This is a genomic window from Paraburkholderia sp. J67 (genome assembly GCF_905220265.1).
Taxonomy (GTDB): Bacteria; Pseudomonadota; Gammaproteobacteria; order Burkholderiales; family Burkholderiaceae; genus Paraburkholderia.
In genome coordinates this window covers 345263-401745 of the sequence record NZ_CAJMZK010000001.1, presented here as the reverse complement: position 1 = coordinate 401745, position 56483 = coordinate 345263, and the positions used below count along the sequence as shown (strand labels likewise).

Here is a 56483-nt window from a genome sequence, read left to right as displayed (position 1 = left end):
ATGGGCGTCAACCCTGGTACATCCGCCGCGCGGATCGAGCGCCGCTGTTCATGGCGGCGCTCATCGTGGGCACGCCCGTGGGCGCAGGGCATGGCGCCGACGATGTGCATGACGTCCAGCGTTTCGTGCTGGTGGCGGCCGACGGCCACGCGGGTATGGTGGATCCGCACGCGCGCCAGCCGGCTGTGCTGGCGGCGCCTGATGCGCGCGCATGGCTCGATGCCGGGACATCGGTAGCACGCGCGCTGCGGCTCGTACAGGCCAATGCGCTGACCGCCGATGCGTTCGACCGTTTTCCGGTGAGCCGCGTGGTGAACGATACGGCAAGCGCGGATCGGCCTGGCCTGATCGAGCGGGCCGCGACACGAATGTGAGGTGCCCTCATGGTGGATACATCGCCGATTGTTTTTGTCGAGCCCGTTGCGCGCGGTTTTCGACTGGATGTCATGGCGCGTTCGATTTCGGCCATTCGTGGGGCGTCGCGTCGGCCGGTTTTTGTCGCGACTCGCGCGGATTACGCCTGCCGCGAACTCGCGCGGCACATCGAGCCGACGTGGACCGATGTCCATTTCGTTGCCCCCCTTGCCGGGCAAGATGAGAAGCGCGCAGGCGTGTGCGATCGCCAGGCCGTCGACGACATGATCGACGCCGTCGCGGACGTCGTCGCACGATCGGCGCAGGCCGATCTCGTGTTTCTGGGCGCGGACGACTATCTCGGCGCGTTGGCGAGCCGGTTGCCGGCGTATCGGGATCGTCTGGGCTCGGCTCGCCCGTTTGTGTTTCTCTACAACACGGAGCGACTCCGCGCGCAGCCGTTCGGCGAGGACGCGACGCTGCTCGCCTTCGATGAAACGCTGCATGAGCGGCCGCCCGGTACGCGCGTCGCGAAGGGCTTGCCCGATCCGTGGCATGGGCACTTCTCGCGCGGGCAGCGCCAGCGCGTACGCGAGGCCATCGGCCTCGAACCGGAGGCGATCCTCGTTGCGTTGAACCTGGATCGATTGCTGGACGATGACGACCCATCGGCGCTCGCGGACATGGAACGGCTCGCCCAGATTCCGTGCGTGCATTTCGCGTTGCACGGCAGCGTCTGGAGCTTGCGCGACGCCCGTTTCAGGCAGCTAGCCAAACGATATGGACAACGATTGATTTACGCAGGGACATCGCACAAGGTTCATGGCGACATCCGCTTGATCGCCGCGGCGGATCTGTTGCTGAGCGGCGTGGATGCTTCGCCGTGCGAGAGACACGCCGGCGATGCGCGTCCGATGCGCGCGGCGGCGTTGGGCAGTGCATTCGACCGCGACGTGAGACGCTTGATGCTCGACAGCGTCGAAGCGGTGCGCGAGATGCCCACGGCCAGCATGAAGCTGATGCGCGACGAACTCGACCGCCGCGCCGACGAACGATTGAACTGCGCGTTCGGCATGCAGTTGCGGTCGGCGATCCGGCGGGGCGAGTAAGGCGCGCGGCCTGGAGTATGAATCATGCAACGGTTAGCGCTCGCCAGGAGCGACAAGAGGTTTCGATTTGATCGGGGGGCAGACGATTGTCTGCCCCGGCACCAACAAATGCGGCACAACTGGCGGCCCAACGACTCTCTCGATTACAAAAAATAACTGGCCGTCATTTCTCCCTTGCCGCATCGTCGGATGATCAAGCGGCGCTCGTCAGCACGGTAGCCGGCTGGTGGAGTAGGTCGACTATTTATCGATTAAGCGTAGGATTGGTTGCCGTAATAAACGGATCGAAAGTAAGGTGGACGTTATTTTCGAGAAGCATGGTAAGGGTGTATTGCACGTTGTTGCCCGTGCTATTGACGCGCCCACCCCAAACCGTTCCATCGTATTGCGGATATCGTTGCGGGTTAACCATGTTGGGAATGGCCTGACCGCCAAACCCAAGGATGGAGATCTGCTCGCCCGGGTTGATTGAAAGTGCCGACCAGACGATGGTGTCACCGTTTTCGCAACGCGTTCGCAACTCGTTGGAACCCTCCGATCCATCACCGCTGTAGCCGGTCGAGTCGACCATGAAAACGTATTTTCCAAGATTGTTTTCAGCAATCGCCTTGGCCACGTTGACCAGCACGCTCACATAGAGCGTTGCCATGAAAACCCCCAATGCGTGAAATGTAAGATGGAACACCTCGGTCCTGACATGGCTTGAAGTGATACTTCGTAGTGCGAATAAACAGAGGAAGACTACGGGATCCCGTTTCTTGGTGGGATGTTGCGTGACAGAAGATATGGGTAGCGCCGTCACGCCAAGCGGAATATAGGAGACATTGTTTAGAAATGAACCTCTCAAGATTGATAGGTCCGGGTAGGGTAAGGAGAAGTTAGATGCGGGAATCCGCGTAGGTCTGATTCAGGGCTGGGTTTTTTTAGGGTGATTATCTGTCATATTAATCTGACATCCTTGGGAATTAAGTCGGTATCGATATTGTGTGACGGGTAATGCATCGATATACGACGAAGTCATCCGTATCCCGACACCGCGGGTTGAGTCGTTGTGGAGAATCACTGTTTCCACACGAAAACAATAACGGTGTACTAATTATTTAGATGGATGAGACTGACTTTTATCGTCGCAGAATCAAGGGGGAAGAGGCTGACCGGTACGACCGGAGACGGGGCTCATGCAGTCAGGTATGACGATCTGCTGCGGTGTTGCGCATACGTTCGTGCTTCAATCACGATGTGTACATGCACCTTGCGCCCGGCTCCAGTCTATGTCTGTCACGCTCCAGCTACCAACAGGCAGGTGGGAGGAAAGCATAAGCGTTCCAACGACATCAACTTATGCCTTATTTACCACCCACACACCGAAACCCCGCATATACGTACTGATATCTCGGCTGAAACCAGTTACGAAACGTGGGCCGCAACATGCACGCTGCCGTGCGTGAGGAACCGCCCTTCATCGCGTAATGCTGCCCGTCGAAGAAGTTCGCCGAGTAGCCTTCGTAAAACGGAAACGGCTCGAATCCCGGCAGCGGTCCAAATATCGTCGAAGTCCACTCCCAGCCGTTGCCATACAGCCCTTCCACGCCCCACGTACTCGCACTATCGGGCGTAGCGTCCACGGCCACAGGATTCCAGTTGCGGAAATCGAAGTTGTCGGTCGCGCCCGGCAGTGCGCCGTGGGCCGCGCGCTGCCACTCGGCCTCGCTCGGCAGTCTTGCGCCGCGCCAACGCGCGAATGCGCTCGCTTCGGCGTGACTCACATAGACCGGCCAGGCAAGCGGCAACGGAATGTCTTCGAACATCGTCCGCAGACGCCAGCCTTGCCGCGCGTCACGTACCCAGAAGACGGGATGCTCGATACCTTCTGCTTCCTTCCATGCCCAGTTGGCGTCATCCCACCATTCTTTGCGCCGATAACCACCGTCGGCGACGAAATCGAGGTAAGCGCCGTTCGACACCATATGCCGATCGATCTCGAAGGCCGGCACGTCCACCTGCTGCTCGCCGAATTCGTTGTCCCAGCCAAACAGCCCACGTTCGTGAGTCATGCCGAGTTCCGTGCGGCCGGCCGGCACGTTCACCATCGCGGGCGTCGCAGAGTAAAGATGATCCGCGAATGCGCGTGCGCCAGCCGACTGTTTCTGCGCGAAGGGCAACTGGTGGAGCATGTAGGCCAGCGTTTCGACGTGCATCAGCCGATGCTCGATCGCCACGTTAAGTAGCTGTGCTGGCGTGTCGTGCTGCGGCGCGTCATGTGGCAAATCCAGTGCGGCGAGGCACGCGTCGATGCGTGCGCGGGCGTCGTGCGCGTAGGCACGGACTTCGGCGAGGCGCGGCCAGTCGGCGGGCGTGTCGGTGGGAAAGGCGCCATCGACGGGATCGATGCCGAAGGCGAACAACTGGTCGAGGCGCGCGTCGGCCGACGGCACGTCGAACAGCCGTTGATCCAGCAGATTACGATCGAACGCTTCGAGATGGCCTATATAGAACACGATACGGTGGCGCTCGCGGATCGGGCGCTCGTACAGGAATTCGGGCTTGACGATGTCGAAGAGGGCGTCGCTCGCGGCGCGCGCTGCGGCGAGCCGGGCGGCGAGTGTCGGCGGGGGCGTGAGCGGGAGCTGCATTGCGGCGAGTCTCCTGACTTGAGCGGCGTGTTTCAGACTTTAACCGCTGCGCAGGAGTTGTGCCAACGCGCCTTTGGCTGCCAATGCGAACGCGCCGCCCGTAGCGTGATACGGGGCGGCGCGTTGGTGGAGGCGGCTGGCGTGCGTTTCAGAGGTGGCGCAGGCCTTCGATATCGATAATGCGGATCAGCTTGCCTTGCGCGTCGATCAGGCCGCGCTTTTGAAATCTCGACAGGGTGCGGCTGACCGTTTCGAGCGTCATGCCGAGGTAGCTGCCCATGTCCTCGCGCGTCATGCGCAGGTTGAATTCCGCATAGGAGTAGCCGCGCTGGCCGTTGCGCTCGGAGACGTCGAGCAGAAAAGCGGCGACCCGTTCATCGGCGGAGAGGGAGCCGAGCACCATCATCTGCGACGATTCGCGGATCAACTGTTCGCTCATGAGCCGATTCAGGCGGTCCTGCATGGCGCCGGTTTCGCGGCACAAATGCTTGAGCGCCGAGTAAGGGATGATGCACACGGAGCTGTCCTCGAGCGCCACGGCGCTCCAGCTGTGAGCCTCTGTACTGATGCCGTCGATGCCGAGCGGGTCGCCGGCGAGACGCAGGCCCGTGACCTGTTCGCGGCCGTCGCGATGGGCCATGACGGTCTTGAGCGAACCCGAGCGCACGGCGTAGAGCGTATCGAACGCGTCGCCGGCGCGATACAGGGCGTCGCCGCGACGCACGCTGCGCGCGTTGCAGATCAGCGCTTCCAGCTTGGGCAGGTCGTCCTGCGTCAGACCCTGGGGCATGCAGAGATGACGCATCGCACAGCTCGAGCATCGCGCTGTGGTGCGCGGGTTGGCGGGGGGCGTGCGGTTGGCACGGCGCACGGTGGCGTGAGTGACGCGGGGCGGGGTCAGCATTCGCTTGCTCCTGTGATCGGGTTTCGGAGCATTCTTGACCGCGTTTAAATCTCAAAATGGCGACAAAACGCCGCGCTTTTGAGATGCCGGCGCTTGCGCCTTGTCAGAAGCCGCTTTCGCGGTATCTGATCAGGCGCAAGGGGCTAAAGAAAGACAGGATTCGCAGGCTTATCTATTTATTTGGCGTCCGTTTCCGTCGCACCGGCGGCCGTCGGAATCAGCAGCACAGGTAGCGCCGACTGGCGCACGCAGCGTTCGGCCACGCTGCCGAGAATCAGGCGCTGGAAACCGCGCCGTCCGTGCGTGCCCATCACGATCAGGTCGGCGCCTTGCGCCTTCGCGGCGTTGAGCACGAGCGTGGGCACATCGTCGAGCGAAGACGCTTCGCCCGTTACCATCGCGCCTTGCACGCCGCGCGCGCTCATCGCGCGGTTCATGTCTTCGGCGAGCTCGTTGCCCTGGGCAATCATCTGGTTGCGCAGGATCGACGGATCGTAACCTGGTGCATCGAAATACATCGGCGTGTTTTCGATCACGTAGAACGGTTGCAGGGTCGAGCCCATTGCTTTGGCAAGGTCGAGCGCGGCTTCGAATGCGCGGCGCGACGTGTCACTGCCGTCGACCGCGACCAGGATGCGTTTGTACATGGAACCTCCGCTTGAGTGGAACGGGGATGCGCGCGCCGGAGCATCGAGTGCGTTTCGCAGGCAGCGGTGCGCGGCCGCTATCTATCTCCTCTGACTTTAAAGGATTGACTGAAAAGATGCAGTGTCGATGTATGAAATATGGAAGTCGGATGAAGGAGATCAAGATGTGTGCGTCGGAAGGTCGCCGAGAGAATCTGTTGGAATAAGCTGAAAGGTTGTAGGGAAATGGGGCGCGTGGGGGCTGTGTACGCTTTTAGTCCGGTTGCGCAGGCGTCGTCGGGCCGTTATCGTTGCGTCTCTTCCGCACTCCCGCGCCGCAGCATTCCAATCCGTGACTTCTACCCATTCCCCCTTGCCGTTTCGCGACGCGTTGCTGGCCATGCTTGGCATTGGCCTCGTCAATATGCTGGTCGCGCTCGACCAGACTGTCGTGAGTACCGCGTTGCCGTCGATCGTCGCCGAACTGCATGGCTTTCAGTATTACGCGTGGATCGCAAGCGCCTATCTGCTGGCGTCGGTCGTGACCGTGCCGGTGTTCGGCCGGCTGGGCGATTACTTTGGGCGCAAGCGTTTCGTGCTGGCCGCGGTGATCGTTTTCACGCTGGCTTCGGTACTGTGCGGGCTCGCAACCGACATGCGTTTTCTGGCGGCGGCGCGCGCGCTCCAGGGCGTGGGCGGCGGGATGATGGTGGGCACCGCGTTCGCCTCGATTCCCGATCTCTTTCCCGATCCCCGCGCCCGCGTGCGATGGCAGGTGGTGATGGCGGCGGCTTACGGCATCGGCACGGCGGCGGGGCCGTCGCTCGGCGGCTGGCTCTCCGAGCATTTCGGCTGGCGCTCGACCTTCATGGTGAATTTGCCGGTGGGCGTGCTGGCGCTCTACTTCATCTGGGCGCATTTGCCCGCGTATCGACCCGCGCGCACGGGTGAGATCCGTATCGACTGGACCGGCGCGGTGCTGGTCGCGCTCGTACTCGGCGGTTTTCAGACGGTGATCGAAGCGGTGCCGAAGGACGGCCTCACGCCCGGCAATCTCGTGCTGATCGCGCTTGTGGCGATCGGCGCGATCGCCTTGCTGGTCTGCGAGCGGCGCGCCACCCATCCGATCATCCCGCTCGACCTCTTTCGCGATCCGCAGCTCGTCACGCTGTTTACCTTGTCGGTGCTCTCGGGCTTCGTGATGTTCTCGCTGATCTTTTTCGCGCCGCTGCTCTTGCAGGGTGGCTTCGGCCTGTCGCCGCAGCAGGCCGGTCTGCTGGCCACGCCGATCGCGGCCTGCATTGCGCTAGGCAGCCTCGTCAACACGCGTATCGTGATTCACCTGAAAAAGCCGACCGCCATTTTGAGTGTGGGCTTTGGCCTGCTGGTGGCGGCTTCGGTGGGCCTGGTGTTCGCCACGGGTACGACGCCGCATCTGTGGCTCGAGTTGGCGATGGCCGCAACCGGCATCGGGCTCGGCTTCATTCTCAACAATCTCAACGTGTTCGGGCAGGAGATCGCGGGGCGCGAGCGCTTCGGCATCACGACGGCGCTGCTGCAATCGACGCGCATGGTGGGCGGCATGCTCGGCACGAGCGTCGTGGCGACGATCGTCAACCATCGCTATGCGGCGGGCATCGGCGATGCGCTCGCCGTGCTCGGGGCGCCGGGCGCGGCGCGCTGGCAGCCACAGCTGTCGGACCCGCGCGTGCTGATCGATCCGGCACTGCGCGATGCGCTGACGCTCCATATGAAAACCGCGGGCCTCGATGGCGCGGCGCTCATCGAGGCGGTGCGGCATGTGCTGGTCGATGCCATTCATCTAGGCATCGGGTTGACGGGTTTCGCGGCGCTGGTGGCGGCGCTTTGCGTGCGCCGTATCTCGCATATCCGCTTCAGCCGTGCCGCCACGTCCGCGCCGGAAAACAAGCCGGCCCAATCCGTTTGACGGCTTTTCTTTTGGCCGATGGGGGGCTATCTCGCCTGAAGCGCGTGTGAGTGGTCCGCCCGCTGCGGTGGTTTCACCCACCTTCGGCACAATTCGTCAGACAAAAGCGTAAGCTTGCCTGACGGGTGCCACGGACCACGGCACAGGAAACAGGGTCGATTCCGGCCTCTCGGCGCCTCTTGGTTCTCTCGTGGCTTCAAGCGGCATTGGCCATCTGGCCGAAGAGCGCGTTGCGCGTCTGTTCGCTGACGGAGATCTCCAGCGCGACCGCGTTTTCCACGCCGATCCGCACGGGTGCGCCAAGGCGGCCGATTTCAATGCCAGTGCGGCGCAGCATGCGCTCGATCGGCGTGGTCGTGACGGTCACATAGCGCGAAATGCCCATGCGGTCGGCGAACCAGACGAGCGAATGGATCGCGCGCATCGTCACGTCGGCGAAGCCGAAAGCCTGTTCGTTGCTGGATTCGATGGCGAAACGGCTGAGTTCCCAGATGTTGCGGCCGGTGGGCGCATCCTGGCCGTGCAGGAGCTGCGGGAAGGTGTCGCGCAGCATGTTGGGGCCCTCGGTGGGCATCAGACGCCAGCAGCCACGGACCTTGCCGCCGCCGTCCTGGATCAGCATGTAATGGGGTCCGAGCGCGTCGTACCCGTCGATTTCCATGCCGGCGATGGTGGGAATGTCCCAGCCCATGCGATCGCGGAAAACCCGCGCACGCAGCCGATACATCTCGTTGATGTCCTCGTTGTCGAATTCCTGACGCAGTCCGATCCGAATCGCAGCTTGCATGACAACTCTCCCTTTTTCGTTTGGAGGGGCAGCGGTATGGATCGAAAGCTATGCGTTATGAATATAAAAAAACACCTATCCAGATAGGTAGGTGCGCAGGGAGGGGCAGTTCGGGAGAATGGCGGGGCGGCAGTCAATCAACCGGCATATCTGAGAGCGAGATACAAAATGGAACTTCTGGACAATCAATGGCAGGCGGGCACGAACTCCCTTCACAATGCAGGGGACCTGTCGTCGGTAATCGACCGGGTCCTGATCATCGCGTATCGGAAAAAGAAGAAGGAAAGCCAGCGCCGCTTCTGGGCGCGCTTCGGCGTGACGCAGTCGCGTGGCAGCCGGTTTGAATCGGGCGCGGAAATTCCGCCGCCGGTGTCGATCCTGCTGGGTCTGTACTTCAACAAGACGATTTCGGACGGCGATCTGGGTCGTGCGGAGCGCGTGCTGCGTCGCCCGGACCTGCCGTCGTCGATGGCGATGTTCAGCCCGGGTCAATAAGACCCATCTGGGTGGCAATCACGGCTGCCGCGCGCCGTGAGTTCACACCGAACTTCCCGCGAATGTTCTTCATGTGGAAGTTCACCACTGCTTCTGAGCAGTTGAGGATGTGCGAAATCTCCCAGGTGGACTTGCCGAGGGCAGTCCACTTGAGGCATTCCTTCTCACGAGGCGTGAGTTTGGGAATCAGCGATTGAGCATGGTCGCCCAGATGCCGCTGGCTGGTATCGAGCACCAGATCCCGTAGCAGCACCAGATTCGGCAGCGCACGGTTCACGTCCTGCCAGAACGAGTCCGTCGGGCTCGCATCATTCACGAAGCACAGCATGCCCGCCTCCTGGCGCGGGCCATGGATCGGCAGGGTCACACCCGCGCGCAGACCATGTGAGCGTGCTTCTTCATACATCGTTTGCTGCTGTTCGGTGGCAAACAGTTCCGGCGACCAGATGAGCGGCGACGAGCGCGTTGCGCAGTGCGTCACGGTCGGATCGAAATACGCCATGCCGTGATCGGTATAGCTTTGCCGCCACGCGCTCGAATAGTTCGTGCGGATGAACGCATCCTCGAGTCGCATGCCCGGGCGCGGCAGGATCGCCAGCATGACCTGGCCGAATCCCCACGAACTGGCGAGCTGAGACACCGCATCGAACCACGCTGAATCCTCAGGCGCGTCGAGCACGGATGACATCTGCTCAATGAAATGTAGAGGCACGTCAAGACTCTCCATCGGCGGTGGGCCAGACCGCAGGCGTCGCATGGGCGAGCTGCTGCCCTCGCTAGCCTCGCTTCTTATGATGTAACAATTTATCACTAAATTCCGCAATGATCGTCTTTATCCCCTGGCGGCGTGGGCTTTGCGCCAGGGATTTCCCCGTGCTTCGGGGAAAGTCCCTGGCGCGAATTCGGTCATTGCTGAACAAAAGTGCTGTTTTCATAGGGGAGGGCGTGCAGGGGGCGCCAGGCGGCGGAAATGCAATTCCGCTTTCATTGCTGATTTCGTAAATCGCTAAATCGTAATTGGCAATAATCAAAACGGCTCAGAATGGCTTAATCGAGCGCCGCCTTAAATCGACGGGTGCATTTTTGTGCATCGGGTAATTTTCTTATGCTGATCGCATATTTTTCTTCGGCGCGATCCGCCAGTTTTGGCGGAATACAACACACCCACCTGGTGAGGTGCGTTCACCAGGCGGGAAATCAGACATCTGTGATGCGGCAACGCGTCAATTCTTTCGATGCAATTCGAAGAGGCGCGTCGGCCGCAAATGATTGAGGGCGAAATGCAGGCGGCCGGGGCTGCGACGCTGAGTCGGCCCGCGCGTGTCGGCGTATTGCCCCTCGACGTCGTAGGGCATTTCCGGGGCGGCCATGCCCAGATCCACGGCTTCGAAGTCGGCCTGAGCCGCGAATGGCATGCGATGCGCCTGCCCGCGGCTGTCGAAGCCGGCCAGACCGTCGGCGCTCTCGGGCACGCTGTTATCGAGCGTCGCGTTGCTCGTGGTGACCTCGTCCGGGCCGATCAGCCCGTCGCCGGCCAATCGCGCGGCTTCGCGATTCTTGCCGTCGGTGTCGACGGTGCTGTCGTGTGTGCGGTCGTTGTGCGATTCGGCGCTGCGCGGTTGTGCGCCCTGGCCCGACGCGTTGGCCAGGCGATCGCTGGGGTCGGAAGGATTCATGGTATGCCCTCCAGGAAAAGGCAATGAAGTGTCTGCTCGAACCTGCTATCCGATGCTGCGCAAGAGACGTTCCGAAACACCTGCTCTGGAACCCGGAATCCGGCGGAAATGCAAGCCCGGCCGCCAGGGAAACGCTTCCAGCCGCCGGGGATTTTTTTCGTTGGATCGCCGTATTTCCTCGGAGTATGATCCTCTTTCAACGAGTTGGCGCGCTTTAGATAGACGGCCGCACGAACGGCCGCGCTGTGGCTTTGCCGCACGATCCTGTACGCGCCTACGAAAAACGCACAAGGCAGTCAGGGGCGGACGAGACACATGCACTTCGACGCTGCATTCACGCATCGCGGCTATTTGCTCAATTGCGCGCCGGCTCGGGCCGGCGATGGCAGTTATCAACCCTATGTGGTGATCTCCCGCTCGAGCGATGGAGAGCTCGTGGCCAACCGTTTCTTTCCTGCCGATTTGCGTTTTTCCGACGAAGCCGATGCCATCGCGCATGCCCGCGACTGGGCCGTGCGCTGGATCGATGCGAGCAGTGTGACGCTCTGAGCGTCCTGCCGCCTGGCCAAGGGCAGGCCGGCGAACTCTCAAAAAAAGCGGTAACCTCTGGGGTCGATACACTCCTTTGCGGTGCGCGCCACAGCCGCCGCTGCTTCACCATGTCAAATGCCGCTTTCCCCGACTGGGGCCTCGAACAGATCGTCGCCGATCTGCGCGCGTCGCGCGAAGAACGCCACCGCACGCGCCATCCGCTTGGCATTCGCGAATTGCCATCGCGCGAAGCCGTGGTCAATATCGTGGCCGGCCTGCGCGCCGCGCTGTTTCCCACCCACTACGGCGCGCCCGATCTCACTGACGAAAGCGTCGATTACTACGTCGGCCATACGCTCGAAAGTACGTTGCGCCTGCTCGCCGAGCAGATTCGCCGCGCGCTGCGCTTTCTGCCCGAAAACGCCAGCGTTGGCGACGAGATCCTGCGCACGCGCGCGTTCGAAGTCGCGCGTGAATTCGGCCATCAGTTGCCGGAAATCCGTGCGCTGCTCGTGAGCGACATCCAGGCCGCCTTTACGGGCGACCCCGCCGCGCAGCACATTACGGAAATCCTGCTCTGCTATCCGGGCGTCTGGGCCATGACGCATCACCGGCTCGCACATGCCCTGCATCGCCTGGGCGTGCCCTTGCTCGCGCGCTTCATCAACGAGATCGCGCATTCGGCGACCGGCATCGACATCCACCCGGGTGCGCAGATCGGGTCGAGCTTCTTTATCGACCACGGCACCGGCGTGGTGATCGGCGAAACGGCGATCATCGGCGAGCGCGTGCGGGTCTATCAGGCGGTGACGCTGGGCGCCAAGAGTTTCGCGGCCGATCTCGACGGCACGCTTGTGAAGGGCAATGCGCGCCATCCGATCGTGGAGGACGACGTGGTGATCTATGCGGGCGCAACCATCCTGGGCCGGGTGACGATCGGACGTGGTTCGGTGATCGGCGGGAATGTGTGGCTCACGCATAGCGTGCCGCCGGGCAGCAGTGTGCGCCAGGGCAAGATCCGCGAGATTGAGCGCGGCAACGATGCGCCCTGAAGAAAACCCCTTGATTTGAAGGGTCGTGCGTGACGCCATTGAATGAGCGTCACGCGCGCATCATGCGTTTTCCGATCGGAAAACGAGAAAACTTTCAGGCAATTACGTATTGGGTACGCTCATGACGCCGGGATTGCCGACGATGGCGAGGAACTCGCGGCGCGTCGACGGATCGCTGCGGAAGGTGCCGAGCATACGCGAGGTCACCATCGTCACGCCCGCCTTGTGCACGCCGCGTGTGGACATGCACTGGTGCGCCGCTTCGAGGATCACGCCGACGCCTTTGGGCTGCAGCACCTCGTTGAGCGTATCCGCGATCTGGGCGGTCATCTTCTCCTGAATCTGCAGACGCTTCGCGAACGCATCGACCAGACGCGCGAGCTTCGAAATCCCCACCACGCGATGTTCGGGCAGATAGGCCACATGCGCGCGGCCGATGATCGGCACCATATGGTGCTCGCAGTAGCTCTCGAAGCGGATGTCCTTGAGCACGATCATCTCGTCGTAGCCGTCGACCTCCGAGAACGTGCGCGACAGGATCTCACGCGGGTCGTGCTCGTAGCCCGCGAAGAATTCCTCGTAGGCCCTTACGACGCGCCCCGGGGTATCGAGCAGACCTTCGCGCGTGGGATCATCACCGGCCCAACGCAGCAGCACGCGCACGGCGTCTTCCGCTTCTGCGCGCGAGGGGCGCGTGACGCTCGCTGGCGTCGGGGTAGTGCTGGCCTTCGACTTCCGTTTCTTCGTCTTTTCTGCGTTTTTTTCGTCGCTCATGCGTCGGCTCCTGTCAGGTGGTGCGCGTCGCTGCGACGCGCATCACGAAGGCGCATTGTTCCATGATTCCCGCATGCCCGCGCAACTGGTCACATTGCGTCACTTGGGCCACTCGTCCATCGCATCGTTGAACAGTTCGGCCACGATGCCGCGCAGCCATTCGCCGCGCGGGGCATTGTGATACTTGCGATGCCAGTACTGCTTGAGATCGAAGCGCGGCAAGGGCAGCGGCGGCTCGACCAGGGTGATCGACGCTTGCTCGGAGACATAGGCGAAGCCGATCGCATGCGGCACGGTCGCGATCAGGTCGGTGTGCGTGAGGATGAAGGGCAGGCTCATGAAGTGCGGCGTCTCCAGCACCGCGCGCCGGCGCAGACGGTTCTTCTCCAGATACTGTTCTAGCACTTCCTGGCTGCGGCCTTCGGCCCGCACGACGGCATGGCCTAGACCGAGAAACTGTTCCATCGTCATTGTCTTGCCGGCGAGCGGATGGCCGCTGCGCATCAGGCAGATGAAGCGATGCGTGAAGAGTCGCTGCTGAAAGAAGTTGTTGCCGCCCAGATCGGGGAAATAGCCCACGGCCAGATCGACGTCGCCCGACTCCAGCCCGCGTTCCACCTGGCTTGGCGGCAGCGACACCGAGCGCAGATTGGCATGGGGCGCGCGCTTCGCGAAGATCTGCAAGAGGCGCGGCAGAAACACGATCTCGCCGACGTCCGATAGCGCGATCGAGAACGTATGCGTGCTGGTGGCCGGATCGAAGTCCTGCGCTTCGAGCATGCCTTTCTCGATGCGCACGAGCGCGTCGCGGGCGGCCGGGATGAGGCCGAGCGCGCGCGGCGTCGGTTCCATGCCGCGCGAGGTGCGCACGAACAGCGGATCGCCGAAGTAGTCGCGCAGCTTGCCCAGCGCCGTGCTCACGCGCGGCTGGCTCACGCCGAGGCGCTCGGCCGCGCGACTGACATTGCGCGTCTCCTCCATCGCGACGAGATAGGGGATCAGGTTCAGGTCGAGGTCGTGCATGGGATGGCGGCTGGCGGGACTATGTCGAAACGCGATAAACCTTAGTGCATGAATCGAAATTCCGGATATTGGGGAATGCGCGCACACGCGCGTGCAGTTGGCCGCGGAGCGGCGCATCATGGGCAATTCGCCAATTCGAGGGGGCTCAAAACGCGCGATTTCCTCAGATGAACCCGCCCGCATGGAACCCCGGCCTCGGGATGTCCCCGCCTTGACAAGCGCGCATTCACACTCCGATAATGCGCTGGACGTTCGCTAAACGAATCAGTGTTCGTATATAGAACTTTTTGCGATCGAGTGGCGTGGACTTTCCGCGATGCGCATCGCTTTCAGGAACAGGCATGATCAACAAGATTTTTGATTCGCTTCAAGCCGCCGTCGCCGGCATTCAGGACGGCGCCACGGTGATGATCGGCGGCTTCGGCACGGCCGGCATGCCGGCGGAACTGATCGACGCGCTGATCGCGCAAGGCTCGAAAGAGCTGACGATCGTGAACAACAACGCCGGTAACGGTGACACGGGTCTCGCCGCGTTGCTCAAGGCCAAACGGGTACGCAAGATCATCTGCTCGTTCCCGCGTCAGACCGACTCGTATGTGTTCGACGGCCTGTATCGCGCAGGCGAAGTCGAGCTCGAACTCGTGCCGCAGGGCAACCTGGCCGAGCGTATCCGCGCGGCGGGTGCCGGCATCGGCGGTTTCTTCACGCCCACGGGCTACGCCACCAAGCTCGCCGAAGGCAAGGAAACGCGCCTGATCGACGGCCGCCACTACGTGCTGGAAGCGCCGCTGCACGCGGACTTCGCACTGATCAAGGCCTACAAGGGCGACCGCTGGGGCAACCTGGTCTATCGCAAGACGGCGCGCAACTTCGGCCCGATCATGGCGAGCGCGGCCAAGGTCGCCATCGCGCAGGTGTCGGAAGTCGTCGAACTCGGCGCTCTGGACCCGGAAAACATCGTGACGCCGGGCATTTTCGTGCAACGCGTCGTTGAAGTGCCGCAGGCGGCGCATCAAGCGCTGCAAGCCGGTCAGGCCGCCTGAAGCTACGGAGTTAAGCAATGAAACGGTTGAATCGCGACGAAATGGCTCAACGCGTGGCTCAGGACATTCCTGAGGGCGCTTATGTGAATCTCGGCATTGGCGTGCCGACGCTGGTGGCCAACCACCTCGATCCGAGCAAGGAAATCTTCCTGCACAGCGAGAACGGTCTGCTCGGCATGGGCCCGGCACCGGCGCCCGGCGCAGAAGACGACGAGCTCATCAATGCAGGCAAACAGCACGTCACCCTGCTGACGGGCGGCGCGTTCTTCCATCACGCGGACTCGTTCGCGATGATGCGCGGCGGCCACCTCGACTATTGCGTGCTCGGCGCGTTCCAGGTGTCGGTGAAGGGCGACCTCGCCAACTGGCACACCGGCGCGCCCGACGCGATCCCCGCAGTGGGCGGCGCAATGGATCTCGCGCTCGGCGCGAAGCAGGTGTTCGTGATGATGGAACTGCTCACGAAGCAGGGCGAAAGCAAGCTCGTCAGCGAGTGTTCGTACCCGGTGACGGGCGTGGGCTGCGTGGGTCGCATCTACACCGACCTGGCCGCCTTCGACGTGACGCCGGAAGGCCTCGCCGTGCGCGAGATCTATTCGGACATCGACTTCGACGCGCTGCAAAAGCTTGCAGGCGTGCCGCTGATCGACGCGACGCAGAACCGCCGCGCGGCTTAAACTGCTGCAACGCGCGTTTCGTATGTCCATCAGCGTGGCGCGGCGTCCGGCGGCAACAGTCGCCGGACGTCGCGCCATCTGCATTTGCGCGCATTCTTCTCACGCGCATCCAGACTTTTTTCATATCGATCCATGATTGAACGCCTCACGAGCCTGATTTGCGGCACCGAGCCGATGAACGCCGTCTGGTCGCCCGAGGCCACGCTGCAGCGCATGCTCGACGTGGAAGCGGCGCTTGCGCGCGCTTCGGCGGTACACGGCGTGATTCCGCAGAGCGCTGTCGCCGCCATCGTGGCGACCTGCAAGGCCGACAAGCTCGACGCCGAAGCACTCGCGCGCGACGCCGCGCTCGGCGGCAATCTGGCGATCCCGCTCGTCAAGCAGTTGACGGCGCGCGTGAAGGACGCCGACCCCGAAGCCGCGAAATACGTGCATTGGGGCGCGACGAGCCAGGACATCATCGACACCGCCACGGTGCTGCAACTGCGCGACGCGCTCGCGCTGATCGAACCCGCCATCGACGCAACCTGCACGAAGCTCGCCGAGCTCGCGCGCACGCATCGTGCGACGCCGGCGGTCGGCCGTACGTGGCTCCAGCAGGCGCTGCCGATCACGTTGGGTCTGAAGTTCGCGCAGTGGCTCGATGCCATGCTGCGTCATCGCGAGCGACTCGCTGCGCTGCGCGAACGCACGCTGGTGCTGCAATTCGGCGGCGCGGCGGGCACGCTCGCGAGCCTGCGGGACGCCGCCGCAAAGGTCAGCGCCGAACTCGCGAAAGACCTCGGCCTCGCGCAGCCCGCGCTGCCGTGGCACACGCAGCGCGACCGCATTGCCGAAGCCGCTTCGTTCTTTGGCATGCTGATCGGCACGCTCGGCAAGATCGCACGCGATATTTCGCTGCAAATGCAGACCGAGATCGGCGAACTGGGCGAACCCGCTGCGGCAGGCAAGGGCGGTTCCTCGACGATGCCGCACAAGCGCAATCCGGTAGGTTGCGCCGCGGTGCTGACCGCGGCTACGCGCGCGCCGGGCCTCGTCGCCACGGTGTTCGCGGGCATGGTGCAGGAGCATGAACGCGCACTCGGCGGCTGGCAGGCCGAATGGGAAGCGCTGCCCGAACTCGCGCGCCTTGCCGGCGGTGCGCTCGCGCAGATCGAGCAGATCGCGGGCGGCCTCGAAGTGCGCACCGAACGTCTTGCGGCCAATCTCGACGTCACGCACGGTCTGATCCTTGGCGAGGCCGTGATGCTGGCGCTGGGCGACCGCATCGGCCGGCTCGACGCGCATCATCTCGTTGAGCGCGCATCGAAATCGGCGGTGCAGTCGGGCCGCACGCTGTATGACGTGCTGGCGGCCGAGCCCGCCGTCACGCAACACCTGGACGAAGCGCGCCTGAAGGCGCTGCTCGATCCCGCCAACTACGTGGGCGAGGCGCACGCCTTTGTCGACGCGGTGCTCGCGTCCTACGCACAGCGCACGCCCCCTTCTTCATCGCAGACTCATCAGGAGTAACCGCATGCCTTATGCAGCCGTCAATGACACGCAGCTGTTCTACCGCATCGATGGTGCGCAGAACACCACCGCGCCGTGGCTGGTTCTGTCGAACTCGCTTGGCAGCGACGTGTCGATGTGGACGCCCCAGCTCGCCGAATTCACGAAGCACTTCCGCGTGCTGCGTTACGACACGCGCGGCCACGGCCACTCGGCCGCGCCGCAAGGCCCGTACACGATCGAGCAACTGACCGGCGATGTGATCGGCCTGCTCGATCACCTCGGCATCGAGCGCGCGCACTTCTGCGGCGTCTCGATGGGCGGCCTCACGGGCGTGGGTCTCGGCGCGCGTTTCGCGAGCCGTATCGACCGCCTCGTGCTCTGCAATACCGCCGCGAAGATCGGCTCGCCGCAGGTGTGGGAGCCGCGCGCGGCGAAGGCCCGCAACGAAGGCATGCTGTCGCTGGCGGATGCGGTGCTGCCGCGCTGGTACACGGCTGAATTCATGGAAAAGAATCCGCTCGTGATCGACCAGGCGCGCGACGTGTTCGTGCACACCGACAAGGACGGCTATGCTTCGAACTGCGAAGCATTGAACGCGGCCGACCTGCGCGTCGAAGCCTCGTCGATCAAGGCGCCCACGCTCGTCATTTCGGGCACGCACGATCTGGCCGCTACGCCCGCGCAGGGCCGCGAGCTGGCCGAGTCGGTGCCGGGCGCGCGCTACGTCGAACTGAACGCCTCGCACATCTCGAACGTCGAACTGACCGACGAGTTCAACAAAGCGGTACTGAGCTTCCTGCTGGAGTCGAAATGAACGAAGACGATCGCTACGAAGCCGGACTGAAGGTCCGCCGCGCGGTGCTGGGCGACGCACACGTCGATCGCTCGATCGCTAACCGCACCGATTTGACCGAAGAGTTCCAGAAGCTCATTTCGCGCTATGCGTGGGGCGAGATCTGGACGCGCGAGGGTTTGCCGCGTCATACGCGCAGCCTGCTCACGATCGCGATGATGGTTGCGCTGAACCGTAACGAGGAACTGGCGCTCCATCTGCGTGCCGCGAAGAACAACGGCGTGACGCGCGACGAAATCAAGGAAGTGCTGCTGCAGACCGCGATCTACTGTGGCGTGCCTGCCGCGAATTCGGCATTCCACCTGGCCGACCGCATCTTCCGCGAGGAAGACGCACCGGCGGGCGACAAGCCGGCCTGATGCTTGAGTGATTGTGAGGCGCCTGTCTCAGGCGCCTCACTCATTCCAGCGTCATTCCTCGGCGTCGCGCTCCGCCACATAGCGGCGCAGCACGGCTAGCACCGCGGCATCTTCGGCGCGGTTGGCCGCCTCGCTGGCCGAACCCGCTTCCTCCTCCTCGCCCAGTATCGCGGGCGGTGCTGCGATCGTCTCGAACTCGTGGCCTTCGCGGAACACGCGGATCTCGTGTGTCGCCGCCGTATACTCCGCCACCCAGTGCACGCCTTCGATATGCGCGCCCACGCGGATCGGTGTCTTCATCGCCATTCCTCCAGCATCGACGGGTTCATGAGCGAACGATACGCCGATGGCGTGCGCCGTGCGCGGAAAGCAAAACGGCCCACTCGAAACAAGCGGGCCGTCGCACAAACGTTTTGCTGCAACTACGTTACTGAACCTTCGTCAGCACCTCGCGCACCGTGCCGAACAGACGCTCGATTTCGTCTTCGGTGATGATGAGCGGCGGCGAGAACGCCAGAATGTCGCCCGTGAAGCGGATCAGCACGCCTGCCTCGAAGCACTTCACGAATACCTCGTAGGCGCGCGCGCCCGGTGCGCCGTCGCGCGAGTCGAGTTCGATGCCCGCGACGAGGCCGAGGTTGCGCACGTCCTTCACGTGCGGCGCGTCGCGCAGCGCATGCGCGGCGGCTTCGAACTTCGGCGCGAGGCTATGCGCGCGCTCGAACAGGCCTTCGCGGCGATACAGATCCTGCGTCGCGATCGCGGCGGCGGCGGCCAGCGGGTGCGCCGAGTACGTGTAGCCGTGGAACAGTTCGATCGCGCCCGGCGCGCCACTGTTGACCACCGTATCGTGGATCGTGCGGCTCACGGCCACGCCGCCCATCGGCACGGCTGCATTGTTGATCGCCTTGGCCATCGTGATGATGTCGGGCGTGACGCCAAAGTATTCGCTCGCCGTGGCCTTGCCCAGACGGCCGAAGCCCGTAATGACTTCGTCGAAAATCAGCACGATGCCGTGCTTCGTGCAGATCTCGCGCAGGCGTTGCAGATAGCCTTGCGGCGGGATCAGCACGCCGGTCGAACCCGCCACCGGCTCGACGATCACGGCCGCGATCGTCGATGCGTCGTGCAGCGCGACGATGCGTTCGAGGTCTTCGGCGAGATGACCGCCCCAGGCGGGCTGGCCCTTCGTGAACGCGTTGTGTTCGAGGTTGTGCGTGTGCGGCAGATGATCGACGGCGGGCAGCAACTGGCCCGAGAACGTCTTGCGGTTCGCGCCGATGCCGCCCACCGAAATGCCGCCGAAGCCCACGCCGTGATAGCCGCGCTCGCGGCCGATCAGCTTGGTGCGCTGGCCTTCGCCGCGCGAACGGTGGTAGGCGAGGGCGATCTTCAGCGCCGTATCGACCGACTCCGAACCAGAATTCGTGAAGAACACGCGATCGAGCCCTTCGGGCATGATCTCAGCGATCTTGCTGGCCGCTTCGAAGGCGAGCGGGTGACCCATCTGGAAGGTGGGCGCGAAATCGAGCTTGCCTGCCTGCTGGGCGATCGCCGCGACGATTTCCTCGCGACCGTGGCCGGCATTCACGCACCACAGACCCGCGCTGCCGTCCATCACCTCGCGGCCGTCGGTCGTGCGGTAATACATGCCCTTGGCCGATTCGAGCAGGCGCGGTGCAGCCTTGAACTGACGGTTGGCGGTGAACGGCATCCAGAACGACGAGAGATCGTCGATGACGGGGCGCGAAGTCATGTGTTTCTCCTCCAAAGTGGTTGGAGAGAATGTAGCGTCCGGGCTTGAACGGCGGCATATACAGTCTCTATACTGCGCTGATAACCGTGCTGGACAATCTGCCGCAACTGTATTGGTCGGCGCGTCGGTGCCTGGACTTCACCTCTCTATGATCGAATTCGAACTGGAACGCGGTCGCGGCGCGGCCGCGACGCTCGTCGAGCAACTGGTCCGCGCGTTCGCGCAGGCCATCGAGGCGAACTCGCTGCGTGCGGGGGCGCTCCTGCCCTCAGTGCGTCAACTGGCGCAATCGCATTCGCTCTCGACCTACACGGTGACGGACGCCTACAACCGTCTGGTGTCGATGGGCCTCGTGGTGGCGCGCCGCGGCTCGGGCTACCGCGTGGCGCCGCGCCAGATCGCTCCGCGCGCGGCGGCCGAAACGGGCTGGCAGCCGCCCGCGCTCACGGCCAACTGGCTGCTTTCGGACGTGTACGCGGACCATTCCGTGCCGATCAAGGCCGGCTGCGGCTGGATGCCGACCGAGTGGATCAACGAAACCGGCCTGCACCACGCGCTGCGCGCGACGAGCCGGGTGCCCGCAGTGCGCCTGGGCGACTACGGCCATCCCTACGGCTTCGCGCCGCTGCGTGAGCGCATTGCGGCGCAACTGGATCGCCAGGGCCTGCCTGTCGACGTCACCAACGTGCTGCTCACCCAGGGCGCGACTCAGGGGCTCGACCTGATCGTGCGCACGCTGCTGCGTCCCGGCGACGCCGTGCTGGTGGAAGACCCCGGCTACTGCAACCTGCTGCAGATCCTCAAGCTCGCCGGAGTGACCGTTCACGGCGTGCCGCGCACGCCCGCGGGCCTCGACATCGACGCGCTCGAACAGCAGGTCGCCGCGCATCGCCCGAAGGCGATCTTCGTGAATACGACGCTGCAAAATCCCACTGGCGCGACTTACACGATGGCGAACGCGTTCCGCTTGCTACAGATTGCGGAGCGCGAGCGTATGTGGGTCGTGGAAGACGATGTGAGCCGCGAGCTCGCGCCGCCCGGCGCGCCGCTGCTGGCGGCGATGGAAGGATTGCGCCGCGTGCTCTACGTGAGCGGCTTTTCGAAGACGGTGACGCCGTCGTTGCGCTGCGGCTACGTGGTGGCCGAACGCGACGTGCTGCGCGAGCTCGCGCGCGCGAAGATGGCGGTGGGCTTGACCTCGTCGGAAACGATCGAGCGCATCGTCGACAAGGTGCTGGTGGAAGGGCGCTATACGCGCCACGTCGAGATCGTGAACGAACAGTTGAAGGTGGCGCACGCCGCGCTGGAGGACCGTATCGACGCGCTCGGGCTCGAACCGTTCTGCCGGCCGCGTGCGGGCCTGTTCATGCTGGTGCGCTTGCCCGTGGCGGCGGAACGCGCCGGCGCGATCGCCACGGCGGCGCTACGCGATGGCATTTGGCTTGCGCCCGGCTCCTATTTCCGGCCCGACGACGCGGCCAGCGCGTGGTTTCGCTTCAATGCGCCGTATTCGCTCGACGACGCGCTCTGGCGCTTCATCGAGCGCGTTGGCAAAGGCGCTTGATTGGCAATCCTGATGGGTTGATTCAGCGCTGCAACAGATGCGCGAGCAACGGATACATCGACGCGACGAGCGACAGCGCCATCGCGATGTTGAAGGCGCGCAGGCGGCGCGGATCGGCGAGAAAGCGCCGCATGCCCGTGCCGAACGCGGCCCACACGCAGATGCACGGCAGGCCGATCACATAGAACAGCGCGGACATCACCACCGTATTCACGCCGAAGTCCGCTGAAAGGCGGATCGTCGTGGCCGCCGTGAGCACCATCATCCATGCCTTCGGGTTGATCCACTGGAACGCGATGGCCTCGTGGAAACGCATGGGGCGGCGCTCGCCGCTCTTGACCTTGATGTCGCCCGAGGTGCCGATCTTCCACGCGAGCCAGAGCAGATAGGCCACGCTGGCCGCTTCGAGCGCCGTGTAGAGCCCCGGCACGTGGCGGAATGCCTGGCCAAGCCCAAATCCCACCGACAGCATGAGCACCACGACGCCCGCGCTGATGCCGAGAATGTGCGGAACCGTGCGCTTGAAACCGAAGTTGACGCCCGAAGCGAGCAGCATCGTGTTGTTAGGGCCGGGGGTGATGGTCGTGACGACCACGAACAGCATGCCGGCGGGCAGGGCGCTGAGCATTTCGGGCAACATCGGGCGAAGACTCCAGGGAAAGAATGGCGATCCTGACGATCACCGAGGAGTCAGTGTAGCGATTGATTTCGGTACAGTACCGGTACGGTTTGGCGGTCGAAAACCGGTACGGATTGGGGGACGGTCAGGGAGATTGTCAGACAGAGGTTGAAAATCATCACACGAAACACGTCGTCTGGCGGCCGTTTTCTTAGGGCGCTTCCTCGCCCCGCGCGAAATGTAATTTTTCTGACGGTTTGAACGCCAGACCTCGGGCAACGTGTAGTCGTGGGGGCAGCGTGCGGCAACGCCGCGTTTCTCACGCCGGGCCCAGGTGTACACGCACGGTTCCGGCTCAAGATAATTCGCAGTCCAATATAAACATAAGGTTGGAGCAGTCACATGAGGAAGGCAAGGAGATGGTTCGGCAGCGCCGTTCGAGACAGGCGTAACCGCAATGCGAGGCGATATCCGGTCGAATCGGCCGTGCTGGCCGGCGTGATTTCATCCGCAACGATGTACGCCGTTACGGCCAATGCCCAGTCGTCGGTGACGCTCTACGGACTCGTCGACGCCGGCATTCGCTATACGACGCACGCGAACCCGGCGGGCGATTCACAGGTCCAGATGCTCAGCGGCGCCAACGAGAGCACCTTCGGCATCAGGGGCGTGGAGGACCTTGGGGGCGGCACGAAGGCGCTGTTCCAGGTGGAGGACCGGTTCTTCCCGAATTCCGGGCAAACCGATCCGGCTTATCCCTTCTTCAATACCGCCTTTGTCGGCCTTCAGTCGAACACCTTCGGCAAGCTGACGATGGGCCGCCAGATCAATCCGTTCGCCGACGCTGTGCTTGGCGCTTTCGTGTCGAACCGCTGGCTGCCCACGTTCTATCAGTTTCGTCCCGAAGTCATGATGGCCCAGGGCGTCTGGACGAGCAACATGGTCAAGTACGCGGCGCGCTGGCAATACCTGACGGGCGAGGTTTCGTATGCATTTGGCGGCCAGGCGGGCCACTTCGGTGCGGGCAGCCAGATTGGCGCCTCGCTCCTGTATCTGCCCGCTGCGCCGCTGAACCTCGCGGTGGCCTACCTCGATTCGCGCGACGCCGTGAACGCTTCGGCGCACTTCAAATCGTGGACGGCTGGCGGCTCGTACACCTTCGAATCGACGACGGTGAACGCCGGCTGGGCCGTCAACCGGCAGGATGCCGGCTTTGTCGGGAACTTCCCGAACGGCCCGTTTTCCGCGCCCGCCCTGAGCGCGCTGAAGTTCAACACCTTCAGCGCGCGGGAGATGTTCTTTGGCGGCGTGTCGCAGCAGATCGGCTTCGCCACGCATCTTTCCGCCAACGTCTGGCGCACCATCCAGACCGGCAAAACCCCATCCGCGGACGGCAACGCGACGCAGTTCCAGCTGCTCGCCGATTACAACTGGTCCAAACGCACCGACACCTATGTGGAAGTCGATTACTCGATGTACCGGGGCGGTATGGTCGGCGCGCAGTTCCAGGGCATTAACGCGGTGAGTTCGGCTTACTCGACCACCCAGCTTGGCGTGACCGCGGGCTTGCGGCACATCTTCTAGGACGCAAGGGCGCGGCCGTCAATCATCCTGAAACGATGCGAGCAGGTCCTTCGAACGGATTTCGATGCGACCGTAGCGCAGCGCGATCGCGCCCTTTTCGGCCATGTCCTTGAGTTCGAGTGACAGCGTCTGGCGTGTGATGCCCAGCATCATCGCCAGCGTGTCCTGCGAGAGGCTCACGTCCCGCCGGCACTGCGGCGAGAGCGTGACGTCGCCCGACGCCACCAGCAGCAGGCGGCGCGCGATGCGGGCGCGCGTCGAATGCAGTGTGGCGTCCTCGATCATGCGATAGAGCCAGTTCATATGGATCGACTGGAGTTCGGCGATGGCGCGCACGAATGCCGTGCTTTGCATCAATGCCTCGAAGGCCGGTGCCCTCACCACGAACAGCGTGGCGCGGTCGAGCGCGACGACGTCGCGCGGGCGTGGCTGGCGGCTCGTCAGGGAAGTTTGTCCGAACCAGTTACCCGCTTCGATGACGGCAAGAATCGCCTCCTTGCCATCTTCGCGCAGCGTGAACGCCTTGAGCCGGCCGCTGAGGATGCCGTAGAAGCCGGTTGGCGCATCACCGCGGTGGAACAGATATTCGCCTGGGTGCAGCGTGAACGATTCGCTGCGGTGGATGAGCGCCGCTCGCTCCTCGGCGGGCAGGGCGCTGAACCATTGGTTCGTCCGCATTGCTTCGGACGTATCGGTGATGTGAGCCATGGGAAACGATCAGGGGCGTAACGGTGTTCACGCGATACTCACGCGCGTTCTCTGGCTGGTCGTTCCGTATTGCTGTGACGAGAACCTCAAATCGTGCCGGACCAGCTTGTGCGCTCGTCAACGCTGGCCAATCTTCTCTCCTTTCAGGCTCCCTCGACGATCCCCCATTCAGGGGATGTTGGTCCTTATTCAATGCCGGGATGATGGTCTCAACGGGACGCCACGACAGATCAAGCGAAAACAAAAAACCGGCGTTCGTGGCCCATTTAGAGGATTCAAGGAGATATCGATGTCGGACGACGTGAAAACGGGCGGCGCAAGCGCTAGCGCATATAGCTACCCCTTGCTGATCAAGCAGTTGCTGCACACGCCTTTCTCGCAGGCACTGGACCAGGAGATCGTCTACCGCGGCGATGTGCGGATGACCTACGCGACGATGCGCGAGCGCATTGCGCGTCTGGCCAACGGCCTGAGCGAGCTGGGCGTCGAACACGGCAAGACGGTCGCGGTGATGGACTGGGATAGTCACCGCTATCTGGAGTGCTATTTCGCCGTGCCGATGATGGGCGCCGTTTTGCAGACCGTCAATGTACGGCTCTCGCCTGCGGAGATCGCCTATACGATCAACCACGCTGGCGCGGACGTGCTGTTTGTTCATACGGATTTCATTCCGGTCGTCGAGTCGATCAAGGATCAGCTTGAAACGGTTCGCACCTTTGTCTGGATCGACGAGCCGGGCAGCGTCGCGCCTTCGCATGGCATTACGTTCTCTACGGAGTACGAGGCCATGCTCGCGGCTCACAGCACCCACTACGATTTCCCCGACTTCGACGAAAACACGCGCGCCACGACGTTCTACACTACCGGCACGACGGGCCTGCCGAAGGGTGTTTACTTTTCGCATCGACAGTTGGTTCTCCATACCATCACACTGCTGGGTGCGCTCGCGAGCCCGGTGGCCGGGCAGCGTTTCCATCGCGGCGATGTGTATATGCCGATCACGCCCATGTTCCATGTGCACGCCTGGGGCATGCCTTATATCGCCACCGTGCTGGGCGTGAAGCAGGTCTATCCGGGCCGTTATGTGCCGGAGCGTCTCGCGAAGCTGATCGAGAGCGAGGGCGTGACCTTCTCGCATTGCGTCGGCACGATCCTGCACATGCTGCTCTCGTGCCCGGAGGCCACGTCAACGGACTTCAGCCGCTGGAAAGTGATCATCGGCGGCAGCGCGCTTCCGTTCGGGCTGGCCCAGGCGGCGCTGGCGCGCGGCATCGACGTCTTCACCGGCTACGGCATGTCCGAGACCTGTCCGGTCCTGAGCCTTGCCCAACTGCCGCCGGGCGCCGAAGCGCTGGATGTCGATGAGCAAGTCCGCCTGCGCTGCAAGACCGGTGTGCCGGTGCCGCTCGTGGAGTTGCGCGTGGTCGACGAGGACATGAACGATCTCGAACACGACGGCCGCGCGACGGGCGAGATCGTTGCGCGCGCACCGTGGCTCACGCAAGGCTATCTGAACAATCCAGAAGCCAGTTCGCGCCTTTGGGCTGGCGGCTATCTGCATACGCAGGACATTGCGCATATCGACGCGACTGGCAACGTCCAGATCACCGATCGCCTCAAGGACGTCATCAAGTCGGGCGGCGAGTGGGTGTCGTCGATCGAGATCGAAGACCTGATTTCGCAATACGAGGGCGTGGCGGAAGTGGCCGTCATCGGCGTCAAGGACGAGAAGTGGGGCGAGCGGCCCGTCGCCCTGGTCGTGCTCAAGGAAGGCGCGGCGGTGTCCGGCGACGACATCCGGCAACACGTTCTCTCGTATAGCGCGTCCGGGCAGATCTCGAAGTACGCGGTGCCGCAGATCGTCAAGTTTGTCGATGCGCTCGCTAAAACCAGCGTCGGCAAGATCAACAAGAAGGGGCTGCGCGAGCAGATCGCCTGATCCGTCGAGTCAATGCGAGGAGCAACATCATGAGTATTGCGAATTACCGCATCGACACCCTGGGCGATTTCGTCGGCCGCGAACTGGGTGTGTCGGCCTGGGTGGTGGTCGATCAGGCGCGCATCGATGCGTTCGCTGCGTGCACCGGCGACCGGCAATGGATTCACGTCGACGTGGAGCGTGCCGAACGCGAAGGCCCGTTCGGCGGGACCATCGCGCACGGCTATCTGACCTTGTCGTTGCTGGCGAGCCTTGCGATGGAAATCGGCATCGTGCCGGAAGATGCCTCGGCGGGACTGAACTACGGCCTCGACAAGACCCGCTTCATGACGCCGGTGCGCGCAGGTGCACGCGTACGCAACCGCGTGGCGCTCACTTCAGTGGAGCACAAGGGCGGCGGCCGCATTCTCATCAAGGCGACGAACACGCTGGAGATCGAGGGTGAAGAGCGGCCCGCCTTGATTGCCGAGTCGCTCGCGATGCTGATCGCGGGAAGCCCGTCTTGAGAAGCAGCAAAAGACCTACTGGAGAGTGGAAAATGGCAGTCAGCAGCGAAATCTCCCGGCAAAAAGGCCGTCCCGTGTCCGCTCGTGCGGCACTGAGCGCCGCGGTCGAACAGGCCTTGCCGGGGCCCAATCCGTTCGTCGGCCTGCGTCCTTGCGACATCCTCGCCACGATGCAGCAGATCGGCGCCCAGGTCATGCGCCAGCCCGCGCTGGTGATGGAGCAGGAAGTGGCGTTGGCGCGCGAGATGCTGGGGATCGTCACGGGCAAGGCGAGCGTCGCGCCGCCCCAGGGCGACAAGCGCTTTACCGATACGGCGTGGCAGGACAACCCGCTCTATCGGATGACGCTGCAAGGTTATCTCGCATGGCGCGATTCGCTTTCCGGCTTCGTCGAACGCTCGGGGCTGGATGCGAACAGCAAGGAGCGCGCGAAGTTCGTGATGTCGCTCATCACCGACGCCGCCTCGCCGACCAACACTTTGCTAGGCAATCCGGCCGCGCTCAAGAAGGTTGTGGATTCAGGCGGAACGAGCCTGATGGAAGGCTTCAGCAATGCTGTGACCGACCTGCTGAAGAATCAGGGCATGCCCGCGCAGGTCAACAAAACGGCGTTCGAAGTGAGCAAGAACCTCGGCACCTCGAAAGGGTCTGTGGTGTTTCGCAATGAGCTGATCGAACTGATCCAGTACGCGCCGCTCACACCATCGGTCTATAGCCGCCCGCAATTGATCGTGCCGCCGCAGATCAACAAGTTCTATATCTTCGATCTTTCCGAAGGCAAGAGCATTGTCGACTACCTGCTGAAGAACGAACTCCAGGTATTCGTGGTCAGTTGGCGCAATCCCGTGGCTTCGCAAAGCCACTGGGATCTCGATACCTACGTCAGCGCGCTGATCGAAGCGATCGCCGCCGTGCGCGAAATCACCGGATGCGACGACATCAACCTGCACGGCGCCTGTTCCGGCGCGATGACGATCTCCGCGTTACTGGGGCATCTGGCCAGTCGTGGTGAAAAGACCGTCAACGCGACGACGCTGATGGTGGCCGTACTCGACAACAGCGCCGATTCGCAGCTTGGCCTCTTTGCCACGCCGGAAGCCGTCGCGGCAGCCAAGCAGCACAGCATTGCGCGTGGCGTGCTGGCGGGCGAGGAGATGGGGCGGGTGTTCGCGTGGATGCGGCCCAACGATCTCGTGTGGAATTATTGGGTCAACAACTACTTGCTGGGCAACGCGCCGCCCGCTTTCGACGTGCTTTACTGGAACAACGATACGACGCGGCTGCCCGCGAAGTTTCACGGCGAGTTGCTCGATATCTTCACGGAGAATCTGTTCAGCAAGCCCGGTGCGCTGACCGTGCTCGGCACGCCGATCGACCTTTCGCAAGTCGTGTGCGACAAGTACGTGGTGGCGGGCGTCACGGATCACATCACGCCGTGGAAGGGCGTCTATAACACGGCGCGGCGCTTTGGCGGCGAGACCCGTTTCGTGCTGAGTTCGAGTGGTCACATTCAGAGCTTGATCAATCCGCCGGGCAACCCGAAGGCGAAGTACTTCCTGAACGCCGCGCTGCCCGCTAATGCCGATAGCTGGATCGAGAACGCGAAAACGGAGAAGGACTCGTGGTGGAACAACTGGCGTGACTGGCTGGTCGCGCGTTCGGGAGAAAAGCGCGTGGCGCCAGCCGTGCCCGGTAGCGCGCAGCATCCTGCGATTGCCGATGCGCCCGGCACCTACGTTCTGGAAGCCTGAACGGCATTGATTTAATTTTTTTGGCACTTCATTTTTATCAGGAGTCTGAAGTATGGCAACGAGCAATCCCACCGGCATTTTCGCCGAATATACGAAGTTCCTCACGCAATTCAAACTGCCGGGCGTCGATGTGGCTGCGTTCCTGGACGCTCGTCGTAAGGACATCGAGGCGCTGACCGAGGCCAATATGACCGCGCTTGCGGGCGTGCAGCAAGTCGGTCAAAAGCAGGCGGATATGTTCCGCTCGAAAATGACCGAGCTGCAAGCGTTGATCGGGCGTCTCACGGCCACGGGCGGCGTCGATGTCGCGAGCGCGGGAGAGGGCGTGAAAGACGCGCTTCAGAAGGCCCTCGTCGATATGCAGGAACTCGCGGACGCTGCGTATCGCGCCCAGACGGACAGCGTGGCGGTCGTGACGAAGCGCTTTGCCGAGCATGTGGAAGAGCTGAAGTCGCTAATGCAGCCTAAGAAATAACGTTCGCGAAGCGTTCAATCAGGAGGACGACCGGATGACCGAAACACAAATGAGCCCGGAGGCTGTCGAAGCCATGCGTATCCAGACCCTCGATCTGGACGGGCAACTGTTGCGTGTCGGCGTCCGGTCGGGGCACGACGCCGGGCCGCCGCTGCTGCTTTTCAATGGCATCGGCGCGAATCTGGAACTGGTCGAGCCGTTCGTCGAGGCGCTCGCGGGCGTCACGGTCATCGTATTCGACGTGCCGGGCGTCGGCGGCTCGCCTGCGCCGCTCATGCCGTACCGCTTTTCGACGCTCGCCGTGCTGGCCGACAAGTTGCTCACGCGGCTGGGGTACGCGGGCCCGGTGGACGTACTAGGCGTGTCCTGGGGCGGTGCGCTCGCGCAGCAGTTCGCGCACCTCTACCCAAGGCGCTGCCGCAAGCTGATTCTGGCGGCAACGTCACCCGGGGTCATCATGATCCCTGCGCGGCTGTCCGTGCTCTCGAAGCTGATCGGCCCGCGTCGCTATACCGACCCGGCGTATCTGAAGCAGGTTGGGGGAGAAATTTACGGCGGCGCTTACCGGCACGATGCGGCGCTGCTGGAGGCACACAGCCGTCACATCCAGGCGCCGCGTGGGCGCGGTTATCTTTATCAGCTGCTGGCCGCGTCGGGCTGGACGAGCTTGCCCTGGCTTGGCGCGCTGCGCCAAAAAACGCTCGTCATGCACGGCAACGACGACCCCATCGTGCCGCTCACCAACGCAAAGATTCTCGCCGCTCGTATTCGCGGCGCCACGCTTCATGTCGTGGACGACGGCCACCTGTTCCTTATCACGCGCGCGAAAGAAGTCGCGCCGGTCATCCAGCGCTTTCTCGCCGAGGCGAACCATTGAGCGCGGTATCGGATGAGCGCGCCGCGTTCGAACACAGACCGGCCGGCCGCGACGACAATCGGGATCGGCTAAGGCGCATGCGGATCACCGCGACATGTCTGCTCGCGGCGATGGTCGCTTTGCTGCTTGCGTGCGTTGCCTGGCAGCCCGAATTTTCCTGGCTCGCCTGGCCGCGCGCATTTTCCGAGGCGGGCGCGGTGGGCGCAATCGCAGACTGGTATGCCGTGGTTGCGCTGTTCCGGCATCCGCTCGGACTCGCGATTCCCCATACGGCTATCATTCCCAGAAACCAGGCGCGCATCGCCGAGAGTCTGGGCGACTTCATCGAAAAGCACTTCCTGACGCCGGACCTGATCGTCGGACGGTTGAGCGAGCACAACGCGGCGCGGGCATTATCGGCGTGGTTGGCGCACCGGGAAAACAGCGCGGAGATTGCATCGGGCATCGTCGATTCGCTTCCACGCCTGCTTGAGCGCATCGACGAATCGGATGTGGCGTCGTGCTTCGAGCGCTTCGTGTTGCCGCAACTTGCGAGGGTTGATGTGTCACGTATGGCGGGGCAGGCGATGCAGGTGATGACCGAAGGCGGTCGTCATCGGCCGTTGCTCGATCGCGGGCTGACCGTAGTCGAGCGCTGGCTGACGGCCAACGTCGATCTGATCAAGGCGAAGTTCAGCGAGGCGTCGCGCTTCACGCCCGCACCGCTCGACGCCTATATCGTCAACAAATTCGTGGAGGGGATCGTCGCGCTGATCCGCGAAGTCGCGGCCAGCCCCGATCACGAGCTTCGCCGTCAGTTCGACGATGCCATCGCGACGCTATCGTTCAAGCTGCAAGACGACGCGGGGCCTCGCCGCTTCGGTCGCTTGTTGCTGCGCGACTGCATCCGTCATTTCAGGGACGGCGCGTACTACGGCGTATTGCTCGATCGCGCCCGCGCGCGCCTCGTGGCGGATGCGGCGAGCGAAACGTCGGTCGTGCATGCGCTGATCGAAGACGCGTTGGTCTCGTTGGGCAAAGGCGTCGCGAGCGAGCCCTCGCTACAGGTTAAGTTGAACGGCTGGTGGCTCGATATCGCCGAGGGGCTGGTGCTGCGCTATCGGCACCGTCTCTCCGGTTTGATCGCCGATGTCGTGAAGGGCTGGGATGCACGCGAGGTCGGCGCAAAAATAGAGGCCGAAATAGGCCGTGATCTGCAATTCATCCGGATCAACGGCACGTTCGTAGGCGGTATCGCGGGGGTGCTCATTCATTTGTGCGTGCTTGGCGTCGCGCGTTGAGAGGCTTACTCATGCTTGACGAGTCCGAGCGCCTGCGCCCGCGAGACCGCTTGCGCACGCTTCTCCACGCCGAGCTTGGCGAAGATGTTCTTCAGATGCGACTTGACCGTTTCGGGCGTAATGCCTAGCGTGCGAGCGATCTCCTTGTTGGATTGCCCCTGTGCGACCAGCGTGACGATGTTGCGCTCGCGGGTGCTCAACGGCTCGCGCTCCGTTTCCTGGACTGGCGGGTTTTGCGGCTCGTACATCAGACGGTAACCGTCCAGAAGACGTTCGAGCCACACGGACACATCGCGGGCAACCGAGCGGTTGCGCACGCGCTCGCGCGCCAGCCGCAGCAGCGGCCCAATTTCGCGTCCGTGATCGAGCATCGATTGATAGAGCCCAGCGGGTGAGGCGATCGTTGCCACGTCGAGGAATGCCTCGATGGCCCGTTCATCTTCGCCTGCGCCAAGACGCGCGATCGCAAGCAGCGTGCGCAGGCGTAGCCCCAGATAGATGCCCTGTCGCTGCTCGCAGCGCAGGAGGGCAGCGTGCAGCGGTTCAATTGCTTCGGAGACCTGATGGCGTTTGAGCGCAAGGCAAGCCATCGCCATGTCGCGGTAATTTTCGATCTCGGGCGAGACGGCGTGGCTGGATAGCTCGTCCGGCGAGGCCAGCGGCCCAAGGTCCGCCACGCATGCCGCCGCTTCGGCGAGCCGGTCCTCGGCAAGATACAGGCGCGTGCGTTCGACGAGGGCCGCGGCGAGCAGCCGGGTCCAGCCGCGCGCCTGGCCGAGTCGTTGCGCCTGGTCTATCTGCGCATGGGCTGCCGCATAATCGCGCCGCGACACGGCAATCCGCACGAGGATACGGTAGGCAATCAGCACGCTGTCCAGCAGGACAGCACTGTCGATAACCGGCATGAGTTCGGCGAGCAACGCTTCGGCTTCATCGAGGCGGCCCTGTTCGTAGCGTATTTGCGCGATCATCGGCGCGCACAATGCGGCCGATATCGAGTGCGCGCCGGCATGGCGTTCGGCGAGTTGCATCGCTTCGGTGAAGCGCCGCTCGGCAATCCCGACATGCAGTTGCTGCAATTCCGCATGACCGAGCAGACACAGTCGATATACCGAGGAAAACACGCTGCGCTGATCTTCCTCGATGGCGTCGGGAATCCAGGGCGTCGCGTAGAGCGCATCGAGCGCGCCGGTTTTCCAGTACGCGAAGCGGGCGACGTTGGAGACGGCGTTGGTGGTCCATGCATCGGTGGACGGGCGGCTCAGGTACTGACGGGCCAGCGTCAGCGCCCGCTGCGGATCGTCCTGCAAGGCTGCGAGCGCCGAGCGGATCGCGAGGCAATCCCAATGTATTGCGTGAGCATCGCCGGGGCGCGTCTGTCCATCGCGCTCGATCGCATCGACCATCGTGGTGGCTTCGCTGAAACGCATCGCGAGCGCCATGCCCCAGGCGGCCGCGAGCCGTACGGTCGTTTGCGCGCGCATCAGATCGGCAGGGAACTGGCGCTGCCAACCCACCAGCGTCAGCAGATCGCCGCTTTTCAACAGCGCTTTCGCGCAACGCTCCATCAGGCCGATGGCCTGGTCGGCGGCGCCCGCCGCGATGGCGTGCCTGACCGCGTCGGTCCACTGCGACTGGCTGGCGTACCAGTGCCACGCTCGTTGATGCAGATCCGTGACCTCGTCGCGATGCTGGCTTTCCAGATGCCGCTTCAGGTATTCGGCCATCAACGGGTGATAGCGAAACCAGCGGCCTTCAAGATCCATCGGCTCCAGCAGTAACTGGCGTGCGACGATGGCGTTCAGCATCGCCTGGCTCGACTCCACGCCGGTCACGGATTCGCACAGAGGCGCGCTCAGGCGTTCGAGAATCGCCGTGCGCAGCATGAAGGCGTGCATGCCGGCGGGCAAACGCTCCAGCAGGTCGTCGAGGTAGTCGAACACAGGCCGCGCGGCGCCTGTCGACGCGCCGGGTTGCCAGCCCTGCGGACGGTTCTCGCGGGTGAGCGCCGACGCGGAAATGCGCAATGCCGCGGCCCAACCCTCGGTGGTCGAGTGCAGCGATTTCATGTCCTTGAAGGCCAGGCCGGGGCATTCGTGCTCGACGAAGCGGCGGGTCTCCTCGAAGTTGAAGCGCAGGGCCGAAGCGCCGATCTCGCCCAGCTCGTTGCTGGCGCGCAGCCTCGCCAGCGGCAGAGGCGGGGCGGTGCGCGTGCAGATCACCACGTGCACGTTCGAAGGCGCGTTGGCAATCAGGAGCGACATGGCCTCGTGAATCGCGGCGTCGTTGAGCAGATGGTAATCGTCGATGAAGAGATAGAACTCGTCTTCGATTTCGGCCAGCTCGTTGACCAGCGTGGAGGCAAGCGAATGTGCCGGCACGAACGAGGCTTCCGAGGTCAGACCGATCGTCGAGGTGCCCAGGTGGCTGTATACGCGTTGCACTGCGCGGGCCAGGTAGTGAAAGTAGCGAGCCGGTTCGTCGTCGGCGGCGTCGAGGGAAAGCCACGCGACCGATGCGCCATTGCTTCGGAGTGCGTAGAGCCAGGTGAGGGCCAGAGAGGTCTTGCCGAATCCGGCCGGAGCCGTGATGAGCGTCAGCCGTCGCGTCTGCATCTGCGCGCTCGCCGTGGCGAGGCGTGGACGCTCGATCAGGCCGGCGGGCAAGCGGCGCGGGACGACTTTCGTCGCTAGAAGGAAAGGTGGCTTCGTCGCGGATAGCGCTTCTGTCACGTTAAAACGGCTCCGGGAAATCAGGCTGACGCGGACTGTTCAGCCCAATCGATCATACGCCAGCCGTGTTGGGGCGGGACGGTGCGTAACTGCCCACCCTGTTGCCATGCAAAAGCGCTGTCATGCGCAAAACGACCCTTGCTGCCAGGACGCCGCGGCGCAAGCCGATCGGACGTTGCAGCGACGACCGCGCGATCCTAACTATTGACGCGCCAGGAGCCAATACAGTCTGATTGGAAAATTTGTTACGTCATGCGCAAGAATCGTGACGAAACGGGCCTCCTGGAGAGAGCCGATCAGGCAACGTGACTGAAAATGGCCGTGGCGAACACCGCCGTCGCGGCGAAGCCCGCGATAAAGGCCAGCGTCCGGATGCCAGGGATGCCTGCGGTATAGACGAAGTAGTGAATGATCCGCGCGATCAGATAGACCTTCGCCGCGACGATGGTGGCCGGCGTCGAGATCCCCAACATCGCAGCGACGATGACCAGTGGCGCGAACACCGCGAGGTTTTCGACGGCGTTGGCGTGCGCCAGCTTCGACCTTTGCGCCCAGGACGGATTGTCTGCCGAAAACGATGCAGGATTGCCCATCGCGCGCAGGGGACCGTTCGTCACGATCCGCGCCAGAATGTAAGGAATCCACATGATTCCTGTTGCCGAAGTGACGATCACGAGGCAATACAGTTCAGGAGTGAGGTGCATAGGGCCGCCTGGGCGGAAAGGGATGGGCCGGGTCATCGTCTGACCGGTTCGATGGATGAATTGTAGGCAATGGGCGTTGGCGAACCGGCAGCCTCAAGACCTCACCATATGAAAGGACATTGAAATATTGTGTAAACATTGCCATTCCCCCGTCATAAATGAAAACAATTATCATTTCATGTTCTGGCGAGGAGACAGCTATGTGTAGGGCAGGCGTAATGACTCTGGAATGTGCGCGGGCGCATCCCTGAATGGCAGCGGGAACCTTCAACGCCGCGGAAAGCCGTCGCGGCTTCTGGATGCGGCATCTGCGCCGCTGGCACTGGATCAGTTCGGCGGTGTGCCTCGTCGGCATGCTGTTGTTCGCGCTCACTGGTTTCACGCTCAATCACGCCGGGCAGATCGAATCGCATCCGCAGGTCGAGCGCCACAGCGAGCGTGCGCCCGCCGCGCTGCTCGCGACGCTCGCGCATACGCCGCATCACGACAAGGGTCCGGTGCCTCCCGCGCTTTCGGCCTGGCTGGATCAAACGCTTTCGCTGGAAACCTCGGGCCGCACGGCCGAATGGTCGAGCGACGACGTTTATATTGCGTTGCCGCGCCCGGGCGGCGATGCCTGGGTCAGCGTCGATCTGGGCACGGGCGAGACCCAATACGAACTCACGACGCGCGGCTGGATCGCGTATCTGAACGATCTCCACAAAGGCCGCAACGCGGGCGCGGCGTGGGGCGTGTTCCTCGATGTCTTCGCCGCAGCCTGCGCGATCTTCAGCGTGACCGGTCTCTTCTTGTTGCATCTGCACGCGCGCGGCCGCGTGGCGACCTGGCCGCTGGTCGGCCTGGGGTTCGTCGTGCCGCTGCTGCTCGCCATCCTGTTCATCCACTAATCCACCACTGACTCCAGGAACTGTTTGCCATGCGCCGACTGATTGCCGTCACCCTGACCGGGATGGCGGCGGCCCCGTTCGCGGGCCACGCCGTTGCAGCCGAAATGACCGTCAACGTCGAGATTCCGCGTCTCGATGTCGCCGAATACAACCGTCCGTATCTGGCGATCTGGATCGAGCACGCCGACCAGACGCCTGTTAGCACGCTGTCGGTCTGGTACGACCAGCACAAGCGCAACGGCGAAGGCACCAAGTGGCTCAAGGATCTGCGCCAGTGGTGGCGCAAGGCCGGCCACGACATGCAGTTCCCCGTCGATGGCGTATCGGGCGCGACGCACGCGCCGGGCCAGCAGAGCCTGACGTTCTCCGACGCCGCCGCGCCGCTCGGCAAGTTGCCGGCTGGCGACTATCAGCTCGTCGTCGAAGCCGCGCGCGAATCCGGTGGCCGCGAACTCGTGCGCGTGCCGTTCCACTGGCCGCCCGCCGCGGCTGCGAACACGCAGGCCAAGGGCGATCACGAACTCGGCAGCATCGGCGTCAGCGTCAAGCCCTGAGCGTCGTCCGCGTTCCGCTTCGAGCAGGCGCCGCGCACGATGCGGCGTCGCGCTCACACCCCATCGCCGTTCCCGATCTCTACTTCGACCCGATTCGATCATGAAGCTTTCTTCCGCCAGATTCTCCGCGAAGGCATCGGCACTCGCTTTCGCCGCCTTGATGCCGCTCGCCGCGCACGCCGACCGTCTGTGGCTGCTGCCGTCCGCCACGGTGCTGTCGGGTAACGACACCTGGGTGAGCGTCGACGCCGCCGTCTCCGACGACCTGTTCATCGCCGGGCATGCGCCGCTGCGTCTGGACGGCCTCGTCATCACCGCACCGGACGGCTCGACGGGCAAGGCCGAAAACGCGGTCACGGGGCGCTTTCGCAGCGTGTTCGACCTGCAGCTTACGCAGGACGGCACGTGGCGCATCACCGTCGATAACCAGATGATCGGCGCGCAGTACAAGCTCGACGGCGAGAAGAAGCGCTGGCGCGGCAGCGTCGAAGCGTTCGCGAAGGAAGTGCCTGCCAATGCTCAGGATCTCGAAGTCATGGAGAACGACATGCGCGTGGAAACCTTCGTCGCGCACGGCAAGCCCAGCACGACCGCGCTCAAGCCGACGGGTCACGGGCTCGAACTCGTGCCGATCAGCTCGCCGGTCGATCTCGTCTCGGGCTCGACGGGCAACTTCCAGCTGATGCTCGACGGCAAGCCCGCCGCCAATGTGAAGGTGGCCGTGGTGCCGGGCGGCACGCGCTATCGCGACGACATCAAGGAAACGACCCTCACCACGGATCAGGACGGCAAGTTCAACGTCAAGTTCGCAGATGCGGGCATGTACTGGCTGGGCGCCCAGGTGCGCGACAACCATACGCAACTGAAGCAGGCGAAGATGCGCCGCGCCGCTTACGCGGCCACGCTCGAAGTGCTGCCGCAATAACTGCATCAAGCACCGGGCCGCTGCCATGCACCACACCGACTCCAGCGAGGCGCCGCGCGGCATGGCTGCGCGCGTGCTCGTGCCTGCTCACATCGATCGCCTTGCCGCCACGCCGCCGGGCGACGGACACGTTGCAATGTTCGACGGCGAAACGATGGGCACGACCTGGTCGGTGCGCTGCGTCCTGCCGCCGGGCGAGGACGCCGGGCAAACCGAGTCGCGCCTCGATGCCACGATCCGCGCCGTGCTCGACGAGGTCATCGAACAGATGAGCAACTGGCGCGACGACTCCGATGTGAGCCGCTTCAACCGCGCCGAGGCGAACACGTGGGTGACGGTGCCGCGTGCCTGTTTCGACGTCGTGGAAGCGGCACTGGCCGTCGCGCGCGAGAGCGGCGGCGCTTACGACCCGAGCGCGGGGCCGCTCGTCGACCTGTGGGGGTTCGGGCTGGCGCCGCGCCGTGCCGATTCACCTTCGTTCGACGAAGTGTCGGCCGTGCGTGCGCGTTGCGGCTGGCAGCGTATCGAGGCGGACCGCGCCGGTTTGCGCCTGTATCAGGCGGGCGGCAGCGCGCTCGATCTGTGCGCCATCGCCAAGGGCTATGCGGTCGATGCCGTGCGCGATGCGCTCGTTGCGAGCGACATCGACCATGTACTCGTGGAGATCGGCGGCGAGTTGCGCGGCGAGGGCGTCAAGCCCGATGGCATGCCGTGGTGGGTCGAACTCGAAACGCCGCCGCAGGAAGGCGCGTTTGCGTTGCCTCCCGGTGTCGATCTGATCGCGCTGCATGGGCTTTCGGTGGCGACCTCGGGCGACTACCGGCGCTATTACGTCGACAAGACGGACGTGCGCCGCGCGCATACGATCGACCCGCGCACCGGCTATCCGGCGAGCCATGCGCTCGCCAGTGTGACGGTACTGCACCCGAGTTGCATGCTCGCGGACGCATGGTCCACGGCGTTGACGGTGCTCGGTCCCGACGCGGGCATGCTGCTCGCGCAGCGCAAGCGCCTGGCGGCACGCTTTCTCGTGCGCACGCCCGACGGCTTTCGCGAACTGACGAGCCCGGCTTACGCGGCGATGCTCGAATGAAGCGCGCGCGATTCATGGGCATCGTGCCGATGGCGTGGGCGCTCGCATGCGCTGGCGCGGTCGTCGCCTGGTGGACGCCGTTGCGCCTCGCAAGCGCGGCGGCCGTTCTGTTCGCTTATGTTTGTGCTTGCGTTGGGATCGTCGTGGCGCACAGGCGTCGGGAGACGAATGCGCCGCTCGCCGATACGGCACCCGCCGACACGATTCTCATCGCCTACGCGAGCCAGACCGGCAGCGCGGAACTGATCGCCACGCAGACCCGGACCCGGCTCGAAGCGAGCGGGGCGCGCGTGCAACTCGTTGCCCTTGGCGCGCTAGAGGCGCACGATCTTGCCGCTTATACCCGTGCGCTTTTCGTTGTGAGCACAACCGGTGAAGGCGACGCGCCTGATGCGGCCACGGCGTTCGTGCGCAACCTGATGAGCGCGCAGACTGGCGTCGATCTCGGCGCGCTGCGCTATGGGGTGCTCGCGCTAGGCGACCGGCAGTACGCGAACTATTGCGCGTTCGGTTATCGACTAACGGCGTGGCTCGCGCAGCACGCAGCGCAACCGCTATTCGAAACGATCGACGTGGACAATGGCGAAATGGCCGCGCTCGAACGCTGGCAGACCCAGCTTGCGGCCCTGTGCGATGGCGTGACGGCCACACCGTGGCCGGCCGTGCGCGACAGCGTATGGACGCTCGACACGCGAACGCTGCTCAATCCCGGCAGCGCGGGCGAACCCGTCTACCATCTGGCGCTTCAGCCATCCGATAGCGCGGCGCTCGAATGGCTGCCCGGCGACATCGCCGAAATTCTTCCTCGACACGCGTCCGACACGGTGCAGCGCTGGCTCGACGCACGCGCGCTCGACGGTGTCGCTGCCGTGCAGTGTGACGGCGCGCCGATGACCCTGGCCAACGTACTCGCCACGCGCCAGCTGGCGTTGGGCGAGCTTGACGACCTCGCGGCGCTCCGTTCGCCGCAGGAATGGGCGGACACGCTCCCGCCGCTCGCACATCGCAGCTATTCGATCGCCTCCTTGCCAGGCGATGGCCAACTCGAACTGCTCGTACGGCAGGCCCGGCACGCCGACGATTCAGCCGCGCAAGGCTTCCGACTCGGTGTGGCCTCGGGCTGGCTGACCGAGCACGCGGCACGCGGCAGCGAGATCCGGCTGCGGGTGCGGACCAACCGCACGTTTCATCCGCCTGCCGACGACCGCCCGCTGATCCTGATCGGCAACGGAACCGGCCTCGCCGGACTGCGCGCGCACCTGAAGCGCCGCGTGCGGGCAGGGCACGGCCGTATCTGGCTGATCTTCGGAGAACGAAATGCTGCGCACGACGCGTTTTATCGCGACGAACTCAGCGACTGGCATGAGCGCGGCCTGATCGAACGACTGGACCCTGTCTGGTCGCGCGACGGCAGCGAGCGTCGCTATGTGCAGGATGCGTTGGCCGCGAATGCGGAGCCGTTGCGCGAATGGATCGACGCGGGCGCTTCCATCTACGTTTGCGGTAGCCGCAACGGCATGGCGCCCGGCGTGCATCGGGCACTGGTCGATGCGCTCGGGCAAACGCGCGTCGACACGCTGCTCGTCGATGGCCGGTATCGACGCGACGTTTATTGATGATCTGGCCGAAGGCTGCTCCGCGTAGCCTTCGCTCAACACCTGCTGAATGCAACTAACGGCCAACCGCGGTCGCACCCACGGCGGAGGCTGAGGAGCCCGCAGGCGTAGGCGTTTCTATCCGGCGGAAGATCAGGGCAGAGACGAGCGTGATGACCCCGACCCCCGCAAAACTCACGCGAAAACCGAGTTCGACCGACCCCCAATGCGCCGCGACGAGGCTCACCAGCGCGCCGCCGATCGTTACGCCGAGACCCATCGCCAGCATCTGCACCATCGAGAACAGGCTATTGCCGCTGCCCGCGTCCTCATGCGAGAGCCCCTTGAGCGTGACGCTATTCATGGCCGCGAACTGCATCGAATTGGCCGCGCCGAAAATAGCCAGCACAACGATTTCGACGATAACGGGCGTGCCGCGCGAGATCAGCGCGAAGGCGACGATCGAGCCGCCCACGATCAGCGTGTTGACGAGCAGGAAGGTGTCATAGCCGTAGCGGCGGATGAGCGGTGCGATCCAGCGCTTGGCCACCGTCCCCGCGAGCGCGGCGGGCAGCATCATGAGCCCGGAATGCAGCGGCGTGTAGCCGAGTTCGAGCTGCATGAGCAGCGGCACGAGAAACGGTACGGCGCTGGAGCCGATCCGGCACACCAGGTTGCCGATCAGGCCAACGCTGAAATTGGGTTCGCCAAAGAGCTTGAGCTTGAAAAGCGGCTCGCGACGGCGGCGCGCATAAGGCACATAGGCAAGCGCGGCGGCGAGACCGAGCGCAAAGAGTCCCGCCGACCACGCGGCGCGATGCGTCTGCACCGGCGCGTCGAAGGCGAGCGAGAACGCGATCATGCAGAGCGACACCAGCGCGCAGCCGGCGAGGTCGAAGGGCGGCGCGACGCTGGCCGACGCGCGCGGCAGATAGCGCTGGACCGCGACCATGCCTGCAAGGCCGATCGGCACGTTGATCAGGAAGATCCAGTGCCAGGTGATGGCCTCCACGAACCAGCCGCCGAGCGTCGGGCCGACGATCGGGCCCACCTGACCCGCAACTGAAATCAGCGCGAGCGCGGACACGTATTGCTCGCCGCTGACCGCGCGCAGCACGGCCAGGCGGCCGATCGGCATCAGCATCGAGCCGCCGATGCCTTGCAGCACCCGCGCGATCACAAGCTGGCCGAGCGTATGCGCGCTCGCGCAGCACAGCGAGCCGAGCACGAAAATGAGTATCGCGACGAAATAGACGCGGCGCGTGCCGAAGCGGTCAGCGAGCCAACCGGAGGCAGGCGTGAGCATCGCCATGGTGAGCGTGTAGGCGACGATCACCGGCTGCATCACGAGCGGTTTCACGCCGAGGCTTTGCGCCATGGAGGGCAGGGCGGTGTTGACGATCGTGGTGTCGAGCGCCTGCATGAAAAAGCCTGCGGCGACGATCCACAGCAGGGCCGTCTGGCTTGAATCCTTGGTCATGGGGGACTTCTTGGGCGCGGCGTGTGAAACGGGGCCTAGCCAGGCGGCAACCCCAACACGCGCGCAATGATCTGCAATGCGGTCATGATATTGTCATCGTCCGCAATCGGGAACCCCACTAAGGGCGTTGACTGTTATCGGCATCGGCGATAACGATGTCACAATGCGGCGATGCTCAATCCCATCTGGCTCAAATCCTTCGCGACGGTCGCGGCCTGCCACAGTTTCACCGAGGCGGCGCGCCAGCTCGGCCTCACGCAGTCGAGCGTCAGCGAACACGTCCGTCGGCTCGAAGACGACATCGGCCGCCGCCTGTTCGTGCGCGACACCCATTCGCTGGCGATCACGCCCGATGGCGAAGCGATGCTCGCACACGCGGGCGCGATCCTGCAGGCGATCAACCGCGCCGAGTCGCAGTTCCGCGCGCCGCGCCTGCGCGGCCGCGTGCGGCTCGGCTGCTCGGACGACATCGCGCTCGGGCCGCTGCCGACTGTCCTGACAGCGTTTCGCAACGCGCATCCCGATGTGGAACTGGAAATCACCATCGGCATGACCGGCCAGCTTTACGAACTGCTGGACGAAGGGGCGATCGAGTTGATGGTGGGCAAGCGGCGTCTCGGCGACAAGCGCGGCGCGGCGCTTTTCACGGGCCGGCTCGAATGGCTCGCGCGCGCGGGCACGACCGTGGACCTCACGCAGCCGCTGCCGCTGATCCTCGTGGCCGAGCCGAGCGTGACGCGGGCCGTGGTGCTCGACGCGCTCGCCCAGACCGATTTCCGCTGGCAGGTGGTGTGCACGAGCAGCAGCCATTCGGGCTGCGTGGCGGCCGCGCGCGGCGGGCTGGGCATCACGGTGCGCCCGCAGTATCTGGCGGCGCGCGGTCTGGCGCCGCCAAGCAACGTGGCAAGCCTGCCCGTGCTGCCCGATGTGGAGTTCATCGCGCTCGCGGCGAAGCGGTTGAGTCGGCCTGCGCAAACGCTGCTGCAACTGCTGCACGACAGCGACCTGCGGGGCTCCTGGATCGGCGAGTGACGGCGATCCGATGCAGCGGGGGCTTTTGATTCGTCTGGCATAGCGAAGTTCGCCGGGGTTGCAACAAAATTCGCGATTCACCAGACAATGGCGTCGATCGGACTGCTAAAAACAGGGATTCAACATTTTTGACATTTTTTAAGTTTCGCTTAAGAAAAGTCCGATAGTCTCGCAACCTTCGCTCATCAGCCCCGCAACGGCGCTGATGTCTCCCCGAAAGCGGCGCATCGCGCGGCTTTCCGCCAAGCAATCCGTATCCAGTAGATGCCCAAGCTCGTAACGACGACATCTCCGGGAGTCGCGGGCAAAGCGTTCATCGTGGCCGCTCTCAGCACGGCCTGTACCGCATGGCTCTCGCACCAGATGCCGAGCCAGAGTGTCGATGTCTCGTTGCATGCGTCCGACGACTTCCCCGAGCACCTCGCGCGCCATGCCGCCGCGCCCGCCGCCCCCGCAGTGCCGGTTTCAGCCGCTCCGGCCGCCCACGCCGCCGTTCCGGCTTACCGCGTGGAGACCGTTCAGGTCACGCATAGCTTCTCCGAAGCTGCCGATCAGCTTGGCATCACCGCCGCGACCACCGCAAAACTGGCCCACGCGCTGGACGGGCGGCTCGATTTTCGCCGCGACCTGAAGCCGGGCAGCGAAGTGCGTTTCGTGTTCCGCAACGGCGCGAGCGCCGCCGGCACACCGACCCAGACGGCCAATGCCGCCGCCCCGGCCGCATCGTCGGACGCGGCCGCCACGCCGGTCGCGATGCGCATCTCCACGGGCAAGGAGTCGCACGACCTGTTCTTCTTCCGCAAGCTGGACGGCAAGGCGTTCTACTACTCCGCCGATGGCAGCCCGGCCGCACCGACCTTCCTGCGCTATCCCGTGAACTTCACGCGCGTGTCGTCCGACTTCTCGCCGAACCGTCTCGACCCCGTCACGCATCGCTGGGCGGCGCACGAAGGCGTCGATCTTGCCGCGCCCATCGGCACGCCCGTGGAGGCGACGGCTGAAGGCACGGTGACGTTCGCGGGCTGGCAGCTCGGCTATGGTCGCGTCATCGAGATCAAGAATTTCGGCGAGTATTCGACCAAGTTCGCGCATCTTTCGCGCTTCGCGAAGTCGCTCCACGCGGGCATGCAGGTGCACCAGGGACAGGTGATCGGCTATGTCGGCAAGACCGGCTGGGCGACCGGGCCGCATCTGCACTACGAAGTGCACGTGAACAACGTCCCCGAAGATCCGCTGACCGTCGATCTGCCCGTGCGCACCGCATTGGACGGCGACGACAAGGCGCACTTCGCGCAGCAGGTCCAGAAGCTCACGCCGATGCTGTGAGTGTGCGCGGGCAGGCGCGTCAGCTTTTCGCCGCGCTCGTCGGCTTTTTGCCTGTCCGCTTCGGGCGCGCTTTCTCGCGATCGCGCCCGATGTCTTCCTGCGCTTCCTCTCCATCGTCGTCGAGATCTTCGGCGCCAATGCGTGCGCACGCACGCAAATGCTCCAGCGCGAGCGCCACGGCCACGCGGCTTACGCTGTCCGCGCGCCAGTACATCGACACCGATCCAAAACCCGTCAGACTCATCGGCAGCACGCGCAAGGCGTTCAGCCGCTCGAAACGCATGGCCGCGCGATGCGAGGCCACGCCCAGCAATTCGGTCTGGTTCAGCAGCGTCACATTGAGAATCGACGAATTCGATTCGACACAATGGCGCGGCATGCCGCGTCCCGCCGCCGCCAGCGCGGCTTCCAGCGCCTTGCGCACCGGCGTGCCCTCGGGCCAGACGATCCACGGATAAGCGAAGGCCTCGTCCCAGCCGATCGAGCGGCGCGCGGCGAGCGGATGCTCCAGTCCCGACACGAAATTGATGCGCTCGCGGTAGAGCACTTCGCCCTCCAGCAGCGCATCGGTGGCTTCGCTGGAAGTGCGCCCGACCACGATGTCGAGCTCGCCGCGCACGAGCTGCGGCATCATCAGATTCATGGTGCCCTCGACGAGGCGCACCTGCGCGCGCGGCAGTTCCTTCACGAGCCGCGCGACCGCCATCGGCACGGTATCCGCCGCCGACACTCCTGACGTCCCGATCGCCACCAGCCCGCTGCCGCCATCGCGCTGCGCGGCCAGATCGTCGCGCGCGCAGTCCAGATGCCCGGCGATACGGCGCGCGTGGGCGATCAGCGCCTCGCCGTAAGACGTGGGTCGCAGCCCGCGCGCGTGCCGCTCGAATAGCGGCAGGCCGATGTCCTCCTCCAGTTCCTTGAGCCATTTCGACAGGGCGGGCTGCGTGGTGTTGAGCGCCGCCGCCGACTGGCTCAGGTTGCCCGTTTCGCCCACTTTCAGCAGCAATTCGAGGTGTCGCAGCCGTAGCCGATGCGTCCAGTCCGTCATGTCGCGCGCCCCTAGGTATATCCAGAACTATATGGATGAGATGAATTTGTCATTTTACAGGGTATGCCTCGCCAGCCTATAAATTCATCCGTTGCCGATCGAATCCGGACGCGCCAAAGAAAATCGCAAGCGCGCCGCCAAAAAATGGAGACATCGATGTCCGCTACGGTTCAGAACGAATCCCGCGCCGCCTACTACGAGCGCATCGCGCGCCAGCAACTCACGCCGCTGTGGGAGTCGCTGCACAAGCTGGTGGCGGCGTCGCCGCAACCGCAGGCGCAGCCCGCGCACTGGAGGTACGCGCAGATCCGCGAACTGGTCATGCAGGCAGGCTCCGTCATCAGCGCCGCGGAGGCAGTGCGCCGCGTGCTCGTGATGGAGAATCCGGGCTTGCCCGGCAAGTCGTCGGTCACGCCGAATCTCTATGCGGGCCTGCAACTGATCCTGCCCGGCGAGATTGCACCGAGCCATCGGCATACGCAGTCGGCGCTGCGCTTCATCGTGGAAGGCAAGGGCGCATGGACGGCGGTGAATGGCGAGCGCACCACCATGCATCCGGGCGACTTCATCATCACGCCGTCGTGGACGTGGCACGACCACGGCAATCCCTCGATCGACGAGGGCGGCGAGCCGGTGATCTGGCTCGATGGACTCGACATTCCGCTGGTTGCGCATCTCGATGCGAGTTTCGCCGAGAACTTTCCCGAAGACACCCAGCCGGTCACGCGCCCCGAAGGCGACAGCTTCGCGCGTTACGGCAGCAACATGCTGCCGGTGCGCCACACGGTCAGCGACCCGACTTCGCCTATCTTCAGTTATCCCTACGAACGCAGCCGCGAAGCGCTCGACACGCTTTATCGCCACGGCGATCTCGACGCGTGGGACGGCGTGAAGCTGCGCTACGTGAACCCGGCCACGGGCGGCTGGCCGATGCCGACCATCGCCACCTTCATGCAATTTCTGCCGGGCGGTTTTCGCGGTCGCACCTACCGCAGCACCGACGCCACGGTCTATTGCGTGGTCGAAGGCCAGGGCACGGCGCATATCGGCGACAAGGCGTTCGAATTCGCCCCGCACGATGTTTTTGTCGCGCCATCGTGGGCGCCGGTGCGTCTCGACGCCGATGCGGACAGCGTCCTGTTCAGCTATTCGGATCGCCCCGTGATGGCCGCGCTGAACCTGCTGCGCGAATCGCGTAGCTGATTGGCGCTTGATTGGCGACCTTCATCCCTTCAAAACGAGTATTCAGAACTATGGCTTTCGTCTTCACTCCCGAGGCACCTGTTGCCATTCCCGTCGTCGGTTCTGACGATCAGTTTGCTGTGCGCCGCGTCTATTGCGTCGGCCGCAACTACGCGGCGCATGCCCGCGAAATGGGCTTCGATCCCGACCGCGAGCCGCCGTTCTTCTTCTGCAAGCCCGGCGACTCGATCGTGCCGGTCGCGTATGGTGAAACGCTCGAACTGGCTTATCCGGCGCAGACGGCGAACTACCACTACGAAGCCGAACTCGTCGCGGTGATCGGCAAGAGCGGATCGGATATTGCCGTGGAAGATGCACTCGACTACGTGTGGGGCTATGCCGTCGGCCTCGACATGACGCGCCGCGATCTGCAGATGAAAATGCGCGAAATGGGTCGTCCGTGGGAAATCGGCAAGGCCTTCGACCGCTCCGCGCCGCTCGGCCCAATTCATCGCGCGAGCGAAACGGGTCATTTCGAGCAGGCCGGTCTCTGGCTGACCGTTGATGGCGCAACGAAGCAGAAGAGCGACGTTTCGCATCTGATCTGGTCGGTCGCGGAAACGGTGGCGTATCTCTCGAAGTTCTTCCGCCTCGAACCGGGCGATGTGATCTACACGGGCACGCCCGAAGGCGTGGGTCCGGTGAAGCAGGGTGAGACGATGAAAGTGGGCGTGGAACGCCTTGGCGAATTGAGCGTGCGCGTGATCTGAGGCGACAGGAGCATTGATTGTGGAGCTTTACAGTTTCTTCAATAGCTCGACGTCCTGGCGCGTGCGTATTGCGCTCGCGCTCAAGGGACTCGATTACGCCACGCTGCCGGTGAATATCCGCACGCTCGCGCACCGCGAGACGCAGTACGTGAACGAAGTGAACGCGTCGGCGGCCGTGCCCGCGCTCGCTACTGACGCGCTGGGCGCGGGCGGCCCGCTCGGCCAGTCGCTGGCGATCATCGACTGGCTCGATGCCCGCTATCCCGAGCCGCGCCTGATTCCGACGGACCCGCAGCAACGTGCGCGCGTGTTGGAACTCGCGTATCTGATCGCGTGCGATATGCACCCCGTCAACAACCTGCGCGTGCTGCGCTATTTGCAGGACGTGCTGAAGGTCACGCCCGCGCAGAAGGACGACTGGTATCGCCATTGGATCGCCGAAGGCATGGCGGGTGTCGAGCGGCTGCTCGCGCGCGCAGGCAGCGAGGGGCCGTGGTGCTTTGGCGCACAGCCCACGCTGGCGGATTGCTGCCTGATTCCGCAGATCGGCAACGCTCAGCGCATGGGCTGCGATCTTAGTGCGTATCCGCGTGCGCTGGCCGTGTACGAGCATGCGCAAACGCATCCGGCCTTTATCCAGGCGCAGCCGCAAAGGCAACCCGACTATATCGCGTGATCCGGTCAGAGGAGACATTCAACATGAGTACAACGAATCAAACCGGGCCGCGCGTGATCGTGGTGGGCGGCGGTATTGGCGGCCTTGCCGCAGCGCTTGCACTCGCACAACGCAACGTGCGCGTGCTGCTGCTGGAACAAGCCGAGAAGATCGGCGAAATCGGCGCGGGCATCCAGCTTGGCCCGAATGCGTTCAATGCGCTCGACGCGCTGGGCGCGGGTGAAGCGGCGCGCGCTCGCGCGGTGTATACCGACTGGCTCAATCTGATGGACGCGACCGATGCGAGCGAAGTCGCGCGCATCGAAACAGGCGCGCGCTTTCGCGAGCGCTTTGGCAATCCGTACGCGGTGATTCATCGCGCGGACATTCACCTGTCGGTGCTCGAAGCGGTGCAGGACAACCCGCTGATCCAGTTCCGCACCAGCACGCAGGTGCAGACGCTCGAACAGGACGAGCGCGGCGTGACGCTCACCGACCAGCACGGCGAGCGCTACCGCGCCGACGCCGTGATCGGCTGCGATGGCGTGAAATCGTCGATCCGCGCGAAGCTGATCGGCGACGCCGCGCGCGTGACGGGCCACGTGGTCTATCGCGCGGTGGTGGAAACCGACAATATGCCCGAGGACCTGCGCATCAATGCGCCCGTGGTGTGGGCCGGTCCGCATTGCCACCTCGTGCACTATCCGCTGCGCGGCGGACGCCAGTACAACCTCGTGGTGACGTTCCATAGCCGCGAGCAGGAAGAGTGGGGCGTGCGCGACGGCAGCAAGGAGGAGGTGCTGTCGTATTTCGAGGGCGTGCATGCGAAGCCGCGCCAGATGCTGGACCGCCCGACGTCGTGGCGGCGCTGGGCGACGGCCGACCGCGATCCGGTGGAGCGCTGGAGCTTCGGCCGCGCGACGCTGCTCGGCGACGCCGCGCATCCGATGACGCAATACATCGCCCAGGGCGCTTGCCAGGCGCTGGAAGACGCGGTTGCGCTAGGCGCGGCGTACGAGGCTGCCGACGGCGACTTCGAAAAGGCGTTCGCGATCTACGAAAAGGCGCGCATTCCGCGCGCGGCGCGCGTGCTGTATTCGGCGCGGGAGATGGGCCGCATCTATCACGCGAAGGGCGTCGAGCGGCTCGTGCGCAATTCGCTGTGGGTCGGGAGGACCCAGGAGCAGTTTTATGACGGCTTGCAGTGGCTTTACGGCTGGCGTCAGGAAAGCTGTTTGCAAGGCGCGGTTTGAAGGGTGGGCGAGGGCGCCAGGCGGTGTCGACCGGATTCGTCTTCTGAGTGTCGATTTTATGGACTACAGTGCGAACTCATGCAGTCTCGTCTGACTGTTCACGAAGGAGCACTGGCATGGCGACCGAGCACGGGCAACACCCCTCATCCGTCGTGACGCTCAAGAGCGCCCACGACTTCGACACGACCATCGCGCGTATCAAAACCGCGCTGGAAGGCATTGGCGCCATCGTGTTCGCCGACGTGGACCAGCGCGAGGCCGCGGCGCTCTCGGGCCTCGACCTGCGGCGCACGCGGCTGATCCTGTTCGGCAATCCGAAAGCCGGCACGCCCATCATGGCGGCCAATCCGCACTCGGCGCTCGAGTTGCCGCTGCGTCTGGTGGTGTGGGAAGACGACGCGGGCCGCACGCATGTCGACTATCGCGACGTGGCGCAGACGCTTGGGCCGCTCTACGCCATCACGCCCGATCTGCTCGTGCCGCTGCAACGTGTGGCCGGGATGCTGCAGAACACCGTGCAGTAGTTTCCGCTATTCAAGCGCGCGACACGCCCTATGCGTCGCGCGCAGGAACCCACCGCCCAGCCTGCGCAAGGCGCTCAATAACACGCTGCGAGCCCTCGCAGCGTTCAAGGACGCGCGCGAGCGGCACGGCACCGTCAGATAGCGCGCGTGCCCTCACGCATCATCCGTCATTGCCCGAAATAAATATCGCAGTCCGAACGAGGCCAGCAGGGCTTGCCGATGCGATGCCCCGAGGCGCTACGCGTATCGGGCATGCCGCCATACGACATGTCGGTGTTCGCCTGGGCCGATGCATTGGCATCGTTGGTCATCGACTGATGGCCGTGTTCCTGCGACATCGGATCGTCTGTCGCCCGCGCCGTGCCAGGCGCGGTGGCGGTCGCCAACGTCACGAAGGCGGTGATAAACGCCAATCGGATCTTCATCTCCACACTCCTTCTTGAACGCCGGGGCCACGAAACAGGACGCCCCGACGCGCGCACGGCACGCTGGCGTGTCGTGCGCACTCGAGAGGAAGGCCGGAATGCCGGCGCGAACGCCTGGCTGCCGAACGTGTTAGCTAACTGCCTCACACAGTGGACCCGCCTCCGCCGATTCGGGAGGCGGCGCAGTGTGGCGCGGCGCAAGAAGAAGGGAAAAGCGGGCGCGCAGAGAATGTCCACGCTGCATTTCCAGTTATAGCTCGCACCCAAAAGACTGCAAAACGACCCTTCCCATCTGTTGCTTTTTCTTCCTCATTCTTTCGGTATTGAAATATATCGAAAGGTTAAGGAAATGTAATGGTCGCTGTGTAGTCATGTTCGGATGGTGTAATTCGCTCGCCCTGATGTCTGGCGCATCACCTGAATCGCGCTCAAAGCAAAAGGCAACGCCACACGTCTTTTTTGACGCGTCCCCAGGACTCTAAAACCAACTCGAAGAATCGATGGAGCCCAATAACATGTATCGCCGAGCATTACTCGCCGTGCCGTGCGCTGGCCTCGCCGCCGCACTGTTCGCGTGCGGCAGCAGCAATTCGAACAATGGCGCGTCGGCCACCGCAGCAGTGTCCGCGCAAGACGCTCTCACGACCGCTACGCCGATCAAGCACCTTGTGGTGATCTACGGCGAGAACGTCTCGTTCGACCACTACTTCGCGACCTATCCGAGCTCGACGAACCCCACGGGCGAGCCGGCTTTCGCGGCCGCAACGGGCACGCCGAGCGTCAACGGTCTCTCGGGCTCGCTGCTCACGTCGAACCCGAACTTCACGAACACGAACAACGGCACGGGCGCGGCTAACCCCTTCCGTCTCGACCGTTCGCAGGCCGCCACCGCCGACCAGAACCACGCCTACACTGCCGAGCAGCAAGCCGGCGACAACGGCGCGCTCGACCTGTTCCCGAAGTACACGGGTAGCGGCACGAGCGGCGGCGCAGGCGCCTTCGGCACGAAGGGCCAGGTGATGGGCTACTACGACGGCAACACCGTCACGGCGCTGTGGAACTACGCGCAGAAGTTCGCGATGAGCGACAACGCGTGGACCTCGACCTACGGTCCGTCGACGCCGGGCGCGCTCGAAGTGGTGTCGGGCCAGACCAACGGTCTCGAACTCGTGAACACGTCGAAGCAGCCGGCCACGGCCACGACCTCGTCCTACTACATCCAGGACGGCGCAGGCGGCCTCACGATGATCAACGACGTCGATCCGGGCTACGACACGTGTTCGAGCACGACCGATTCGGGCATGATCAACGCGCTCAACATCGGCGACCTGCTGAACGCGCAGAAGATCAGCTGGGGCGGCTTCATGGGCGGCTTCAACCTGCAGACCGTGAACTCGAACGGCACGACGGGTTGCAAGCGCAGCACGATCGCGACCGCTGTCAACGCCGCCACGGCCGACTACATCCCGCACCACAACTGGTTCCAGTACTTCAAGTCGACGTCGAACCCGCAACACACGCGTCCGAGCTCGACGGCTGCGATCGGTTCGAGCCTCGAAAGCGACGGCAAGACGGCTGAGCCGGCAAACCACCAGTACGACACGGACGACTTCTTTGCCGCTGTGAAGGCCGGCAATTTCCCGTCGGTGAACTTCCTGAAGGCGCCGGCCGCCCAGGACGCGCACGCTGGCTACTCGGACCCGCTCGACGAGCAGGCATTCGTCACCAAGGTCGTGAACTTCCTGATGCAACAGCCGGACTGGAAGAACACCGCCGTTGTCGTGACCTATGACGATTCGGACGGCTGGTACGACCACCAGTACATGGCGCCGGTTCGCTCGTCGATGGCGGCAGCCGACCAGCTCAACGGCAGCAGCGTGTGCGGTTCGGGCACGCAGCCGACGGGTGTGACGGGCGCGCCGGTCAACGGCCGTTGCGGTCCGGGCACGCGTATCCCGTTCGTCGTGATCTCGCCGTGGGCGAAGACGAACTACGTCGACCACACCTTCATCGACCAGGCTTCGGTGGTTCGCTTCATCGAAGACAACTGGCTCGGCGGCGCGCGTCTGGGCGGCGGTTCGTTCGACGCTTCGGCCGGCGACATGCGCGGCCTGCTCAACCTCACGGGCACGGCCAACACGACGCCGCTGTACCTCGACGGCACGCTCGGCACCCAGTTGAGCTCCGCACCGGCGATGTGATTGCCGCCCGGCGCGAGACCCGTTTGCGCACGCTCTGATCGAAGCTGATCCCGAGCGTGCGCGAACCCGGTCCTCGCGCCGGGTTTTCGCCGTTTTTCAGACCGGTTCCCGCAACGCGAACCGGTGCAGGTAGAGCCCGACGCCGTGTCGAGCGCCACCGGCCAACGCCGGGCGCCCACGGCTTTCGGCATTTTTGTCCCGCCAGGAAGAACGCTTCATGTCCGAGCTTTCCGCATCGCCCACTCCGTCTTCTCCCAAGCCGCGCGCCGCGGCGAAGCCCGCGCGCCTCGTGCTGCGCGCCGCCGCCGCCGTGGCGGTTGCCGCGCTCGGCTTCTGCGCCTATGCCGCGGCGTTTCCCGCCAGCGTGCCCGAACCGGTGGGCGAGATCGTCGAGAACCTGACCGGCGCGAATCCGCATCCTGTCGTGTTGCAGCGCCCGCCCGCCGCACCGCTGTCGGCGATGGCGCAGCTCGGCAAGCAGCTCTTTTTCGACCCGACGCTCTCGGCGTCGGGTCAGCAGTCGTGCGCGTCGTGCCATAGCCCGCAGCGTGCCTATGGCCCGCCTAACGGACTCGACGTGCAGAAGGGCGGTCTTGCGATGACGCAGCAGGGCTATCGTCCGCCGCCTTCGCTGATGTACCTGTATCGCCAGCCGAACTTCAGCATCGGCCCCGATGCGGGCGAGAACGACGATGCGCCCACGGTCGCCCAGCAGGCCAGCGCATCGGCCAATGTCGTGAAGTCGCAGAAGACGGCGGGCGGCGCTTCGACCTCGGTGGAGATGGTGCCGCAGGGCGGCCTGTTCTGGGACGGCCGCGCCGACACCTTGCAGCAGCAGGCCTACGGGCCGCTGCTCAATCCGGTGGAAATGGCGAATACGAGCATCGATTCGGTGGCGTCGAAGCTCAAGAGCGCGCCTTACGCGAAGCAGTTCAATGCACTGTTCGGAGACCGAATCTTCGACGATCCCAAGCTCGCCGTGTCCGAAGCGATGTTTGCGATCTCGCGTTATCAGGTGGAAGATCAGTCGTTCCACCCGTACAACAGCAAGTACGACCGCTGGCTCGAAGGTAAGGCACATCTGAGCCAGGCCGAACTGCATGGCCTGCGTCTCTTCAACGATCCGGACAAGGCCAACTGCGCGGGCTGCCACCTCTCGAAGCCGGGCAAGGATGGTCTGCCGCCGATGTTCACCGACTACCAGTACGAAGCGCTGGGCGTGCCGCGTAACCGCAAGCTCGCGCAGAATCAGGACGCGAAGTTCTTCGATCTGGGCGTATGCGGGCCGTTCCGTGCGGACTTCAAGGACCAGACTCAGTATTGCGGCATGTTCCTCACGCCCACGCTGCGCAATACGGCCACGCGCACGGTGTTCTTCCACAACGGCATCTATCACAACCTCGATCAGGTGATGGCGTTCTACAACGAGCGCAATACCGATCCGGGCAAGTTCTATCCGCACGGCCCCGACGGCAAGATCGAGAAATACGACGACATCCCGGTGCAGTACCAGAAGAACGTGGACGTGACGGATGCGCCGTTCGATCGCAAGTTCGGCGACAAGCCCGCGATGACCGCCGACGAGATCCGCGATATCGTCGCGTTCGTCAAGACGCTCAACGACGATCCGCTGCCATCGAACTGAGCTTGTTTTAAGCCACGACCTGCGCCCCCGGCGGCGCGGGTCGTGGCGTGATCATTCAAATCCCTTCCGCCAATGCGGCGCGAGCACGCCTCGAGCGAGTCTCTGCGCCCGCCCATCCACTTCCGCGACGAATTCGCAGCGCTTCTGGTATAGACGAGAACGCAAGCTGCCCGATATCGCGAGCGGGGAAACCTCCCAGCCCAACCCGACGGGCCGAAAGCAGTTCAACCGATGCAGGCGAGTCAACCGGGATGACTGGCATGAACGCATTCAGGATATTGCTTGAAACCCAGCCGCTACTGACGCTCTTTGTGACGGTGGCGCTAGGCTATGTGATGGGCGAAATCAGTATCAAGGGCGTGTCGCTCGGGTCCGGCGCCGTGCTGTTCGTCGGTCTCGCGCTCGGCGGGTGGGCGCCCAGATCCGCTCCGCCTGCACTGCTCGGCACGCTCGGGCTGCTGCTGTTTCTTTACGGAATCGGCATTCAATACGGCGAGCAGTTTTTCAAGGGCTTGAGCAGCACCGATGGGCTCAAGGCCAATGCCGCGGCCGCATTAGGCGTGCTCGGCGCGGGCTTTGTCTCCATCGCCTTGGTGCCGCTATTCGGGGTGGGGCTCGATCAGGCGCTCGGCATGTTCGCCGGGTCCGGCACCAGCACCGCGAGCCTGCAAGCCGCCATGGCCGCATTGAAAAGCGACGGGGCCACGGTCGGCTATAGCGTTTCGTATCCGTTCGGCGTGGCTGGTCCGATTCTCTTTCTGTACGCGCTCAGCACACTGCTCAAGCCGAATATCGCGCCGCCTCCGCCCAAGATGATCGAGAGCGCGGAAATTGCGCTCAGGAATCCCGCATTCGTTGGCCTGACATTGTCCGATCTCATCGAGCAATTGCCTGACGGGGTTGCCATTGCCGCCGTGCGCCGCGCCCATCACAACCAGCAAGCCGCCCACGATCTCGTTCTGCAACCGGACGACGTGCTGCTCGCAACCGCCGTGAATCCGGCGTTGTTGCTCGAAGCAACGTCGCTGTGTGGCGAGCTTCAGCCGGGGCGCATGATGAGCCATCGCGAGGATCTCGACTATACGCGCGTGTTCGCGTCGAGCCGGCTGGTGGTCGGGCACGCGCTGCGCGACTTGCGCTTTCCCGACGGTGTGGTCTGCTCGATCGCGCATGTTCGCCGGGGCGACGCCGACCTGATGCCCGGCCCGGACCTGATTCTCGAATATGGCGACCGCGTCGGCTTGCTGATCAATCGCGCCAACCTGAAGACCATGCGTGCGTTCTTCGGCGATTCGATCAAGGGCACCGCCGAGCTGAGCTACATATCGATCGGTGTCGGTGCGGCGCTCGGTTTGATTGCCGGCGTGATTCCATTGCCGATTCCGGGCATCGGCCGGATGACGCTCGGCCTCGCCGCGCTGCTGCTGGTGGCGCTGTGCCTCGGCCGGGTGCGGCGCTTCGGGCCGTTCGTCTGGACGATGCCGCTCAGCGCGAATCTGGTGCTGCGCAATTTCGGGCTCACGATCTTTCTCGCCCAGGTGGGGATTGCGTCCGGGCCAAAATTCTTCGCGACAGTCGGTGCGACGGGGATGTCCTTTCTGCTCTATGGGGCGGCGATCCTGCTCGCACTGGTGATCATCACGGCGGCGTGCTGCCTGTGGATTTTCCGGTTACCGTTCGACATGGCGGTTGGGGTCATCAGCGGAGCAACGGGGAATCCGGCGATTCTCGCGTTTGCCAATCGCGTTGCGCCGACGGATCGCCCGGATGTCGGTTACGCGATGATTTTTCCCTCGATGACGATTCTGAAAATTTTATTTGTGGAGATCGCGATCGTCTTGAGCCACGGATAGCGAGCCGTGAATCTTGCGCGCCCAGGCGCGAACTTTTGTTCCGGAGACAGTTGATGGACATAGCCGTATTTAGCGCGAAGCCCTACGATCGCCAGTTTCTCGATGCGGCGAATGCGGATCAGGGTCATCGGCTCAGGTATCTGGATGATCCGCTCGATGCGGACACCGTGGGGCTGGCCGCAGGCTATCGCGGGGTCTGCATCTTTGTGAACGACAAGGCCGACGCCGGCGTCCTCGAAGCGCTGGCGCGCGGCGGCACGCAGCTTGTCGCGTTGCGCTGCACGGGCTTTAACAACGTCGATCTGAAGGCCGCCAAAGATCTGGGCATCAAGGTCGTGCGCGTGGTCGACTACTCGCCCAACTCGGTCGCCGAGCACGCGGTGGCGTTGTTGATGGCGATCGACCGCAAGGTGCATCGGGCCTACAACCGCACGCGGGATTTCAACTTCACGCTGGACGGCTTGATGGGTTTCGATCTGTGCGGCAAGACGGTCGCTGTGATCGGCACGGGCAAGATCGGTCGCGTGTTCGCACGCATCATGGTGGGATTCGGCTGCAATGTGATTGGCTACGACGCGTTTCCTTCGCCGGAATTCGAGGCCTTGGGCGGCCGCTATGCGGGCGTGAGCGAAATTGGCGCGAACGCCGACATCGTCTCGTTGCATTGTCCGTTGACGCCGCAGACCTATCACATCATCAATGCCGACATGCTGGCCCGCGCGAAGCGGGGCGCGTTGCTCATCAACACGAGCCGCGGTGGACTGATCGACACGGAAGCGGTGATCGGCGCGCTCAGGAGCGGGCAATTGGGCGGACTGGCGATCGACGTCTACGAGCAGGAGGCGGATGTTTTCTTCCGCGATCTTTCCGGCACGATCGTCGACGACGATGTGCTACAGCGTCTCATGACGTTTCCGAACGTGATCGTGACGGGGCATCAGGCGTTCCTGACGCGTGAGGCCGTATCGACGATCTGCGAAACGACCTTGCGCAGCATCACGGAATTCGAGACCGGGCAGCCGCTAACGAACGAAATCAGCGCTAGCTGAGCGCGACTGCGCAAGCCAGGGCACGCGTGCAATGCACTAGCTTGCGCGCGCCGTCTTTTCATTAGACAAATAAACCGGCTCAATAGAAAATCGATCACGTTTAAATTGACTTGAATAATCATGCTCGATAAATGGCTGCCGAATATTAAAGCG

Annotated in this window: 54 protein-coding genes (2 of these 54 running past the window's edge); 36 read left to right on the top strand and 18 right to left on the bottom strand. The window is 63.9% G+C overall.

What is annotated here, in order from left to right; translation table 11 throughout:
- On the top strand, nt 1-374 hold the 3' portion of the coding sequence (locus U5782_RS01795) for an SOS response-associated peptidase (protein WP_322042151.1). Its footprint begins 340 nt before the window's first position; only the last 374 of its 714 coding nucleotides appear in the window; the start codon falls outside the window, past its left edge; the stop codon is at nt 372-374.
- A gap of 72 nt (nt 375-446) precedes the next feature.
- On the top strand, nt 447-1463 hold the full coding sequence (locus U5782_RS01790; protein WP_322042150.1) for a hypothetical protein: 1017 nt from the start codon (nt 447-449) through the stop codon (nt 1461-1463).
- A gap of 244 nt (nt 1464-1707) precedes the next feature.
- Here the strand turns inward: U5782_RS01790 and U5782_RS01785 are convergent, their stop codons facing one another.
- From U5782_RS01785 to U5782_RS01770, 4 genes are all read right to left on the bottom strand, one after another.
- A complete protein-coding gene (locus tag U5782_RS01785) occupies nt 1708-2112 on the bottom strand; it encodes a hypothetical protein (protein WP_322042149.1) in 405 nt (134 codons plus the stop codon).
- Between the two features lie 697 nt (nt 2113-2809).
- Entirely contained in the window at nt 2810-4096 is a 1287-nt protein-coding gene (locus U5782_RS01780; protein ID WP_322042148.1) for an SUMF1/EgtB/PvdO family nonheme iron enzyme, read from the bottom strand.
- 148 nt (nt 4097-4244) lie between these two features.
- Complete coding sequence (locus U5782_RS01775) at nt 4245-5000, bottom strand: helix-turn-helix domain-containing protein (protein WP_322042147.1); 756 nt, start codon at nt 4998-5000, stop codon at nt 4245-4247.
- 176 nt (nt 5001-5176) lie between these two features.
- A complete protein-coding gene (locus U5782_RS01770; RefSeq protein WP_322042146.1) occupies nt 5177-5647 on the bottom strand; it encodes a universal stress protein in 471 nt (156 codons plus the stop codon).
- Nucleotides 5648-6026: 379 nt separating this feature from the next.
- Here U5782_RS01770 and U5782_RS01765 point away from each other — a divergent pair, with 379 nt between their 5' ends.
- The gene (locus tag U5782_RS01765; RefSeq protein WP_322042519.1) at nt 6027-7574 is read left to right on the top strand and encodes an MFS transporter; all 1548 of its coding nucleotides are present in this window, start codon (nt 6027-6029) and stop codon (nt 7572-7574) included.
- A gap of 196 nt (nt 7575-7770) precedes the next feature.
- Here U5782_RS01765 and U5782_RS01760 read toward each other — a convergent pair whose 3' ends face one another.
- Nucleotides 7771-8361, bottom strand: a complete 591-nt coding sequence (locus U5782_RS01760) for an acyl-homoserine-lactone synthase (RefSeq protein WP_322042145.1) — start codon at nt 8359-8361, stop codon at nt 7771-7773.
- 168 nt (nt 8362-8529) lie between these two features.
- Between U5782_RS01760 and U5782_RS01755 the strand changes: the two genes are divergently transcribed.
- Nucleotides 8530-8856, top strand: a complete 327-nt coding sequence (locus U5782_RS01755; RefSeq protein ID WP_322042144.1) for a helix-turn-helix transcriptional regulator — start codon at nt 8530-8532, stop codon at nt 8854-8856.
- On the opposite strand, the gene U5782_RS01750 is transcribed toward U5782_RS01755, so the two are convergent.
- Both U5782_RS01750 and U5782_RS01745 read right to left on the bottom strand, forming a co-directional pair.
- On the bottom strand, nt 8840-9544 hold the full coding sequence (locus U5782_RS01750) for a LuxR family transcriptional regulator (protein ID WP_322042518.1): 705 nt from the start codon (nt 9542-9544) through the stop codon (nt 8840-8842). The genes U5782_RS01755 and U5782_RS01750 overlap by 17 nt on opposite strands.
- 535 nt (nt 9545-10079) lie before the next feature.
- A complete protein-coding gene (locus U5782_RS01745) occupies nt 10080-10532 on the bottom strand; it encodes a DUF3005 domain-containing protein (protein ID WP_322042143.1) in 453 nt (150 codons plus the stop codon).
- Between the two features lie 315 nt (nt 10533-10847).
- On the opposite strand from U5782_RS01745, the gene U5782_RS01740 reads away from it, so the two are divergent.
- Both U5782_RS01740 and epsC read left to right on the top strand, forming a co-directional pair.
- A complete protein-coding gene (locus tag U5782_RS01740) occupies nt 10848-11081 on the top strand; it encodes a hypothetical protein (protein WP_322042142.1) in 234 nt (77 codons plus the stop codon).
- 110 nt (nt 11082-11191) lie between these two features.
- Complete coding sequence (epsC, locus tag U5782_RS01735; RefSeq protein ID WP_322042141.1) at nt 11192-12115, top strand: serine O-acetyltransferase EpsC; 924 nt, start codon at nt 11192-11194, stop codon at nt 12113-12115.
- A gap of 102 nt (nt 12116-12217) precedes the next feature.
- Here epsC and folE read toward each other — a convergent pair whose 3' ends face one another.
- Complete coding sequence (gene folE, locus U5782_RS01730) at nt 12218-12889, bottom strand: GTP cyclohydrolase I FolE (protein ID WP_322042140.1); 672 nt, start codon at nt 12887-12889, stop codon at nt 12218-12220.
- Nucleotides 12890-12988: 99 nt separating this feature from the next.
- Nucleotides 12989-13912, bottom strand: coding sequence for a LysR family transcriptional regulator (locus U5782_RS01725; RefSeq protein WP_322042139.1), 924 nt, complete (start codon nt 13910-13912; stop codon nt 12989-12991).
- Nucleotides 13913-14253: 341 nt separating this feature from the next.
- Here U5782_RS01725 and U5782_RS01720 point away from each other — a divergent pair, with 341 nt between their 5' ends.
- From U5782_RS01720 to pcaC, 5 genes are all read left to right on the top strand, one after another.
- Complete coding sequence (locus U5782_RS01720) at nt 14254-14955, top strand: 3-oxoacid CoA-transferase subunit A (protein ID WP_322042138.1); 702 nt, start codon at nt 14254-14256, stop codon at nt 14953-14955.
- A 17-nt stretch (nt 14956-14972) separates the two neighbouring features.
- Nucleotides 14973-15632 carry a 3-oxoacid CoA-transferase subunit B gene (locus U5782_RS01715; RefSeq protein ID WP_322042137.1) on the top strand — a complete coding sequence of 220 codons (660 nt, stop codon included), beginning with the start codon at nt 14973-14975 and terminating at the stop codon, nt 15630-15632.
- Nucleotides 15633-15764: 132 nt separating this feature from the next.
- Nucleotides 15765-17144, top strand: a complete 1380-nt coding sequence (locus tag U5782_RS01710) for a 3-carboxy-cis,cis-muconate cycloisomerase (RefSeq protein WP_322042136.1) — start codon at nt 15765-15767, stop codon at nt 17142-17144.
- A gap of 4 nt (nt 17145-17148) precedes the next feature.
- Nucleotides 17149-17940 (top strand): 3-oxoadipate enol-lactonase, encoded by a 792-nt coding sequence (gene pcaD, locus U5782_RS01705; protein ID WP_322042135.1) that lies wholly within the window; start codon nt 17149-17151, stop codon nt 17938-17940.
- Nucleotides 17937-18338 (top strand): 4-carboxymuconolactone decarboxylase, encoded by a 402-nt coding sequence (pcaC, locus tag U5782_RS01700; RefSeq protein WP_322042134.1) that lies wholly within the window; start codon nt 17937-17939, stop codon nt 18336-18338. The genes pcaD and pcaC overlap by 4 nt, the downstream gene beginning before the upstream one ends.
- 51 nt (nt 18339-18389) lie before the next feature.
- On the opposite strand, the gene U5782_RS01695 is transcribed toward pcaC, so the two are convergent.
- Together U5782_RS01695 and U5782_RS01690 are read right to left on the bottom strand one after the other, a co-directional pair.
- Nucleotides 18390-18638, bottom strand: a complete 249-nt coding sequence (locus tag U5782_RS01695; protein WP_322042133.1) for a hypothetical protein — start codon at nt 18636-18638, stop codon at nt 18390-18392.
- Between the two features lie 127 nt (nt 18639-18765).
- Complete coding sequence (locus U5782_RS01690) at nt 18766-20094, bottom strand: aspartate aminotransferase family protein (protein ID WP_322042132.1); 1329 nt, start codon at nt 20092-20094, stop codon at nt 18766-18768.
- Nucleotides 20095-20242: 148 nt separating this feature from the next.
- Here U5782_RS01690 and U5782_RS01685 point away from each other — a divergent pair, with 148 nt between their 5' ends.
- On the top strand, nt 20243-21658 hold the full coding sequence (locus tag U5782_RS01685; protein ID WP_322042131.1) for a PLP-dependent aminotransferase family protein: 1416 nt from the start codon (nt 20243-20245) through the stop codon (nt 21656-21658).
- 22 nt (nt 21659-21680) lie between these two features.
- Here U5782_RS01685 and U5782_RS01680 read toward each other — a convergent pair whose 3' ends face one another.
- Nucleotides 21681-22298 (bottom strand): LysE family translocator, encoded by a 618-nt coding sequence (locus tag U5782_RS01680; RefSeq protein WP_322042130.1) that lies wholly within the window; start codon nt 22296-22298, stop codon nt 21681-21683.
- Between the two features lie 495 nt (nt 22299-22793).
- Here U5782_RS01680 and U5782_RS01675 point away from each other — a divergent pair, with 495 nt between their 5' ends.
- Nucleotides 22794-23861, top strand: a complete 1068-nt coding sequence (locus tag U5782_RS01675; protein WP_415914240.1) for a porin — start codon at nt 22794-22796, stop codon at nt 23859-23861.
- Nucleotides 23862-23879: 18 nt separating this feature from the next.
- On the opposite strand, the gene U5782_RS01670 is transcribed toward U5782_RS01675, so the two are convergent.
- The gene (locus U5782_RS01670; RefSeq protein ID WP_322042128.1) at nt 23880-24569 is read right to left on the bottom strand and encodes a Crp/Fnr family transcriptional regulator; all 690 of its coding nucleotides are present in this window, start codon (nt 24567-24569) and stop codon (nt 23880-23882) included.
- Nucleotides 24570-24858: 289 nt separating this feature from the next.
- Between U5782_RS01670 and U5782_RS01665 the strand changes: the two genes are divergently transcribed.
- From U5782_RS01665 to U5782_RS01640, 6 genes are all read left to right on the top strand, one after another.
- On the top strand, nt 24859-26508 hold the full coding sequence (locus U5782_RS01665; RefSeq protein WP_322042127.1) for a fatty acid--CoA ligase: 1650 nt from the start codon (nt 24859-24861) through the stop codon (nt 26506-26508).
- A 29-nt stretch (nt 26509-26537) separates the two neighbouring features.
- Nucleotides 26538-27014: a MaoC family dehydratase gene (locus U5782_RS01660; RefSeq protein ID WP_322042126.1), complete on the top strand. Its 477-nt coding sequence runs from the start codon at nt 26538-26540 to the stop codon at nt 27012-27014.
- A gap of 32 nt (nt 27015-27046) precedes the next feature.
- A complete protein-coding gene (locus tag U5782_RS01655; RefSeq protein WP_322042125.1) occupies nt 27047-28765 on the top strand; it encodes an alpha/beta fold hydrolase in 1719 nt (572 codons plus the stop codon).
- Nucleotides 28766-28817: 52 nt separating this feature from the next.
- A complete protein-coding gene (locus U5782_RS01650) occupies nt 28818-29240 on the top strand; it encodes a phasin family protein (protein ID WP_322042124.1) in 423 nt (140 codons plus the stop codon).
- Nucleotides 29241-29274: 34 nt separating this feature from the next.
- Entirely contained in the window at nt 29275-30117 is an 843-nt protein-coding gene (gene phaZ / locus U5782_RS01645) for a poly(3-hydroxyalkanoate) depolymerase (protein ID WP_322042123.1), read from the top strand.
- Nucleotides 30118-30194: 77 nt separating this feature from the next.
- Nucleotides 30195-31397 carry a DUF445 domain-containing protein gene (locus U5782_RS01640; RefSeq protein ID WP_322042122.1) on the top strand — a complete coding sequence of 401 codons (1203 nt, stop codon included), beginning with the start codon at nt 30195-30197 and terminating at the stop codon, nt 31395-31397.
- A 5-nt stretch (nt 31398-31402) separates the two neighbouring features.
- On the opposite strand, the gene U5782_RS01635 is transcribed toward U5782_RS01640, so the two are convergent.
- Together U5782_RS01635 and U5782_RS01630 are read right to left on the bottom strand one after the other, a co-directional pair.
- Complete coding sequence (locus U5782_RS01635) at nt 31403-34129, bottom strand: LuxR C-terminal-related transcriptional regulator (protein WP_322042121.1); 2727 nt, start codon at nt 34127-34129, stop codon at nt 31403-31405.
- 296 nt (nt 34130-34425) lie between these two features.
- Complete coding sequence (locus U5782_RS01630; RefSeq protein WP_322042120.1) at nt 34426-34833, bottom strand: MAPEG family protein; 408 nt, start codon at nt 34831-34833, stop codon at nt 34426-34428.
- A gap of 251 nt (nt 34834-35084) precedes the next feature.
- On the opposite strand from U5782_RS01630, the gene U5782_RS01625 reads away from it, so the two are divergent.
- The 5 genes from U5782_RS01625 (at nt 35085) to U5782_RS01605 (ending at nt 39908) form a co-directional block, all read left to right on the top strand.
- On the top strand, nt 35085-35720 hold the full coding sequence (locus U5782_RS01625) for a PepSY-associated TM helix domain-containing protein (protein WP_322042119.1): 636 nt from the start codon (nt 35085-35087) through the stop codon (nt 35718-35720).
- Nucleotides 35721-35749: 29 nt separating this feature from the next.
- A complete protein-coding gene (locus U5782_RS01620) occupies nt 35750-36274 on the top strand; it encodes a DUF2271 domain-containing protein (protein WP_322042118.1) in 525 nt (174 codons plus the stop codon).
- Nucleotides 36275-36374: 100 nt separating this feature from the next.
- On the top strand, nt 36375-37199 hold the full coding sequence (locus tag U5782_RS01615) for a DUF4198 domain-containing protein (RefSeq protein WP_322042117.1): 825 nt from the start codon (nt 36375-36377) through the stop codon (nt 37197-37199).
- 25 nt (nt 37200-37224) lie between these two features.
- Nucleotides 37225-38292, top strand: coding sequence for an FAD:protein FMN transferase (locus tag U5782_RS01610; protein WP_322042116.1), 1068 nt, complete (start codon nt 37225-37227; stop codon nt 38290-38292).
- Nucleotides 38289-39908 carry a sulfite reductase flavoprotein subunit alpha gene (locus U5782_RS01605; RefSeq protein WP_322042115.1) on the top strand — a complete coding sequence of 540 codons (1620 nt, stop codon included), beginning with the start codon at nt 38289-38291 and terminating at the stop codon, nt 39906-39908. Before U5782_RS01610 ends, U5782_RS01605 begins: the two co-directional genes overlap by 4 nt.
- Before the next feature lie 55 nt (nt 39909-39963).
- Here U5782_RS01605 and mdtD read toward each other — a convergent pair whose 3' ends face one another.
- On the bottom strand, nt 39964-41367 hold the full coding sequence (gene mdtD, locus U5782_RS01600; RefSeq protein ID WP_415914223.1) for a multidrug transporter subunit MdtD: 1404 nt from the start codon (nt 41365-41367) through the stop codon (nt 39964-39966).
- Between the two features lie 171 nt (nt 41368-41538).
- Here mdtD and U5782_RS01595 point away from each other — a divergent pair, with 171 nt between their 5' ends.
- Both U5782_RS01595 and U5782_RS01590 read left to right on the top strand, forming a co-directional pair.
- A complete protein-coding gene (locus tag U5782_RS01595) occupies nt 41539-42399 on the top strand; it encodes a LysR family transcriptional regulator (RefSeq protein WP_322042114.1) in 861 nt (286 codons plus the stop codon).
- A 264-nt stretch (nt 42400-42663) separates the two neighbouring features.
- Nucleotides 42664-43725, top strand: a complete 1062-nt coding sequence (locus U5782_RS01590; protein WP_322042113.1) for a peptidoglycan DD-metalloendopeptidase family protein — start codon at nt 42664-42666, stop codon at nt 43723-43725.
- 19 nt (nt 43726-43744) lie between these two features.
- Here the strand turns inward: U5782_RS01590 and U5782_RS01585 are convergent, their stop codons facing one another.
- A complete protein-coding gene (locus U5782_RS01585; protein WP_322042112.1) occupies nt 43745-44773 on the bottom strand; it encodes a LysR substrate-binding domain-containing protein in 1029 nt (342 codons plus the stop codon).
- Nucleotides 44774-44929: 156 nt separating this feature from the next.
- Between U5782_RS01585 and gtdA the strand changes: the two genes are divergently transcribed.
- The 5 genes from gtdA to U5782_RS01560 all read left to right on the top strand — a co-directional run bounded on the left by gtdA (nt 44930) and on the right by U5782_RS01560 (nt 49157).
- Nucleotides 44930-45976, top strand: coding sequence for a gentisate 1,2-dioxygenase (gene gtdA, locus U5782_RS01580; RefSeq protein WP_322042111.1), 1047 nt, complete (start codon nt 44930-44932; stop codon nt 45974-45976).
- 50 nt (nt 45977-46026) lie between these two features.
- Complete coding sequence (locus U5782_RS01575; RefSeq protein WP_322042110.1) at nt 46027-46725, top strand: fumarylacetoacetate hydrolase family protein; 699 nt, start codon at nt 46027-46029, stop codon at nt 46723-46725.
- Between the two features lie 19 nt (nt 46726-46744).
- Nucleotides 46745-47401 (top strand): maleylacetoacetate isomerase, encoded by a 657-nt coding sequence (maiA, locus tag U5782_RS01570; RefSeq protein ID WP_322042109.1) that lies wholly within the window; start codon nt 46745-46747, stop codon nt 47399-47401.
- Between the two features lie 23 nt (nt 47402-47424).
- Entirely contained in the window at nt 47425-48633 is a 1209-nt protein-coding gene (locus tag U5782_RS01565) for a 3-hydroxybenzoate 6-monooxygenase (RefSeq protein WP_322042108.1), read from the top strand.
- A gap of 116 nt (nt 48634-48749) precedes the next feature.
- A complete protein-coding gene (locus U5782_RS01560) occupies nt 48750-49157 on the top strand; it encodes a DUF302 domain-containing protein (RefSeq protein WP_322042107.1) in 408 nt (135 codons plus the stop codon).
- 167 nt (nt 49158-49324) lie between these two features.
- On the opposite strand, the gene U5782_RS01555 is transcribed toward U5782_RS01560, so the two are convergent.
- Nucleotides 49325-49582 carry a hypothetical protein gene (locus U5782_RS01555; RefSeq protein WP_322042106.1) on the bottom strand — a complete coding sequence of 86 codons (258 nt, stop codon included), beginning with the start codon at nt 49580-49582 and terminating at the stop codon, nt 49325-49327.
- Between the two features lie 515 nt (nt 49583-50097).
- Here U5782_RS01555 and U5782_RS01550 point away from each other — a divergent pair.
- From U5782_RS01550 to U5782_RS01530, 5 genes are all read left to right on the top strand, one after another.
- Nucleotides 50098-51783, top strand: a complete 1686-nt coding sequence (locus U5782_RS01550; protein WP_322042105.1) for an alkaline phosphatase family protein — start codon at nt 50098-50100, stop codon at nt 51781-51783.
- Between the two features lie 217 nt (nt 51784-52000).
- Nucleotides 52001-53428: a cytochrome-c peroxidase gene (locus tag U5782_RS01545; RefSeq protein ID WP_322042104.1), complete on the top strand. Its 1428-nt coding sequence runs from the start codon at nt 52001-52003 to the stop codon at nt 53426-53428.
- A 260-nt stretch (nt 53429-53688) separates the two neighbouring features.
- Nucleotides 53689-55281, top strand: coding sequence for an aspartate:alanine exchanger family transporter (locus U5782_RS01540; protein WP_322042103.1), 1593 nt, complete (start codon nt 53689-53691; stop codon nt 55279-55281).
- A gap of 53 nt (nt 55282-55334) precedes the next feature.
- On the top strand, nt 55335-56330 hold the full coding sequence (locus tag U5782_RS01535; protein ID WP_322042102.1) for a 2-hydroxyacid dehydrogenase: 996 nt from the start codon (nt 55335-55337) through the stop codon (nt 56328-56330).
- A 120-nt stretch (nt 56331-56450) separates the two neighbouring features.
- Nucleotides 56451-56483, top strand: the 5' end (the start) of a protein-coding gene (locus tag U5782_RS01530; RefSeq protein ID WP_322042101.1) for a hypothetical protein. The gene runs 183 nt beyond the window's last position; 33 of the gene's 216 nt are visible here — the first part of the coding sequence; it begins with the start codon at nt 56451-56453; its stop codon lies beyond the right edge, outside the window.

Bases quoted from the DNA above. Each gene is read 5' to 3' on its own strand.
- U5782_RS01790 (WP_322042150.1), top strand. From the start codon at position 447: ATGGCGCGTTCGATTTCGGCCATTCGTGGGGCGTCGCGTCGGCCGGTT.
- U5782_RS01785 (WP_322042149.1), bottom strand. From the start codon at position 2,112: ATGGCAACGCTCTATGTGAGCGTGCTGGTCAACGTGGCCAAGGCGATT.
- U5782_RS01780 (WP_322042148.1), bottom strand. From the start codon at position 4,096: ATGCAGCTCCCGCTCACGCCCCCGCCGACACTCGCCGCCCGGCTCGCC.
- U5782_RS01775 (WP_322042147.1), bottom strand. From the start codon at position 5,000: ATGCTGACCCCGCCCCGCGTCACTCACGCCACCGTGCGCCGTGCCAAC.
- U5782_RS01770 (WP_322042146.1), bottom strand. From the start codon at position 5,647: ATGTACAAACGCATCCTGGTCGCGGTCGACGGCAGTGACACGTCGCGC.
- U5782_RS01765 (WP_322042519.1), top strand. From the start codon at position 6,027: ATGCTTGGCATTGGCCTCGTCAATATGCTGGTCGCGCTCGACCAGACT.
- U5782_RS01760 (WP_322042145.1), bottom strand. From the start codon at position 8,361: ATGCAAGCTGCGATTCGGATCGGACTGCGTCAGGAATTCGACAACGAG.
- U5782_RS01755 (WP_322042144.1), top strand. From the start codon at position 8,530: ATGGAACTTCTGGACAATCAATGGCAGGCGGGCACGAACTCCCTTCAC.
- U5782_RS01750 (WP_322042518.1), bottom strand. From the start codon at position 9,544: ATGTCATCCGTGCTCGACGCGCCTGAGGATTCAGCGTGGTTCGATGCG.
- U5782_RS01745 (WP_322042143.1), bottom strand. From the start codon at position 10,532: ATGAATCCTTCCGACCCCAGCGATCGCCTGGCCAACGCGTCGGGCCAG.
- U5782_RS01740 (WP_322042142.1), top strand. From the start codon at position 10,848: ATGCACTTCGACGCTGCATTCACGCATCGCGGCTATTTGCTCAATTGC.
- epsC (WP_322042141.1), top strand. From the start codon at position 11,192: ATGTCAAATGCCGCTTTCCCCGACTGGGGCCTCGAACAGATCGTCGCC.
- folE (WP_322042140.1), bottom strand. From the start codon at position 12,889: ATGAGCGACGAAAAAAACGCAGAAAAGACGAAGAAACGGAAGTCGAAG.
- U5782_RS01725 (WP_322042139.1), bottom strand. From the start codon at position 13,912: ATGCACGACCTCGACCTGAACCTGATCCCCTATCTCGTCGCGATGGAG.
- U5782_RS01720 (WP_322042138.1), top strand. From the start codon at position 14,254: ATGATCAACAAGATTTTTGATTCGCTTCAAGCCGCCGTCGCCGGCATT.
- U5782_RS01715 (WP_322042137.1), top strand. From the start codon at position 14,973: ATGAAACGGTTGAATCGCGACGAAATGGCTCAACGCGTGGCTCAGGAC.
- U5782_RS01710 (WP_322042136.1), top strand. From the start codon at position 15,765: ATGATTGAACGCCTCACGAGCCTGATTTGCGGCACCGAGCCGATGAAC.
- pcaD (WP_322042135.1), top strand. From the start codon at position 17,149: ATGCCTTATGCAGCCGTCAATGACACGCAGCTGTTCTACCGCATCGAT.
- pcaC (WP_322042134.1), top strand. From the start codon at position 17,937: ATGAACGAAGACGATCGCTACGAAGCCGGACTGAAGGTCCGCCGCGCG.
- U5782_RS01695 (WP_322042133.1), bottom strand. From the start codon at position 18,638: ATGAAGACACCGATCCGCGTGGGCGCGCATATCGAAGGCGTGCACTGG.
- U5782_RS01690 (WP_322042132.1), bottom strand. From the start codon at position 20,094: ATGACTTCGCGCCCCGTCATCGACGATCTCTCGTCGTTCTGGATGCCG.
- U5782_RS01685 (WP_322042131.1), top strand. From the start codon at position 20,243: ATGATCGAATTCGAACTGGAACGCGGTCGCGGCGCGGCCGCGACGCTC.
- U5782_RS01680 (WP_322042130.1), bottom strand. From the start codon at position 22,298: ATGTTGCCCGAAATGCTCAGCGCCCTGCCCGCCGGCATGCTGTTCGTG.
- U5782_RS01675 (WP_415914240.1), top strand. From the start codon at position 22,794: ATGTACGCCGTTACGGCCAATGCCCAGTCGTCGGTGACGCTCTACGGA.
- U5782_RS01670 (WP_322042128.1), bottom strand. From the start codon at position 24,569: ATGGCTCACATCACCGATACGTCCGAAGCAATGCGGACGAACCAATGG.
- U5782_RS01665 (WP_322042127.1), top strand. From the start codon at position 24,859: ATGTCGGACGACGTGAAAACGGGCGGCGCAAGCGCTAGCGCATATAGC.
- U5782_RS01660 (WP_322042126.1), top strand. From the start codon at position 26,538: ATGAGTATTGCGAATTACCGCATCGACACCCTGGGCGATTTCGTCGGC.
- U5782_RS01655 (WP_322042125.1), top strand. From the start codon at position 27,047: ATGGCAGTCAGCAGCGAAATCTCCCGGCAAAAAGGCCGTCCCGTGTCC.
- U5782_RS01650 (WP_322042124.1), top strand. From the start codon at position 28,818: ATGGCAACGAGCAATCCCACCGGCATTTTCGCCGAATATACGAAGTTC.
- phaZ (WP_322042123.1), top strand. From the start codon at position 29,275: ATGACCGAAACACAAATGAGCCCGGAGGCTGTCGAAGCCATGCGTATC.
- U5782_RS01640 (WP_322042122.1), top strand. From the start codon at position 30,195: ATGCGGATCACCGCGACATGTCTGCTCGCGGCGATGGTCGCTTTGCTG.
- U5782_RS01630 (WP_322042120.1), bottom strand. From the start codon at position 34,833: ATGCACCTCACTCCTGAACTGTATTGCCTCGTGATCGTCACTTCGGCA.
- U5782_RS01625 (WP_322042119.1), top strand. From the start codon at position 35,085: ATGGCAGCGGGAACCTTCAACGCCGCGGAAAGCCGTCGCGGCTTCTGG.
- U5782_RS01620 (WP_322042118.1), top strand. From the start codon at position 35,750: ATGCGCCGACTGATTGCCGTCACCCTGACCGGGATGGCGGCGGCCCCG.
- U5782_RS01615 (WP_322042117.1), top strand. From the start codon at position 36,375: ATGAAGCTTTCTTCCGCCAGATTCTCCGCGAAGGCATCGGCACTCGCT.
- U5782_RS01610 (WP_322042116.1), top strand. From the start codon at position 37,225: ATGCACCACACCGACTCCAGCGAGGCGCCGCGCGGCATGGCTGCGCGC.
- U5782_RS01605 (WP_322042115.1), top strand. From the start codon at position 38,289: ATGAAGCGCGCGCGATTCATGGGCATCGTGCCGATGGCGTGGGCGCTC.
- mdtD (WP_415914223.1), bottom strand. From the start codon at position 41,367: ATGACCAAGGATTCAAGCCAGACGGCCCTGCTGTGGATCGTCGCCGCA.
- U5782_RS01595 (WP_322042114.1), top strand. From the start codon at position 41,539: ATGCTCAATCCCATCTGGCTCAAATCCTTCGCGACGGTCGCGGCCTGC.
- U5782_RS01590 (WP_322042113.1), top strand. From the start codon at position 42,664: ATGCCCAAGCTCGTAACGACGACATCTCCGGGAGTCGCGGGCAAAGCG.
- U5782_RS01585 (WP_322042112.1), bottom strand. From the start codon at position 44,773: ATGACGGACTGGACGCATCGGCTACGGCTGCGACACCTCGAATTGCTG.
- gtdA (WP_322042111.1), top strand. From the start codon at position 44,930: ATGTCCGCTACGGTTCAGAACGAATCCCGCGCCGCCTACTACGAGCGC.
- U5782_RS01575 (WP_322042110.1), top strand. From the start codon at position 46,027: ATGGCTTTCGTCTTCACTCCCGAGGCACCTGTTGCCATTCCCGTCGTC.
- U5782_RS01565 (WP_322042108.1), top strand. From the start codon at position 47,425: ATGAGTACAACGAATCAAACCGGGCCGCGCGTGATCGTGGTGGGCGGC.
- U5782_RS01560 (WP_322042107.1), top strand. From the start codon at position 48,750: ATGGCGACCGAGCACGGGCAACACCCCTCATCCGTCGTGACGCTCAAG.
- U5782_RS01555 (WP_322042106.1), bottom strand. From the start codon at position 49,582: ATGAAGATCCGATTGGCGTTTATCACCGCCTTCGTGACGTTGGCGACC.
- U5782_RS01550 (WP_322042105.1), top strand. From the start codon at position 50,098: ATGTATCGCCGAGCATTACTCGCCGTGCCGTGCGCTGGCCTCGCCGCC.
- U5782_RS01545 (WP_322042104.1), top strand. From the start codon at position 52,001: ATGTCCGAGCTTTCCGCATCGCCCACTCCGTCTTCTCCCAAGCCGCGC.
- U5782_RS01540 (WP_322042103.1), top strand. From the start codon at position 53,689: ATGAACGCATTCAGGATATTGCTTGAAACCCAGCCGCTACTGACGCTC.
- U5782_RS01535 (WP_322042102.1), top strand. From the start codon at position 55,335: ATGGACATAGCCGTATTTAGCGCGAAGCCCTACGATCGCCAGTTTCTC.